The 43,752-nt window shown below is 52.9% G+C and carries 41 protein-coding genes and 1 pseudogene; 14 read left to right on the top strand and 28 right to left on the bottom strand.

All coding sequences use genetic code 11. The features are described from left to right. The 12 genes from Q1Y74_RS04390 to Q1Y74_RS04335 all read right to left on the bottom strand — a co-directional run. Nucleotides 1-212: DUF4271 domain-containing protein (locus Q1Y74_RS04390; RefSeq protein ID WP_300812525.1), on the bottom strand; the 212-nt coding region annotated here is incomplete at its 3' end. Next, nucleotides 209-796 (bottom strand): TIGR00730 family Rossman fold protein, encoded by a 588-nt coding sequence (locus Q1Y74_RS04385; protein ID WP_300812524.1) that lies wholly within the window; start codon nucleotides 794-796, stop codon nucleotides 209-211. The genes Q1Y74_RS04390 and Q1Y74_RS04385, both read right to left, overlap by 4 nt. Nucleotides 797-1,592: 796 nt before the next feature. Further along, nucleotides 1,593-2,096, bottom strand: coding sequence for an RNA polymerase sigma factor (locus tag Q1Y74_RS04380; RefSeq protein ID WP_300812523.1), 504 nt, complete (start codon nucleotides 2,094-2,096; stop codon nucleotides 1,593-1,595). A gap of 354 nt (nucleotides 2,097-2,450) precedes the next feature. Beyond that, on the bottom strand, nucleotides 2,451-3,743 hold the full coding sequence (gene metK / locus Q1Y74_RS04375; RefSeq protein WP_300812522.1) for a methionine adenosyltransferase: 1,293 nt from the start codon (nucleotides 3,741-3,743) through the stop codon (nucleotides 2,451-2,453). Nucleotides 3,744-4,010: 267 nt separating this feature from the next. Beyond that, a complete protein-coding gene (locus Q1Y74_RS04370) occupies nucleotides 4,011-5,039 on the bottom strand; it encodes an endonuclease/exonuclease/phosphatase family protein (protein WP_300812521.1) in 1,029 nt (342 codons plus the stop codon). Between the two features lies 1 nt (nucleotide 5,040). Continuing rightward, on the bottom strand, nucleotides 5,041-5,586 hold the full coding sequence (gene folK, locus Q1Y74_RS04365) for a 2-amino-4-hydroxy-6-hydroxymethyldihydropteridine diphosphokinase (RefSeq protein ID WP_300812520.1): 546 nt from the start codon (nucleotides 5,584-5,586) through the stop codon (nucleotides 5,041-5,043). A 23-nt stretch (nucleotides 5,587-5,609) separates the two neighbouring features. Further along, nucleotides 5,610-6,668, bottom strand: a complete 1,059-nt coding sequence (gene queA, locus Q1Y74_RS04360) for a tRNA preQ1(34) S-adenosylmethionine ribosyltransferase-isomerase QueA (protein ID WP_300812519.1) — start codon at nucleotides 6,666-6,668, stop codon at nucleotides 5,610-5,612. A gap of 368 nt (nucleotides 6,669-7,036) precedes the next feature. Next, nucleotides 7,037-7,744: a tRNA pseudouridine(55) synthase TruB gene (truB, locus tag Q1Y74_RS04355; RefSeq protein WP_300812518.1), complete on the bottom strand. Its 708-nt coding sequence runs from the start codon at nucleotides 7,742-7,744 to the stop codon at nucleotides 7,037-7,039. 18 nt (nucleotides 7,745-7,762) lie between these two features. Next, a complete protein-coding gene (locus tag Q1Y74_RS04350) occupies nucleotides 7,763-8,554 on the bottom strand; it encodes an undecaprenyl-diphosphate phosphatase (protein ID WP_300812517.1) in 792 nt (263 codons plus the stop codon). Nucleotides 8,555-8,563: 9 nt separating this feature from the next. Next, a complete protein-coding gene (locus Q1Y74_RS04345; RefSeq protein WP_300812516.1) occupies nucleotides 8,564-8,815 on the bottom strand; it encodes a DUF3098 domain-containing protein in 252 nt (83 codons plus the stop codon). Nucleotides 8,816-8,880: 65 nt separating this feature from the next. Continuing rightward, on the bottom strand, nucleotides 8,881-9,753 hold the full coding sequence (locus tag Q1Y74_RS04340; RefSeq protein WP_300812515.1) for a permease-like cell division protein FtsX: 873 nt from the start codon (nucleotides 9,751-9,753) through the stop codon (nucleotides 8,881-8,883). Between the two features lie 4 nt (nucleotides 9,754-9,757). Beyond that, complete coding sequence (locus Q1Y74_RS04335) at nucleotides 9,758-10,660, bottom strand: class I SAM-dependent methyltransferase (protein WP_300812514.1); 903 nt, start codon at nucleotides 10,658-10,660, stop codon at nucleotides 9,758-9,760. Between the two features lie 197 nt (nucleotides 10,661-10,857). On the opposite strand from Q1Y74_RS04335, the gene Q1Y74_RS04330 reads away from it, so the two are divergent. Further along, on the top strand, nucleotides 10,858-11,250 hold the full coding sequence (locus tag Q1Y74_RS04330; protein ID WP_300812513.1) for a hypothetical protein: 393 nt from the start codon (nucleotides 10,858-10,860) through the stop codon (nucleotides 11,248-11,250). Between the two features lie 149 nt (nucleotides 11,251-11,399). Here Q1Y74_RS04330 and Q1Y74_RS04325 read toward each other — a convergent pair whose 3' ends face one another. From Q1Y74_RS04325 to Q1Y74_RS04305, 5 genes are all read right to left on the bottom strand, one after another. Next, a complete protein-coding gene (locus Q1Y74_RS04325; protein WP_300812512.1) occupies nucleotides 11,400-12,395 on the bottom strand; it encodes a DUF3137 domain-containing protein in 996 nt (331 codons plus the stop codon). 2 nt (nucleotides 12,396-12,397) lie between these two features. Next, nucleotides 12,398-12,961: a LemA family protein gene (locus tag Q1Y74_RS04320; protein ID WP_300812511.1), complete on the bottom strand. Its 564-nt coding sequence runs from the start codon at nucleotides 12,959-12,961 to the stop codon at nucleotides 12,398-12,400. An 841-nt stretch (nucleotides 12,962-13,802) separates the two neighbouring features. Then, entirely contained in the window at nucleotides 13,803-15,452 is a 1,650-nt protein-coding gene (locus Q1Y74_RS04315) for a hypothetical protein (RefSeq protein ID WP_300812510.1), read from the bottom strand. 155 nt (nucleotides 15,453-15,607) lie between these two features. Beyond that, nucleotides 15,608-16,705 (bottom strand): toxin-antitoxin system YwqK family antitoxin, encoded by a 1,098-nt coding sequence (locus Q1Y74_RS04310; RefSeq protein WP_300812509.1) that lies wholly within the window; start codon nucleotides 16,703-16,705, stop codon nucleotides 15,608-15,610. Nucleotides 16,706-16,733: 28 nt separating this feature from the next. After that, nucleotides 16,734-17,318, bottom strand: coding sequence for a hypothetical protein (locus Q1Y74_RS04305; protein WP_300812508.1), 585 nt, complete (start codon nucleotides 17,316-17,318; stop codon nucleotides 16,734-16,736). Between the two features lie 389 nt (nucleotides 17,319-17,707). Between Q1Y74_RS04305 and Q1Y74_RS04300 the strand changes: the two genes are divergently transcribed. From Q1Y74_RS04300 to Q1Y74_RS04290, 3 genes are all read left to right on the top strand, one after another. Then, the gene (locus Q1Y74_RS04300) at nucleotides 17,708-17,989 is read left to right on the top strand and encodes a DUF3836 domain-containing protein (protein WP_300812507.1); all 282 of its coding nucleotides are present in this window, start codon (nucleotides 17,708-17,710) and stop codon (nucleotides 17,987-17,989) included. Nucleotides 17,990-18,601: 612 nt separating this feature from the next. Then, nucleotides 18,602-19,489 (top strand): TraB/GumN family protein, encoded by an 888-nt coding sequence (locus Q1Y74_RS04295; protein WP_300812506.1) that lies wholly within the window; start codon nucleotides 18,602-18,604, stop codon nucleotides 19,487-19,489. Nucleotides 19,490-19,532: 43 nt separating this feature from the next. After that, nucleotides 19,533-20,423 carry a DNA/RNA non-specific endonuclease gene (locus tag Q1Y74_RS04290; protein ID WP_300812505.1) on the top strand — a complete coding sequence of 297 codons (891 nt, stop codon included), beginning with the start codon at nucleotides 19,533-19,535 and terminating at the stop codon, nucleotides 20,421-20,423. Between the two features lie 2 nt (nucleotides 20,424-20,425). On the opposite strand, the gene Q1Y74_RS04285 is transcribed toward Q1Y74_RS04290, so the two are convergent. The 3 genes from Q1Y74_RS04285 to ftsH are packed head-to-tail and all read right to left on the bottom strand — an operon-like array spanning nucleotide 20,426 to nucleotide 23,854. Next, complete coding sequence (locus Q1Y74_RS04285) at nucleotides 20,426-21,319, bottom strand: AraC family transcriptional regulator (RefSeq protein ID WP_300812504.1); 894 nt, start codon at nucleotides 21,317-21,319, stop codon at nucleotides 20,426-20,428. Between the two features lie 23 nt (nucleotides 21,320-21,342). Further along, entirely contained in the window at nucleotides 21,343-21,981 is a 639-nt protein-coding gene (locus tag Q1Y74_RS04280; RefSeq protein WP_300812503.1) for a DUF308 domain-containing protein, read from the bottom strand. Between the two features lie 19 nt (nucleotides 21,982-22,000). After that, nucleotides 22,001-23,854, bottom strand: a complete 1,854-nt coding sequence (gene ftsH / locus Q1Y74_RS04275; RefSeq protein ID WP_366914077.1) for an ATP-dependent zinc metalloprotease FtsH — start codon at nucleotides 23,852-23,854, stop codon at nucleotides 22,001-22,003. 968 nt (nucleotides 23,855-24,822) lie between these two features. Here ftsH and Q1Y74_RS04270 point away from each other — a divergent pair. The 4 genes from Q1Y74_RS04270 (at nucleotide 24,823) to Q1Y74_RS04255 (ending at nucleotide 27,297) form a co-directional block, all read left to right on the top strand. Next, nucleotides 24,823-25,329, top strand: coding sequence for a hypothetical protein (locus Q1Y74_RS04270; protein ID WP_300812501.1), 507 nt, complete (start codon nucleotides 24,823-24,825; stop codon nucleotides 25,327-25,329). Nucleotides 25,330-25,403: 74 nt separating this feature from the next. Continuing rightward, nucleotides 25,404-26,021, top strand: coding sequence for a porin family protein (locus Q1Y74_RS04265; protein ID WP_300812500.1), 618 nt, complete (start codon nucleotides 25,404-25,406; stop codon nucleotides 26,019-26,021). A gap of 82 nt (nucleotides 26,022-26,103) precedes the next feature. Next, nucleotides 26,104-26,550, top strand: coding sequence for a lipocalin family protein (locus Q1Y74_RS04260; RefSeq protein WP_300812499.1), 447 nt, complete (start codon nucleotides 26,104-26,106; stop codon nucleotides 26,548-26,550). 15 nt (nucleotides 26,551-26,565) lie between these two features. Beyond that, a complete protein-coding gene (locus Q1Y74_RS04255) occupies nucleotides 26,566-27,297 on the top strand; it encodes a hypothetical protein (protein ID WP_300812498.1) in 732 nt (243 codons plus the stop codon). A 62-nt stretch (nucleotides 27,298-27,359) separates the two neighbouring features. Here Q1Y74_RS04255 and Q1Y74_RS04250 read toward each other — a convergent pair whose 3' ends face one another. Beyond that, nucleotides 27,360-28,133, bottom strand: a complete 774-nt coding sequence (locus Q1Y74_RS04250; protein ID WP_300812497.1) for a radical SAM protein — start codon at nucleotides 28,131-28,133, stop codon at nucleotides 27,360-27,362. 124 nt (nucleotides 28,134-28,257) lie between these two features. After that, complete coding sequence (locus tag Q1Y74_RS04245; protein WP_300812496.1) at nucleotides 28,258-30,273, bottom strand: helix-hairpin-helix domain-containing protein; 2,016 nt, start codon at nucleotides 30,271-30,273, stop codon at nucleotides 28,258-28,260. A 112-nt stretch (nucleotides 30,274-30,385) separates the two neighbouring features. Here Q1Y74_RS04245 and Q1Y74_RS04240 point away from each other — a divergent pair, with 112 nt between their 5' ends. Continuing rightward, a complete protein-coding gene (locus Q1Y74_RS04240; protein ID WP_300812495.1) occupies nucleotides 30,386-31,009 on the top strand; it encodes a DUF4294 domain-containing protein in 624 nt (207 codons plus the stop codon). 150 nt (nucleotides 31,010-31,159) lie between these two features. Here Q1Y74_RS04240 and Q1Y74_RS04235 read toward each other — a convergent pair whose 3' ends face one another. Next, complete coding sequence (locus Q1Y74_RS04235) at nucleotides 31,160-32,122, bottom strand: YitT family protein (RefSeq protein WP_300812494.1); 963 nt, start codon at nucleotides 32,120-32,122, stop codon at nucleotides 31,160-31,162. Nucleotides 32,123-32,773: 651 nt separating this feature from the next. After that, the gene (locus Q1Y74_RS04230) at nucleotides 32,774-33,310 is read right to left on the bottom strand and encodes an RNA methyltransferase (RefSeq protein ID WP_300812493.1); all 537 of its coding nucleotides are present in this window, start codon (nucleotides 33,308-33,310) and stop codon (nucleotides 32,774-32,776) included. Between the two features lie 486 nt (nucleotides 33,311-33,796). Between Q1Y74_RS04230 and nadA the strand changes: the two genes are divergently transcribed. Next, a complete protein-coding gene (gene nadA / locus Q1Y74_RS04225) occupies nucleotides 33,797-34,735 on the top strand; it encodes a quinolinate synthase NadA (RefSeq protein WP_300812492.1) in 939 nt (312 codons plus the stop codon). 161 nt (nucleotides 34,736-34,896) lie between these two features. On the opposite strand, the gene Q1Y74_RS04220 is transcribed toward nadA, so the two are convergent. The 3 genes from Q1Y74_RS04220 to leuS are packed head-to-tail and all read right to left on the bottom strand — an operon-like array spanning nucleotide 34,897 to nucleotide 39,308. Continuing rightward, nucleotides 34,897-35,472: a non-canonical purine NTP diphosphatase gene (locus Q1Y74_RS04220; RefSeq protein WP_300812491.1), complete on the bottom strand. Its 576-nt coding sequence runs from the start codon at nucleotides 35,470-35,472 to the stop codon at nucleotides 34,897-34,899. 39 nt (nucleotides 35,473-35,511) lie between these two features. Further along, entirely contained in the window at nucleotides 35,512-36,414 is a 903-nt protein-coding gene (locus Q1Y74_RS04215; protein WP_300812490.1) for a YitT family protein, read from the bottom strand. Nucleotides 36,415-36,425: 11 nt separating this feature from the next. After that, nucleotides 36,426-39,308, bottom strand: coding sequence for a leucine--tRNA ligase (gene leuS, locus Q1Y74_RS04210; protein ID WP_300812489.1), 2,883 nt, complete (start codon nucleotides 39,306-39,308; stop codon nucleotides 36,426-36,428). Between the two features lie 207 nt (nucleotides 39,309-39,515). On the opposite strand from leuS, the gene Q1Y74_RS04205 reads away from it, so the two are divergent. The 4 genes from Q1Y74_RS04205 to Q1Y74_RS04190 all read left to right on the top strand — a co-directional run bounded on the left by Q1Y74_RS04205 (nucleotide 39,516) and on the right by Q1Y74_RS04190 (nucleotide 43,023). After that, nucleotides 39,516-40,457, top strand: coding sequence for a DMT family transporter (locus tag Q1Y74_RS04205; protein ID WP_300812488.1), 942 nt, complete (start codon nucleotides 39,516-39,518; stop codon nucleotides 40,455-40,457). 35 nt (nucleotides 40,458-40,492) lie between these two features. Continuing rightward, nucleotides 40,493-41,371 (top strand): DMT family transporter, encoded by an 879-nt coding sequence (locus Q1Y74_RS04200; protein WP_300812487.1) that lies wholly within the window; start codon nucleotides 40,493-40,495, stop codon nucleotides 41,369-41,371. A 575-nt stretch (nucleotides 41,372-41,946) separates the two neighbouring features. Further along, on the top strand, nucleotides 41,947-42,429 hold the full coding sequence (locus Q1Y74_RS04195) for a sigma-70 family RNA polymerase sigma factor (RefSeq protein ID WP_300812486.1): 483 nt from the start codon (nucleotides 41,947-41,949) through the stop codon (nucleotides 42,427-42,429). A 12-nt stretch (nucleotides 42,430-42,441) separates the two neighbouring features. Next, a complete protein-coding gene (locus Q1Y74_RS04190; RefSeq protein ID WP_300812485.1) occupies nucleotides 42,442-43,023 on the top strand; it encodes a hypothetical protein in 582 nt (193 codons plus the stop codon). 19 nt (nucleotides 43,024-43,042) lie between these two features. Here the strand turns inward: Q1Y74_RS04190 and Q1Y74_RS04185 are convergent. Continuing rightward, nucleotides 43,043-43,752, bottom strand: a pseudogene (locus Q1Y74_RS04185) (PD-(D/E)XK nuclease domain-containing protein); the annotation flags it as partial.

Here is a 43,752-nt window from a genome sequence, read left to right as displayed (position 1 = left end):
GCCGTGGAGGTGGAGAAGATGCTGGCACGCTCGCGGTGCATCAGGTAGTCCTTCATCAGCTGGCTCAGGAACTTGCGGCTGCGCGAAAGCACGTAGGCCGAGAGGAAGAAACAGCCCAGCAGGACCATCGCCACACAGTCGTCCATGTAGGGAGCGTAGGGAATGGGGATGGCCTCGGTCCCGGCAGTCCAAAGTACCAGCAGCTCACTCATATCGCGGCAAACTTACGGATGGAAACGTCCCACAGGGGGGTGGTGCGGACCAGTTCGAGGGCTTCGGCCGGCGTGCGGGCCACGCGCCAGATGTCCATGTGGCGGGCACCCATGAAGTGTTCCTCGGCCGCACGGCCGAACATTTCGAGCAGGGGGTCGTAGTAGCCCTTCACGTTCAGGATGACGATGGGCTTCAGGTAGAGGCCCAGCTGCTTCCAGGTGATGACCTCCAGCAGCTCCTCCAGCGTGCCGCATCCGCCGGGCAGGGCGATGACGGCGTCGCTCAGCTCGGCCATGCGCCGCTTGCGCTCGTGCATGGTGTCCACCTCCACCAGTTCGGTAAGTCCCGTGTGGTGCCACCCCTGCTCCACCATGAAGCGCGGAATGACGCCCGTCACAGCGCCGCCGGCTGCCAGCACCGAGTCGGCCACGGCAGCCATGAGGCCCATGTTGCCCGCACCGTTCACCAGGCGGATGCCCTGCGTGCCCAACAGCGTGCCCAGCTGGTGCGCAGTCTCGAAATAGATGGAGTCAATCTTGGTGCTCGACGCACTGTAAACACATACCGAATTTATCTTATTCATCGCTCTTTGCTTTCTTTGTGATAACCGGATGCAAAGATAGTGCAAACCGTGGGAAGCGCAAAGCGAAAGTCCTGTTTTCAGATGGGGCTGGCGGAGCGCAGCCCCGGCCTGCCGCCGGCGCACCTGGGACAAGGCCGATTCCTTTCTTGACATTTTGACACTTTGACTTTTCCGATGCCCCAGAATCGGTTTTTCCGGCCTGCCGCCCGGCTTGCACGGAAAAACGGAAGCGGAAATCAGCAACCGGCTGCATGGCAGACGGATAGCGAAATCCTTACATTTGAAAGAGCGGGAAAAGCGGCTTCCGAAGGAGAGAAACGCCCTCTTTCCGGCTCCGGAAAGCCGCTTGGAAGGAGACGGCTATCCTTCCGGAAGGCCGCGACCAGGTTTTCCGGCACTCCGCACAAGCAATCTGCGGCCACCGAACAAGCAATCTGTCCGCTCCGAACAAGCATTCCGCACGGACGAAACAAGCATGGCAGACGGACGGAGCTTGCACGGTGGCCGCTCCAGACATACCGAAAGCGCCGTCACGGCCTCTGTTTCGCGTTTTTTGCAGAAAGACCGTGTCGGCAAAATCCGCTTAAAGCCGACTTTCTGCAAGCTTTTTGCCGATATTACTAACAATCGGACAGACGGTTAAGGGCAAGCGCCCAAGGGAAAAAGGGTGTGTGGAGCGTATGGAGACGGAACATTGCAACATGGAAAGTGGGCTGGTGAACCAGCCCACTTTCCATGGAGGCCGAAGCACGGACGCGGCCGGCCAGAGGCACGCCTCCCGGACAGGGAGGGGTGTTCAGCGGAAATCCTTGAGCACCTGCTGCAGTTTCTGGCGGGTGAAGAAGATGCGGCTCTTCACCGTGCCGAGGGGGAGGTCCAGCTTCTCGGCTATCTCGCGGTATTTGAAGCCCGAGATGTGCATGGAGAAGGGTATCTTGTACTCGCGCGGCAGGGCGTTGACCACCCGGTGCATCTCCTTAAGGTCGTAGGCGCGCTCGGTGCTCTCGTAGCTGGTGTCGGGCGAGAAGTTGAGGTAATAGAGGTTGTCCGTCTGGTCCACAAAGGTCTGTTCGCGCACCACCTTGCGGTAGTTGTTGATAAAGATGTTTCGCATGATGGTGTACATCCATCCCTTGAAATTGGTTTCGGGCATGTACTTGTCTTCGTTGTCCAGTGCCTTGAGCGAAGTCTCCTGGAGGAGGTCATTGGCTTCTTCGCGGTCCGAAGTCAGCTTATAGGCAAAACGCAAAAGATCATCCTGCACTTTTATAAGGTCTTGCGCAAAAGTTGTACTGTTCATAATTCATAGATTTTTTTTAGTTACATATTCGTTTTTTAGCTTTCCAGCGATGCAAGTTTACGAATGTTTTACGGGTAGGGCAGACCATATTCAGACATTACAGAGGGGAAGAACTGACAATTGTCTGATTTCGGGTGCAGATTGTCTGATTTCGGGTGCCTCCGCACCCTCGGGATAAGGAAAAAGAAGGAAAAAAAACTGAACGACTGTTGCACGGAAGGTGCAACGGAAGGGAATTTGCGGCAAACCGCGGGCAGAGTGTTTAGATTTGTAGAAACAAAAACAGATGGCCACAACTTGTCTTAAAAACAGGCGTTGCGGCCATCTGCCGGTATCAGTAGGATGGAGCTATGTTCAGAGTCCGAAGGCAGCCTTCACCTTGTCCACATAGTCCAGCTTCTCCCAGGTGAAGAGCTCTACCTCCACGTCCTTGTCGCCTTCGTAGCGGCTGCGGAAGTGCTTGGTGACCACTTGCGGCTCGCGGCCCATGTGGCCGTAGGCGGCGGTCTCCTGATAGATGGGATTGCGCAGCTTCAGGCGGTCTTCGATGGCTTTGGGACGAAGGTCGAAGAGCTCGTCAATCTTGCGGGCTATCTCGCCGTCGGTCATGTTCACATGGCTGCGTCCGTAGGTATTGACGTAGATGTTGATGGGGCGTGCCACGCCGATGGCATAGCTGACCTGTACCAGCATCTCGTCCGCCACGCCGGCAGCCACCAGGTTCTTGGCGATGTGGCGGGCGGCGTAGGCTGCCGAACGGTCCACCTTCGAGGGGTCCTTGCCCGAGAAGGCTCCGCCGCCGTGTGCGCCCTTGCCGCCGTAGGTGTCCACAATGATTTTGCGTCCCGTCAGTCCGCTGTCGCCGTGAGGTCCGCCGATGACGAACTTGCCCGTGGGGTTGACGTGGTACTTGATGTCGTCGTTGAACAGGGCCAGCACCTTGGGTGCGTGGATGGAGGCGATGACGCGGGGCATGAGCACCTCGATGACGTCGCGGCGGATAATGGCCAGCATCTCCTCGTCAGCCTTCAGCTGGGCGGCCTCGGTGTCGTCGGCGGGCTGGATGAAGTCGTCGTGCTGGGTGGAGACGACGATGGTGTCAATGCGCACGGGCGTGCCGTTGTCGTCGTATTCGATGGTCACCTGGCTCTTCGAGTCGGGGCGCAGGTAAGTCATCTGCCTGCCCTCACGGCGTATGTCGGCCAGCACCTGCAGGATGCGGTGTGCCAGGTCGAGCGAGAGGGGCATGTAGTTCTCGGTCTCGTTGGTGGCATAGCCGAACATCATGCCCTGGTCGCCGGCACCCTGTTCCATGGGGTCCTGGCGCTCCACGCCGCGGTTGATGTCGGGGCTCTGCTCGTGAATGGCGCTCAGCACGCCGCACGAGTTGCTCTCGAACATGTACTCGCCCTTGGTATAACCGATTTTCTTGATGACCTCGCGGGCAATGAGCTGGAGGTCCACATAGGCTTTGGTTTTCACTTCACCTGCCAGTACTACCTGTCCGGTAGTCACCAGCGTTTCGCAAGCTACTTTTGAACTGGGGTCGTAGGCCAGCAGTTTGTCAAGCACAGCGTCCGATATCTGGTCGGCCACTTTGTCGGGGTGTCCTTCGGACACCGATTCGGATGTGAATAAATATCCCATACTCTTTAAAAATTAAGAATGAATAGTTAATAATTAAAAGTTGAACGGATGGGAAATGTGTGAGTAGAGATACCGGCACGTTGCCGGCGTTTTCAGAAAAGTATGTGTTTTAGCATTTTTTTCTGTGGTTGCAAGCTACTCAAATCTTTCCACATTGGTTTTAGCGGGCACAAAGGTAGAGATAATTTCCTGATGTAGTGCTATCCCGACGGAAGATTAACACTGATTAGGGATTACAGGAGCTGAAAAGGCGGCGGCAGGGGGTGTTCAGCGGACTTCAAAAGTCACCAGCAGCCCCTTGTGGTCGGTGGGCCACACGCCCAAGGGAAGCAGGAAGCGGTCTTTCGACTGTTCGGGCACGCGCTTGCTGCGGACAATGGAGCCGCGGGGACCGAAGATGACGGCATCCTTCAGCCTGAGGGACGGATGGGGGTGATAGAACACATAGTCTATCCGCTCCCGCTCGTCGGCTTTGGGGGCCCAGGTCAGCCGGCTGACAGGAAGCAGCGGATTGTCGGCCGGAAAGGTGAAGCCGGGATAGTCCACCACATCGGGGTAAAGCTCGCGGTAGGTGTCCACAAAGCCGTTGTTGTCCAGCAGCAGGGGGACGGTCCAGGGCACAATCAGGCCGTTGTGGTCGAACAGGTCCTTCGTCCCGCGTGTCCAGTCGAGGTGCGATGGTTCGTTGAAGTCGCCGCCCAGGATGACAATCGTGCCCTCGGCAATGTCCTTCTTTGCCTCGGCCAGGAAGCAGCGGATGGCATCGTCGCGCAGGGAGGCGTCGTTCACCTGCAGCACCTCCAGCACCGTCTGCGGTATGGGGATTTCTTTCCACGTGGAACCGTCATATCCGCGCACATTGTAGTAGGCGTCGTTCAGGTAGTCCAGATGGGCCGTATAGACAGCCACCCGATGCCCGTGGACAGTGCTCACCATCTTGTAGATGCTGCCGTGGTCGTCGTTCAGGGGGAATACCGTCAGCGAGTCCGTAATCGGGTGCCGGCTCAGCAGGCCCGAATCGTCGCTGAAGAAGGAATAATAGGTCTCGCCCCGCTGTCCCAACGACTGCACAATGCGGTCGCAGAAGCGGGTATTCCGATAGTTCCTCACCTCGCTGAAGGTGACGAAATCGGGCTTCAGGCGGACAATCTCATTCACAATGGCGTCATATCCGCCTTCCACTTGCGTGCCCTCCTGCCAGATGTTCCATTGCAGGACGGTAAACTCATTGGACTGTTGTGCCTTGACAAACCAGGCGCAACACAAAATCCAACCAATCAAGAACAGTCGTTTCATATTATTCTGCATTGGGACGAATCAGGCCTGCTGCCCCGGGCATAATCTCCAGCAAAGGCTTCATCACGAAATCGCGCAGGTGCATCAGCGGATGGGGCAGCTTCAGCTGCGGAGTGTCCACACACACCTGACCGCCCGAAGCGTCCAGGCAAAGCAGGAGGTCGATATCGATGATGCGGTCGTGGTAGACGCCGCCCTCCGACTTGCAGGTGCGGCCCATCGTACGCTCTATCTCCTGCGTCAGCGCAAGCACTTCAAAGGGCGATAACGAAGTCTTCACCCCACAGGCCGCATTGAGGAAGCCGTTGTCGGAACTGAAGCCCCACGGCTCGGTGACATAAAAAGCGGACAGGGCTGTGACCTGCCCCACCCGCTCCTCAATCTCACGCACGGCCGTGCGGAGGTTCTGCTCCTTGTCGCCCAGATTGGTGCCCAGGCCCAGATAATAGATAAACGGAGAACGGAGAACGAAGGATGAAGAAACTTCTTCTGCGCCGGTCTGTCCTTCTTTCCCCGCAGCCGGTCCTCCAAATTCTTCCTTCTTCATTCTCCGTTCTTCACTAAAAGGTTTTACTTGTCCGTAATGAGCATGGCATCGCCATAGGTACCGAAGCGGTAACCTTCCTGCAAGGCCACGTCGTAGGCGTGCATCACCTGCTCGTAACCGCCGAAGGCTGCCACAATCATCAGCAGCGTGGAGAGCGGCATGTGGAAGTTGGACACCATGGCTGTGGCTACGGTGAAGTCATAGGGCGGGAAGATGAACTTGTTGGTCCATCCCTCGTACTCCTTCAGGTGGCCGTCGGTGCTGACGGTGCTCTCAATGGCACGCATCACGGTGGTGCCCACGGCGCACACCTGCTTGTTCAGGTCTTTGGCATGGTTCACAATGCGCACGGCCTCCTCGTTGACAATCATCTGCTCGGAGTCGGTCTTGTGCTTGGTCAGGTCTTCCACGTCAATCTCGCGGAAGTTGCCCAGGCCGGCGTGCAGGGTGATGTAGGCAAAGTCGATGCCTTTAATCTCCATGCGCTTCATCAGCTCGCGGCTGAAGTGCAGGTTGGCGGTAGGCGCGGTCACGGCTCCCTCGTTGCGGGCAAAGATAGACTGGAAGCGCTCTTCGTCTTCGGGCTCCACGGGGCGGTTGATGATGCTGTGGGGCAGCGGGGTCTCGCCCAGGGCGTAGAGGGCCTTCTTGAATTCGTCGTGCGGACCGTCGTAAAGAAAGCGCAACGTGCGGCCGCGCGAGGTGGTGTTGTCAATGACTTCGGCCACCATCGAGTCGTCGTCTCCAAAATAGAGCTTGTTTCCGATACGTATCTTGCGGGCAGGGTCTACCAGCACGTCCCACAGGCGCAGCTCTTCGTTCAGCTCGCGCAGCAGGAACACCTCGATGCGGGCACCCGTCTTCTCCTTGTTGCCGTAGAGGCGGGCGGGGAACACCTTGGTGTCGTTGAAGATAAACACGTCCTTGTCGTCGAAATAGTCCAGAATGTCCTTGAACACACGGTGCTCTATCTCTCCCGTCTTGCGGTGAAGCACCATGAGGCGCGACTCATCCCTGTACTTGGTGGGATGCAAAGCGATCCTTTCTTCAGGAAGCTTGAATTTGAATTGCGACAGTTTCATATCTCTTTCCTTTCTTTATATATAGGTTACTTAAGTTTCGCAAGTTTATTAACTGGTTGTAGTTAAGGAGTTAAGTCAATACCTTTGTGAGAACGCTTAAGCTATTGGCTTTAACTCCTAAGCCCACCCTGGTGGGCGATAACTCCTTCTAACTCCTTTAACTCCTGCAAGTTTCGCACTTGCGAAACTTGAGTAGGTTACTTAAGTTTCTCAAGTCGTTTAAAAAACCGTAGCGAAGGAGTTCAGAAGTCAAGGAGTCAGACAATGGGGGGCGGTATTAACAAAGCCGTCGGCTTTAATTCCTAAGCCTACCCCGGCAGAATCTCTCTCCCTTCGGGGAGACTTTCTTCTCACTCCTTTAACTTGGATCATTCCTCTTCGCCCGTTTCTATTTCCTGCGCATTGATCCACTCCTTGAAGTCAAGCGGATTAAGGCAGTCCTCAATGCGGACATTGCCCACGCGGGTACGTTCCAGAGCCGTCAGGTGAGCGCCGCTGTCCAGCGCCACGCCGATGTCGCGTGCCAGGGCACGGATGTAGGTGCCTTTGCTGCACACCACCCTCACCTTGATGTCGGGCAGGTTGCACTCCAGCAACTCAATCTCGTCTATCACCAGCAGTTTGGGCTTCAGCTCCACTTCCTCTCCCTTGCGGGCCAGGTCGTAGGCGCGCTTGCCGTCCACCATGCAGGCCGAGAAGGCAGGGGGCACCTGCTGAATCTCGCCCACGAATTTCTTCAGCGTCTCTTCCACCAGCTCGCGGGTGATGTGCTCCGTGGGATAGGTGGCGTCTATCTCGTGCTCCAGGTCGTAGGAAGGCGTGGTGGCACCCAGCCGGATGGAGGCTACATACTCCTTGGTGTGGTACTGAAACTCCTCTATCCGCTTCGTGGCCTTGCCCGTGCAGACAATCATCACCCCCGTGGCGAGTGGGTCGAGTGTGCCCGCATGGCCCACCTTGAGCTTCTTCACGCCCAGCCGGCGGCAGATGTGATAGCGCGCATGGCCCACTACCTTGAACGACGTCCAGCCCAGCGGCTTGTTGAAATACAAGACTTCTCCTTCTTTAAAGTTCATATCCGCTCGTCCGTTCACTTATCCGAAAATGAGGGTTGCCAGTCCCACGATGGCACAGTAGATGGCAAAGTAAATCAGCTTGCCCTTCTTCACGATGTTAATCATCCACTTGCAGGCCAGACAGCCCGAAACGAAAGCGGCCAGGAAGCCCACGAGGAGCGAAAACGCGGGAATGTCGCCCGCAATGGCCTCGCCTTTCATCAGCTTCATGCCGTCCAGCAGGGCCTCGCCCAGGATGGGAGGAATCACCATGAGGAACGAGAACTGCGCCAGCTTGGCCTTGTTGTCGCCCAACAGAAGACCTGTGGCGATGGTGCTGCCCGAACGCGACAGGCCGGGAAGCACGGCGCAGGCCTGTGCCAGGCCGATGATGAAGGCATCCTTCATGGAGATGTTCTCCTTCTGCTTCGGCTTATAATAATAGGAGAAAGTCAGCAGCAAGGCCGTCAGCAGCAGGCAGCAGCCCACCACCAGCAGTCCCGAACGGAAGACCGACTCCACTTCGTCCTTGAAAAAGACACCCACAATGCCGATAGGTATCATGGAAATCAGAATGTTGATGACGTAACGCGTCTCCGCATTCATCTGCCACTTGAACAGGCCACGGAAAATCCACTCAATCTCCTTCCACAGAATGACCAGCGTGCTGAACACAGTGGCCACATGGACAACCACCGTAAAGGCCAGGTTCTCTTCTCCCTCCACGCCGAACAAGGCCGAACCGATGGCCAGATGTCCGCTGCTGCTCACAGGCAGGTATTCCGTCAGTCCCTGGATCAAACCCAGGATAAGTGCTTCAAACCAACTCATAGTCTTCTCTTATTTTTCCGAACCCGACTCCTCAACACCGTCTTTCGGTTTGCGGAGCACCGCATAAATCATAAATACAAAACCCAGCAGGCAGACTACGGGAGCCACCTTGATACGTCTCACACTGAAGATGTCCGGTTCATAGGTCGTCGGAGTAGACGAAGGCCCGGTCATCAGAATAAAACCCAGAATCACCACTGCCATACCGATGGCCAGCAGGATGAAGTTGGTTTTGTCGAAAGCAAATTTCTGTTTTACCATTTCGTTTTAAATAATTGTTCGTTGCGTACGGGAAACGGAGAAAAGAAGATTGACCGTTCACCTTATTATATATAATAGAGCGTGCTTGCCTTCATCCGCAGGTATTTGTTGATGGAAAGCAGGGCACACAACCACGTAATCAGAATGCCGAATGCCAGCACCGCCACCGAGACCGTCACCATCACTTCGGGCGTTATCACCCGGATGAGGTCGGGCTCGTAAGACACCAGCCACCAGGCAGCTCCCCACAGGATAGCGTCGGCCATAAACGCCGACACCACTCCAATCCAGAAGTTGCGCCGCAGGAAGGGCCTGCGTATGAAGCCCCAGCTGGCTCCCACCAGCTTCATGGTGTGGATGAGGAAGCGCTTGGAGTAGATGGTCAGCCGGATGGTGTTGTTTATCAGCGCAAAGGAAATCAGCGTCAATACAACCGCCAGCCCCAGCAAGAACAGGCTGATGGTGCGTATGTTGTCGTTGACGGCGTCTATCAGGTCTTTCTGGTAGAGCACGTCCTGAATGTTCGTATTGCGCTTGATGAGTTTCTCTATCTTGGCGATGCTGTCCGAATTGGCATACTCGGAGTTCAACCTGATTTCGATGGAAGCGATGAAGGGATTATATCCCAGGAATTCCTGCGGGTCAGTGCCCATGGCTTCGGCCTGTTCCTCCAGAGCCTGCTTCTTTGAGATGTATTCCGACTCCTTCACAAAGGGCTCCTTCTCCAGCCGCTTCTGAAGCTTCAGGATGTCGCTCTCCTTCATGTCGTCGCTGATGAGGATGGAGAAGCTGATGTTCTCCTTCACATAGACGGACAGGTTGCGGGCGGCCAGCACAAAAAACACCACCAGCCCCAGCAGCAGCAGAACCATCGTGGTGCTGATGCTCGAAGTGACAAACTGCATGTCAACGTAGGATGACGAACCTTTTCTTCCCATGCCCCTACCCTTTCTTCTTTCTGAACACGTAAATCATCGAACTGCTGCGTTCCTTGCTCACCAGCGCGCTGAACCAGGCCAGCGTGCCCGTCAGCAATCCGCGGAGGAAAGTACACGAATGCCTGAGGTGCTTCTCGGTCAGCATGGAGACATAAAAGGCGTCGAACGGCATCGGGTGACGCTCGGCCAGGATGAAGCCATGCTTCGAGCCCAGCTGCTGGATGGTGGCGGGTGTGAAGTGCCACAGATGGCGCGGCACATCGTAGGCCGCCCAGTAGGCGCCGTACTTCTGCGCGTCGTACGAAGAGCAGTTGGGCACGGCCACAATCAGCACGCCCTTCTCCGTCAGCAGCCTGTTCAGCCGCTCCCACGTCTCGTTCAGGTGCTCCAGGTGCTCCATCACGTGCCACAGGGTAATGACATCGAACGAGCCTTCGGCATAATCCTTCAGAGCCGATTCAGGCTTTACATCAAGGCCGAAACGCTCCTTGGCAAATGCTCTGGCTCCCTCATTCTTTTCCACGGCCTCGACTTGCCAGCCTCTCCGCCTCATGGTGTCGGCAAAGTAACCCGTGCCCGTGCCGATGTCCAGCAGGCGGCCTTCCTTGCGGTGTGCCTCGCGTGCCACCAGCCGGGCCTTCCGTCCCAGCATGTAGCTTCTCACCCAGTGGTAGGCGGCGTTCATCGCCCCCTTGCGGATGTCGGAATGTGAAATGTAGTCGGGAGTGTCGTAATAACGTCCTATTTCCGCCTCTGCGGGAAAACCCTGTGTAAACAGGAAGCCGCAGTCACCGCAACGGCACAGATGGAAAGTCTCGCCCGTAGCGTAGTGGTCTATACAGGTCAGGGCACGCTCCAGCCGCGTCCCTCCGCATATCGGGCAAGAATGTATATTAACTTTATTCATCGAACGTTCTACCTATAAGAATGCCGCCTGCACCGCACAGGCAACACCGAGCCTAAATTTGGTGCAAAATAACAAATAAAAAGTGACTTACCCCACTTTCATTAAGGAGATTTAAGGATAAAAGGGAACGGAAAAATGCGTATTTTTGTAACCGATTCAAGCCAAGCGGCGACCAACAGAGAAAAAGCCCCGGAAACATGATCAAGCAAGACTATCTGATACGCATGATTCAGGAAATCATTTCCATGATTGTAGAGGCCCTGCTCTACAAGAAAAGAATCAGACAAAAGGACTGGGAGGAGTACGACCACCTCACCCGCCAGGTGCTGGGCGCCGACACCCGCGAACTGATGGGCATGAGCGCCGACGAACTGACAGACCGCTACGCCTCCCAACCCGACGGCATGAACAAGCTGGAGCTGGCCGCCGTCAGCATGCTCCGCCTTTCCGAAGAGGTGGAGAGTGACAACCTCCTGCTCAAGTCCAAGCTCAGGCAGGAAGGCGTCTGCCTGCTGAAGTACCTCCAGCAGCACAGCGGCAACTACTCCCTCCAGCGCGACCTCGTCATCCGCCTGGCTGAAACGCACTGACCGCCCTTCGTAGAGAGACACGGTGTCAGCCGTCGTCCCGATGCAAATACCCAAGAACCCACAACCGAGGCAGTCCACCGCCTTCAATTCCCGCCGGTTTTTCTGCCCCCAAGTTCCAAAAGCAAATTCCAGTCTGAATCGTTAAGCAGTTAACTGACTCCCAATTCGTCCGCCACCCTTCCCGAGAGGGTGATGTCGTTACAGACCGTCTCCAGCATCCGTCCTCCGCCCAGCGAAGCGGGGCGCAGGCGCAGGAAGCCTTGGGGCATGGAGGCGGCGTAGTAGAGGCAGCCGCGGCTGAAGGAGAACATCAGGTCGCGCCCGAAGGCGTCGCGCAGGGCGGTCATACGCCGCATCATGGCAGGCGTCAGCAACATGCGGGCGGACACCTCGCTGTCGGCATACACCACGAAGCGGCGCTCGAATTCGGGGTCTTCCAGACGGACAAGGCGGGCATGGAAGCGCTTTTGCAGGGCCTGCACGTGGTGGGCCAGGTAGCCCGCCTTGTCCTCCAGGTGGGTCCGGCACCAGCCGAACATGCCGCGGAAGTTGTGCGCGCTGCTCTCCATGCGCGAGGCAAAGAGCGGACGCAGCACATGGCGGTAGACCATGACAACGTACCCCATTACGGGATGATACTGCCAGCGGTTCATCCATCCGTAGGAGACGCCCACGTCGGCCACGCGCAGCGTGCCTCCGCTGCCTGCCTCCACCTCGCCGTAACAGTCCATCGCCAGCCTCGGGTCGCCGTAGGAAACGGTGAACAGACGGCTGCCTGTCAGCAGACTGTTGTCCGCCTCACACTCCGAAGGGGGCAGGAAACGCACACCGGGCAGCATGGCCTGCATCGCCCTGCGCATGGCGGCCGTCTCGCGCTCACGGAAGGCGGACAGGCTGCGCGTCAGCGCAAAGCTGAGGACTACCAACCCGATAAAGACAGGTACCACCGTCCGCGTCAGCGCGCCATAGTCCTGCCAGCCCAGCCGCGCCAGCAACGCGCCGCCGAACAGTACAAACATAAACCAGCCGAACACCAGCGAATAGACCGCCACGCCCAGCATCCTCACCACGCGGCGCCACCGCTCTACACGGACAAGCTCGTCGTGCAGCTCCGCTTCCAATGCCTTGAAATCAATTGTTTCCATCGTCATTTCTTGAATAAATCCGCCACATTCACATTGCGCTGTTCCTGCTCGGGTATCTCTATCAGTTCTTCTGCACTATGATGCCGCCTGCGTGCCACCACGCACGAGGGGAACATCTCGATGGCGTTGTTATAGTCCGTCACCGCCGCGTTGTAGGTACGGCGGATGGCCTGCAACTGCAACTCCACCTCTTCCAGATTGGCCTGCAGGCGGTGGAACTGCGCGTCGGCCTTCAGTTCGGGATAGGCCTCCACCGACACGTTCAGCCGGGACAACAGGCCAGACAGTTCGCCCCCCGCCCTGATTTGTTCGCCCTCCGAGGCCGAAGGCGACAGGCGCGAACGCAACTCGGCGATGCGTACCAGCACCTCGCTCTCGTGTCCCATATAACTCTTCACGGCAGCCACCAGATTGGGTATCAGGTCGTTTCGCTGCTTCAGCACCACGCAGATGCCGCTACGGCACTGTTTCACCCTGTTCCGTTTGGCTATCAGGTCGTTGGCCGTCCACACATACCACAGCACAAGCAGCACCGCCACTCCTGCCGTCACATAGATGATTACCATAGGCTTTTCTTTCTAAAATAAATCAGCAATTGCCTTCATTTTTCATACAAGCAAAAGTAACGGCTAATCTGAAAATACGGAAACGGAAGAGGGGGACAAATGGACAGCCTGCAAACAAGGAATAAACAGCTGACTGAAAGTGAATTGAAAGATAATTCAAGAGGAGGAAAGAGGGGTATATTTCATCTTTTTGAGGAAGGACAGACCGAAGAGACCCGCAACGAACACCGGCCTGCACCTCAGGCAACGCAGGCTTCCGACCCGACGCAGGACGGGAAAAACGCCCCTCTCCCACTCCCGGTGCACTCACATCCCGCGCCTTCACCCGTCCCGTTTCTCGCCAAAAGCCTTCACACCTTCAAAGCGCTGCAAACCATTAACTGCCAACAAGTTTCTGTGAGACATGCCGATTTCACGAAGCCTGTCACCCGCACCACATCCGCACCGTCCGCTCCCCCTGTCCTGACAACGGGGTGAAACATGCCGCAATCCTTCCGCAGGCGGCCTCACTTTTCCCTACGTTACATTTCCACTTTTCTCCACGTTACATAGCCGCCCCTTTCACCCGCATCCGGCCCTGCGCCCCCGAAGAAGAGAAACGCACTTGGTCAATCCCAAGCAGGAAAACACAGAATGCCTGTGATGCGCCCCGACCGTACAAACTCGGTCTGCGGAGCATGCTTGCACGGTCCGCGGAGCATGCAAGCACGGTCCGCGGGCCATGCAAGCACGGAGGAAGGACCATGCAAGCACCTTCCTTTCCTGCTCCCGACAGGGAAAAACCTGATGGAAGTTTCAGCGGAACTTGAGTAAACTTACGGTTAAAATGATGTTTCCGGCATCAGAACTCCCTCAGCAGTTCTTCCAGCGTCACGCCGCCGTCAGAACCCATCTTCTCCATGCGGATGCGTTTGAGGCGCTTCTTCACGGAGTCCTTCTCCAGGTGCATCACTTGCGACATCTCCAACTGGGAGAGCTGCATCTTCACCATGCAGCAATAGCGAAGGTCGTCCTGGTTCAGGGCCGGATAGCGTTGGCGGAGACGGCGGGTGAAACCGTCGAAGATGGTGTCGGCATTCTGCACAATGTCGTCCCAGTCCTCGTCGGAGAGGATGACGTTGTCTCCGTTGGCAATGCCCTGAAGCACCCGCTGGCTGAGGCGCCGGAAGAAAGTGGCCTTGAGGCGCGCCTCCTTCTGCTCCATCTCGGCCACGCGCCGCCGGTGCAGCGAAGAGGTTTCGCGTTCCTGCTCCAGCTCTTCGGCCTGCGTGTGCAGGTAGCGCTGCTGGATTTTCACCCTACGGCGGCTGCGGCGGTAGAGCAGGCAGACAATGGTGACGAACCAGGCGAGCAGCAGGAAGGCGACGGTCATCAGCAGCAGGTCGGTCTTGCGGCTGGCGGCCTGGGCACGCCAGTAGAGGTTCTCCATCGAGAGCTGCTCGTGGCGGTAGCTCTCCTGCAGGGCGATGGTCTCTTCCGTGTAGCGGGCGTCGCGCAGGCTGTCAGCCAGGGTGATGAAGTCCGAGAGCAGGGCATAGGCCTCGCGGTCGTTGCCCGTGCGGTGCTTGATTTCGGCCATGTAGCGGAAGGCATCGGCACGGACGCTGGGCGAGGAGCTTCCGGCCGAGAGGCGGTAGTAATAGGCCGCGGAGTCATAGCGCGCCATCTGCCCGAACAGGTAGCTCTTGGTCGTGTAGAGGCTTTGCAGGGCAATGGTGTCGCTGGCCGGACGAAGGGCCATGGAGCGGTCGATGTACTCCAGCGCCAGGGCGGGCTGTCCCAGCTCGGCGTAGATGGTGCCCAGGTTGTTGTAGACGTGCAGCAGCTGGCGGGGCACCGAGTCGGCCAGGGCGGCATCGTAGGCGGCCTGCGCATAGTGAAGGGCGCTGTCCTGCCGGTTCAGGAAGTAATAGCCTGTGGAGATGTCGCACAGGGCCATGTTCTTGTAAAACATGTTCCCCAGCCCGGTGGCGGCCTTCAGCGCCTCCTTGGAGTACTTCACCTTGGCGGCATAATCGCCCTGCCCCATGCACACCACGCCCAGCCAGGTATTCACCCGGTAGAGCTGCTCGTAGTCGCCGCTGCCCTGCAGGAAGGACAAGGCCTGCATGAACGCCTGTATGGAGGCCTCGGAGTGGTAGAGCCTGCGCTCCAGATGGCCCTTGCAGTAAAGTGCCCGTTCGGCATAGGACGAGTCGCCCGAACGGGTGAAATACTCGATGGCAGGTATCAGCAAGGTGTCGGTGGCGGCAGTCAGCCGGCCGTTGCGGTGGGCAGCTTCGGCCAGGAGGAGGGCACGGAGGGCATAATCGCGGCGGGAGAGGCGCGAGGGGTAGTCAATGTCGTACATCACGGCCACGGCACTGTCGGTCTGCCGCTCGGCCATCAGCCGTTCGGCCAGGGCTACCCGACGGTCAGGGCCGCAGGCAGCCAGCAGGAGACAGGCTCCCAACAACAGGGAAAGGCAAAGAAAGTTGTATTTTCCAAACATAGTTCAATCAATTATTCCAAACAAAACCTACGGAGAGACCAAAGATAGCGATATCCTGCCACGTACAGGCAAAGGGCTCCCTCTTTTTTGCCTCCAAATTGCCGGCAGGCAGCCAGCCCGTCCCGCCGGCAGAGGCTTCCGCCCGCTACAAATGCCTACATCGTCTCCTCCCACTCCTTCTCCAGCTTGCCGTCGATGTCATAGAGCTTCCAGCGGCCTATGCGGTGGCCGTTGCGGTACTCGCCCGTCTCGCGCACACGGTCGTTCTTGACGAAACGGGACTCGAAGGGCCCTGTCTTGCGGCCGTTGACGTAAGTGCTGATTTCCCAATAGTCGTAGCGGTTGTCCACCACCAGCCGGCGTTCCTTGCCGTGCAGACGGCCATACTGGTAGGTGACCTCGTAGATGAGTTCGCCGTTGTGGGGATTGTACTCGCGAAACAGCCCGTCGGGGCGGTCGCCTTTCATGTAATATTCCTTGGTGCGGGTACCTGTCTCGCGGCTGAAGCGCACTTGCAGGCCTTCTTCGCGTCCGGCGCGGTAGGTGGCGATGTAGAGCGTGTCGCCGCTTTCGGCTATCTCCGTCCACACGCCGTCCTTCTGCCCGTTCCTGTAACGGCCCGTCACACGGGGCTGGCCGAAGGTGTACACCTCGGTATATTCGCCGTCCTGAAGTCCCTGCTCGTTGTAGTAGGAGGTCTCGTAATACTCGTGCGTGCCCTGCACGAACGAATACTGCTTGCCCACCTGACGCCCGTCGCGGTAGTTGTGCTCGCGGCGCAGGGTGCCGTCGTAGTCGTAGTAGAGCTCCTTGCCGTCCTGGCGTCCGTTCTTGTAATTCACTTCACGCTCCACCTGGCCCGAGGTATAGAAGGTGCGGTGCGTGCCGTGCAGCTTGCCGTCCTTGTAGGGTTTCTCTTCCTTCACCCTTCCCTCGCTGTCGTAGAACTTGAAGGTGCCTTCCTTGTGCCCGTCACGGTAAGCGCCCTCGCACCTCAGCTTGTTGTACTCGTATTCGGCATACTTGCCGTTGTAGAAACCGTCCTTGAACTCGGCCTGGATGTAGGCCGAATGATAGCCGTCAATGATGCGGCGGTCGCCGTCGAGCGGCTTGTCGGTCTTCAGGTCGCGGTAGAGGAAACGCCCGTCGCCCACGTTGATGACCGACACCTGCTCGATGGGGTATTCTTTTTGCGCATACGCCTGCCCTGCAAAGACAATGGCAAGCAGCCAAACGAACCATTGTGTTTTCATAAGTCATTCGCAAGTTTACCAGGTAATACTAATCCTCGTCGTCGCACATGTGATAAATCAGTTCGGCATTGTCCTCGTATTCATGTCCTTTCAGAATGACGGGTTCGGCCAGTCCCACAATGTTTGAACCGGAATCGTAAGCCGTCAGGATGCAGTACATCTCCTTGCCCGCCTCGTCCTCGTAAACATGAAGCTGCACAGGCTGGTTGTTGCCGCTGGGCAGGGCGGTCAGGTATCTGAAGTCCCGACGGGTAAAAGCCTCCACAATCTTGTCCGCATCCGTCTCGTCGCGAATGAATTTCTTGATGTGTACCTGCTTCACCTTGCCGTCGCTTTCTACATTATATGTATCCGAAGAACCCATCCAGGCAGCGATTCCGAAGAAAAGGACGCCTATCACGGCAACCACCCTGATGAACCACAAAGGCAAGACGGGGACAACTTGCGGGAAAATGACAATGAACAGACAGACCACGGCCAGCAGGCCGTAAACGGCAGGTTTGACAAGATTCCTGCGTTCCTCGAACTTCTCGGGATAGGCTTGAAAAAACTCACTGATGTAACTGGGAAATTCTTTGTCCTTCATTACTCCATAATACTTTTTTGTTTCCATACAAATTGAATTATTTAAGTGAATAATAATAACCTCTCCAATTTGAACCCAAAAGTAGGAAACAACCCATAGATAGAAAAAAAACAAAGGGGGACAAATGAGGGGGACATACATAGGATTAAAACCGCTGTAAACAAACAACTTATGTAGAAACAGAAAGATTGCACAGGGGGTATATTTGTCAAAAAGGTTACCTGGACAGACCTACCTGAACCCGCCCGACCGCCCGGCTACGGCCACTCTTGTCCGGCACCACACGCACAGACGGATTACGCCTGCCGTTAACCTAAACTTAACCGTCCGTTAACCCGAATCGTGGCCAAGCCGCCCTACCTTTGCGACATCGGAAACAAGAAAACAAATGTCTAACTTATAATATTAATACGAATATGATGACCAATCTTATCATGGCCGCTCTGATTTCGGCCGCAGGCGTATCTTCAAGTTTAGTTTACAATGTGAAAATGGAAGACAACCGAATGACAAACAAGGAAGTGTTCAGCCTGGAAGACGGCAAATACCTGAAACGTCTTTTCAAGATGGACTTTACCTACGACGCACAGGGACAGGTGACGGACAAGAAGACCTACGTGTGGAACGATGCCCGCCAGGGCTATGTGCTCCGACAGGTGGAAACCTTCCATCCGAATGCCGGCACACAGGTTGAATAAGGCTCCCTGAAGTTTGACTTTACACAGGCAACCGTCTTCCGCAAAGGGCTTCTCTGATGAATGGCCCCTTCGGAAGGCGGTTGTTTTCTGCCAGAGTGGCCGCCTTAGCAATGGGATACCTGCTGCCTGTTAACCTGACATTAACTTTCCGTTAACCTAAATACCAACTGCCCTCCCCTATCTTTGCATCAACAAAGAAAACAATTTGTCAAACCTATTATATATAAGTATGCAATGAAAGCCCAATGTCCCTGTTGTTCCCAAAAAGTAGGCATCGGCCCGCGGCTGAAATACTGTTTCATCAGCACCGGCTTCAGCATCCGCTGCCCACACTGCGGGAGTAAAATCCGCCCCAAAAGAAACCCCTTATCTTTTCAACGCTGTTTCTATGCAGGAGCACTGACTGCTTTCCTCTCCTTTTGGGCATTCATCTATCTGATAGAAGACAGCTTCTGGCAGGCTGTACTGTTTGCCGTCTGCATGTCCCTACTCCTTACACTTGCCATAGCAATCATCACGATAAGGAATATAGAATTCACAAAAGACCAATAACCTGCAATAAAAACAACTCTGCAACGACTAATGAAACAAAACCATAAAAAAATGACCACAATGAAAAAGACATTCGCACTCGTGATGCTTCTCTGCATCGCTCTCGGCGCCCAGGCGCAACTGTTATGGAAAGTATCGGGCAACGGACTCGACCACCCCTCGTACGTCATGGGTACGCACCACCTGGCTCCGCTCAGCATCAAGGACAGCATCGCCTCGCTGCCCCAGGCCATCGGACAGACCGGCCAGGTGTACGGCGAAATCATCATGAACGACGCCACCACCAACCCCGAAATCATGGGAAAGATGCAGCAGGCCATGATGCTGCCCGCCGACACCACCCTGAAGAGCCTCTTCACGCAGGCGGAGTATGACACCATAGCCGCCGTGGTGAAAAACTACATAGGCGTAGACCTCGCCCTGTTCGAGAAGCTGAAACCCGCTACCGTCACCACCCAGCTGGCCGTGGCCCTGGCCATGAAAGCGGTGAAGGGATTCAATCCGCAGGAACAGCTCGACACCTGGTTTCAGACGCAGGCACAGCAGGCCGGAAAGAAGGTGGGCGGACTGGAAAGCATCGACCATCAGATAAACGTCCTCTACAACTCGCAGCCCTTGGCACGTCAGGCACAGCTGCTGCACTGCACCGCCACACACATCGGCCAAAGCATCGACCAAGGCGTTCGCATGACCGAAGCCTACATGAAACAAGACCTGGACGAACTGCTTGCCATCACCGAAGAGAAGATGAACGATGCCTGTGACAGCACCCCCGAAGAAATGGATGTCCTGATATACGACCGCAACGCCGACTGGGTCCGAAAGATGCCGGACATCATGAAGCAGACCCCCACCCTGTTTGTGGTTGGTGCCGGACACCTGCCCGGACCGCGCGGCGTGCTGAAGCTGCTCCAGAAGCAGGGATACAACGTAGAACCGATGAAATAACACAAATTATTTCTACCTTTGGAGCCTGAATAAACGAATGCTTATGGCAAGAAGAAAAAACAAGAAGAAAGGCTCCAAAGGTCTGCTCTGGCTCATCCTGCTGGTGTGTGCCGCCTTCGTCGGCTACGGCCCGCTGAACAATGCCCTGAAGTCGGGCAATATCAACCTCGACCGTCTGCCGCAAATCATCCAGAACGCCCTTCCGACAGACGAAACCGAAGCACAAACCGACCTTTCAGCCACCGAAGCCCTCGAACTGCCCGCCCCGCTGAAGAACGTGCCCGAAACCATCCTGAAGCGCAAAGGCTACACCGTGTCCTACAACAGCCGGCTGAACCTGCCCAACTGGGTGGCATGGGAACTGAACCGTGACAAGCTGGTGGAACGCGAAAGCCGCACGGACAAGTTCCTGCCCGACCCCGACCTGCCCGCCGACAAAGCCGTGACCACCGACGACTACAAGCGCTCCGGCTGGGACCGCGGCCACATGTGCCCCGCCGCCGACAACCGCTGGAACTGGCGCGCCATGCAGGAGAGCTTCTACATGACCAACATCTGTCCCCAGCACCACAACCTGAACCGCGGCGACTGGAAGGAACTGGAAGACCGCTGCCGCGTGTGGGCCGAACAGGAAGGCCGCATCTACATTGTCTGCGGCCCCATCCTCTACAACCGACAGCCGCGCACCATCGGCCACGACCACCAGGTGGCCGTCCCCGATGCCTTCTTCAAGGTCATCCTATGCGCCGACAGCCGCCCGCCCCGTGCCATCGGTTTCATCTTCAAGAACACCTCCGGCAACCATCCGCTGGACAGCTATGTCAACTCCGTAGACCAGGTGGAACGTATCACGGGCATCGACTTCTTCCCCGCCCTGCCCGACGATGTAGAAAAGAAAGTAGAAGCGGAATATGACTTGAAGCAATGGCCATAAAATCACTCTCCGGCTGCATTCTTATTGCGAAAGTCGGTAGGCGATGTTTTCAGATGTTTACGTACATACTTCGCAAAAAACGATACATTGGGAAAATCAAACTCCATGGCTATCTCCTTGATGCTTTTGTCTGAATATTTCAGTTCATAGGCAATACGGTCTACCACATATTCGTTAATAATGTTCAGAGCCCGTCTGCCGCTCACCTTCTTGACGGTGCGTGACAGATAGGAAGGCGAACAGCAAAGCAAACCGGCATAGTAAATGACCGAACGGTGACAACCATTGTCAGACGAAACTTCTTCCATGAAACGGCGGAAGATATAAACAGGAAAACTGGCCTTGTCCGCATCGGACACAACAGAAGACTCAACACAATGGCTGATGTCAGACACCATTCCCAAAATGAAGGCAGCAAACAGATGCTGCATGATTTCTTCGCGATAGCAAGTGTTGTCAGCATTCAGTTCTGCACTTATCAGATTGATAAAATGCAGCAAATGTTCAAAATCACTGCTGCCAAGATGCTTCACCGGATTGAACTTTACAAAGCGGACAAGTTGCCACAAATTTGCACTGATACGCAACACCCGTTGCAAGAAGCGGGCAGAAACACCGACCACCTTGACGTGGGAACCTTCAAGAACAGCCATCTTCGCAAGCAAAGAACCCGGCAAGACCACTGCAAAGTCTTGTTGACGCAACACGCACGACTGGTTATGCTGTTCCCACTCCACACAGCCGTCAATGCAGAACACCATCAGTGAGAAATCAAATCTGACTGGTTCCGCACTACACAAACACTGCAAACTTTCCGATACAAACAGACAATCATCGGCATAACAAAAAACATTGTCCGCGCGCTTTTTCAGTTCATCAAAACCAATATTCTTCACGTACTTTTACTTCCTATTACATATTATTCTATTATGACGGCATCTTCTATTCCGTCGTCAGTCTCCCGAGACTTCTCTTCCTCCATCATTTTACGAACCTCCTGATTGAAACGGCGCAACTTGAACGCAAGAACAAAGCGGAAAACTCCGTAAAAGACAAAAGAAAAGCCCAAATAAAAGACGACAAACAGTCCGCCAAACACCGGCGACATCAGATAAACAAAAGAGAAAATCAGGCTCAATATGTTGCAAGCCAGCAACCAGCCCCAACCCTTTATGTCATATTGCTGCAACTCGCACGACTCGCCAATGCCGATAATGGAGTGGAACAGCATCCAGAAGCCGACCAGAAATATCAGCCCCGTAGTGACCACCGGCAAGGGAAGCAGAATCAGCCAAATACCCAACAGCACTTCGATGATGCCGCGAGCCAGACTCCAGCTCCAGTATGCGATGCGTTTCCTGTTGAGCGTGGCAAACAGAATGTTTAGTATGCCTCCTGCCAGCAGAGTAGTAACAAAAAGTACCGTAAGCAATGCCAACGAACCGCCGGGAGTGACAAAACAGCCTATACCGGCCGCAATACTGAACAAACCGACGATGAGCGAAATCCACCAATATCTGATGTCTTTCCTTTCCAGACGAATAATTGAATCTAACATAACTCGATATTTTTTTTGATTACTGTTGATGCTTGCGTACAATGGCCATGAATTCATCGCCCGTAATGGTTTCCTTGTCCAGCAGGTAGGCGGCAGCTTCGTGCATGATGTCCAGGTTGTCGGAAATGAGCTTGCGGGCTTTCTGATGGGCGTCGGTAATCATCTTCAGCACCTCGCGGTCGATGTCTGCCGCCGTTTCCGACGAGCAGGTCAGCGAAGTGTCGCCGCCCAGATAGGCGTTGTTCACCGTCTCCAGCCCCATCATGTCGTATTTGTCGCTCATGCCGTAGCGGGTCACCATGGCCCGTGCCAGGCGGGTGGCCTGCTCGATGTCGTTCGAAGCGCCCGTGCTGACACTGCCCAGCACCACTTCTTCGGCAGCCCGTCCGCCGGTCAGGGTGGCAATGCGGTTGAAGAGGTCTTCGCGGCTCATCAGCACCTGCTCGCCCTTGTCCACCTGCATGGTGTAGCCCAGCGCACCCGACGTGCGCGGCACGATGGTAATCTTGTGTACAGGAGCCGAATGACTTTGCAGAGCGGCCACCAGGGCATGACCTATCTCGTGATAGGAAACGATTTTCTTCTCGCCGGCCGAAATGACTTTGCCCTTCTTCTGCGCTCCTGCAATCACCGTCTCCACGCTTTCCTCCAGGTCGGCGGTAGTCACCTTGCCGCGCCCCATGCGCACGGCACGCAAGGCAGCCTCGTTGACAATGTTGGCCAGTTCGGCGCCCGAAGACCCCGCTGTGGCCCGGGCCACCACGTCCATATCTATCTTTTCGCATTTCACCTTCTTCAGATGCACGGCCAGAATGGCTTTCCGCCCTTCCAGGTCGGGCAGTTCCATCTGGATGCGGCGGTCGAAACGGCCTGGACGAAGCAGAGCTTTGTCCAGGCTTTCGGGACGGTTTGTAGCCGCCAATATGACGACTCCCTTGCGGCCGTCGAAGCCGTCCATTTCGGTGAGCAACTGGTTAAGGGTCTGTTCGCGCTCGTCGTTGCCGCCCAAGCCTGTATCGCGCCGCTTGCCAATGGCGTCTATCTCGTCGATAAAGATGATACAGGGCGCCTTTTCGTTGGCCTGACGGAAGAGGTCGCGCACCTTGGCGGCGCCCATACCGACAAACATCTGTACGAACTCCGAACCCGAAATGGCGAAGAACGGCACCTTGGCCTCGCCTGCCACGGCACGCGCTATCAGCGTTTTGCCCGTGCCCGGAGGGCCAACCAGCAGAGCGCCTTTCGGCAGAGAAGCACCGATGCCGGTGTACTTTTTAGGATTGTGCAGAAAGTCCACAATCTCGGTCAGCGTCTCCTTCGCCTCGTCCTGTCCGGCTACGTCGGCAAAAGTGGTCTTCACGTCAGAGTCGGCATAAATCTTGGCACCGCTCTTGCCAAACGACATGAAGTTTCCTCCCCCACCCATACGCGACTGAATGGCCTTGCTGGTCTGCCGCCAGATGAGATAGAAGATAAGGCCGGGCAACACCCACAAAAGTATGAAGTTGAGCAACGGAGAATTTTCCTGCGGGACTACCTGGCTGAAAGTTATCTTACCATCCTGGTTAGGACTTTGCGCGTTGAGCAGCCTGTCCACCAGTTGCGGGTCGTTGGTGGCACCTGTCTGATAGGTAAAGGTGGCGCCATCCTCTTGAGCGGTAAAATAAATCTGCCCGCTCTTGATGACCACCTCCTTCACCAACCCGCTGTCCACTTTGGCTATAAAGGTACCGTAATCTGCCTGTCTGATTTGTCTGCCCGTAAACGTAGGCACTATCAGTCCGTTAAGAAAGAGTATAATCAATATACCTGTCAAAAGCCCCACGTAGGGATTCATGCGTTTTGGCTGTCGGTTCTGGCTTTCCTGCTTCATCATACTTTTTCTGACTTTTGTTTTTGATTGCAAATATCGCAAAAGCCCCGGCAGAAAAGGTTACCTAAAAAAGGCCAAGATTGTTCCAAAAGTCATATAATGACAATAAAGAAACACAGTCGGCATCCTTCCTATGGGTTGCCGACTGCATTTACGAATAAAAACATATCCTGACAGCTTCACACCAAAGCAAATTCCCTCGGCCTCAAAACCAACAAAACTTGCAGATGCTTAAGGAATTGGAAAAATCTATTGCTTGCCTTTACCAGATAAAAAGTTAAACCAATGCTATCCAATATAGGAAATTTACATAAAGAGTGATTCCTGTTTCATCAATTCGCTTATGTCCGATATATCATATAAAATGAAACTTAAGATTTAAACGGCAATGTCATAGGAAAGCAAAGCAAATGAGATGAAGGAAAAGGAAAAATATTCCTGCAATGAGAATGATATTACAAAATTTCTTGGAAACAAATTTTCCATTTAGTTCAATATATATCCGAATAGTATATCATTTTGAATATATAGTTCAAAATACAGATTTTTCATACAATATGGACAATCCTCAGAAATGAAAAAAAAGAGTTTTGAATTGCAAATTTTTGGGAAATTGCTCTATCTTTGCAAGGTCTTTATTCCTTTGCTTATTGCCTTATTAGCAAGGAGAAATAGGCTTTTGGTATATGAAGAGCGTTTTTTAATTGTAGTATTTTTACATGGAAAATTACGGATTTTTCATCCTTTTTAAGTGAGTACAAAGTATGATAGACAACCTTTTTTTATAAATAGAATTGTCTGCTATGCAATGATAAAATAATCTTTGAATAGAACACTATTTGTCCGCTATTATTACCACAAGGATATGCGACATATTTCTTGTAAAAGTATGAGATTAAAACAGTTCCCACGTCTCTTCCTATGTTAAAATCCGTTTGGGGGACTACGGACAATTTTCTTATAATCCTATGAAGAATTATTTCTGTTTTGCAGCGTTGTTTGGCCTGATTCTGTTGGCCATGCCGCAAGGAGCTAAAGCTCAAAAGGTAGAATATCGCCAGTCGCAAAGCCGCTTGATTGAACCGCAACAGCAAGTATTTGTCCGTCCGTTGGTTGTTGACCTTCAAGTAACTACTAACGAGAGACAGAAAGCAGTATGGCCCTTCCCTGATGTAGACATTACGAAAATGACAGTTCAAGACATAGATAATCTGAAAATTAATGCCCTCTATCTTACCGCACAAAAATGTGACGCAGACGTAATAGTAGCTCCTACTTTCGATATCCGCACCGTTAAGAAAGGAATTGAAATTACGGTAATTGGTTTTCCGGCCAAGTATCAGAATTGGAAAGTTGCAACGAAAGAAGAAGACTACAAGTGGATTCAAGATGTTTACGGCACCAAGATTCGTTTCGTAAATCCTTTCCAATCTTTGGGTGATAACAAAGCTAAAAATTCAGATACCGAGAAATAATCGGATACGTATTTTTATCAGTCAATTTATAAACAATCAGAGTATTGAATATTAACCATTTAATTTTATTAGCGATGAAAAAGTTTTTATTATTTGTGGCAGTAGCAATGGTTTGTTCCACAATGAGCGCACAGTTGGTAACCAGCTCAACTTACAAAAAAGAAAAAGCTAAAACTTTATGGTATGTAAAAGCCGGTTTGGATATTGCCGGAGTAAGCGGTGACGGTTGGGATGAAATAGGTAACAAAACCGGTTATGTAGTAGGTCTTGCTTTTGACCGTCCCATCGGTGGTAGCGGTGTATTCTGGGGTATGGGACTTCAATTAGCTACAAAGGGCTACAAATATAGCGAAGAAGGTTATGAAATGTCATTGAATGCTAACAAACTGGAAATACCCTTGAATTTTGGCTATAAGTATAATATCACTGATGACATTGCTGTAGATGGCCGTATTGGTGGCTTTATCAACTATGATGTTTTTGGTAACTACAAGGAAAGTTATGAAGGTGAAGAAGAAAGTATAAGTCTCGGTGACCTTGATTATGACCGTTTGGGTGCTGGTATACAGTTTGGCGTAGGCGTATGGTATCAAAGCCTGAACTTTAATATTACTTATCAGAAAGGCCTTATTGATCAATTTGATGGCGGCAAGGAAAATAACTGGATGATCTCTTTGGGTTACGCATTCTAATTTTTTCTATAATATAAATACCGTAAGTAGTGATTTTTATTCTACTTACGGTATTTTTAATGCTTTATTTAAACAAAAATATATGAAAAGAAATAATTGGTTGTGGACATGCGGATGTCTGATTATAGCTATATTCTGCTTTTGTGGTTGTTCTGATGATGACGAGGTAGGAAGTTCTGCCGATTTAATAGGTACTTGGGAAGTTTATGCTTATCAGGATTGGGTAAAGTTAAATGGAGAAATCATAGAAGAACATGAAGATGATGATGACGATTATCGCCTGACATTTAATGCAGACGGTTCTTTCTCTACTTATTATAATTCTGGAAGTTCTTGGCAGATGGATGATGAGGGAACATGGCAGTATTCGGGCAACAAGTTACGGCTGTATTTCGGTGATGAAGAATATGCAGTAACTATTGTGGAATTGACAGATTCCCACTTCGCTTATGAAGAATATGAAAAATATACTGAAGACGGAGACGTATACGAATATTATACCAAAGAATCTTATCGTAAAATCAATTGATAAAATGATTGACAGATGAATTGGAAGCAAATAAAATTATTGCTGTTTTTTAGTATTTTATTGGGACATGGTCCGTTTGCAAGTTCACAGAACGTACCTTCTCCTTATACGGTAGTAAAAGATAAAGTTGTGATATCCAAGTTCTATACACTGGAGCAACCGTCAACTTCCGAAGGAATTTTCCTGAACGCTTTGCTATGGGTTATTGAGAACCGTGAATTTGAGGGCTTGGAGGAAGAAGAAAAGGAAAAAATGGCTTTCGAAGTGGATTATGATAAACAGCAGTTCACTATAGAATTGATGCAAAAAGGCGAATCTTCCGGTTCTTGTTACAACAGTTTGTTCTCTGTTAAAGTGGCAGATAATATCATTACCATTCTGGCTTCCGATATAAGCTGTGAAACACAGGTTGCACCAATTAAACTGGTTCGTCGGTTACCGTTCGAGAAGCTTCAACCGGAAAAGAAAGAGAAGCATAAGGAAAACTTGAATGAATTTGCCGCATTGTACGAAACATATTCAAAACAAATGCTGGAATATATAGCTTCCACTAATCCTCCTGTTGTTACCCATTGGACGGAAATCAAGAATAAGGAAGTAGTTAAAGGAATGACTGCAGCCGAATGTCTGCTTTCTATGGGCAAACCTGCATCAGTACAGAAGTCCGACGGAAAAGAGGAATGGATGTACGACGCCTATACTTACTTATTCTTTGAAAACGGCCTGCTTACTTCATTTATCAAGTAATTTGTATTCCTCTTTATACCTAAAATCCACAAATTATATAGTTTGTGGATTTTAGGATTCATTCAATACGACACACTCACCTCAATCCCCGCATCTTTCACCAATGCAGCTATGCGGTCCAGTTCCTCGTGCGTGGCTTTGGTCAGGTCGTGGTCGGGGGGTTCGCGGTCGATGGTGTAAATCATCACTTGGCGGGGAGCTATTTCTTTCACTTTCTCCAGCCAGGGAAGGACGTACTTGTCCGAAGTGTTGTCCATGTCTTTGCCCTTGTAGCCGCCTTTGAGGAACATGGTCTGGATGATGCAACGGCCTTTGAAGGCTTTCATGCCCTCGATGATGGCGGCAACGGAATACTTGCCTGTGGGTCGGTCAAGTTCACGGATATAGTCCTCGTCCACCGTGTCCAGCTTCAGGATGTTGTTGTCTATGCGGTTCAACGCATCGAAGACGGCCGGCTTGTGGATGAAGGTGGAGTTGCTCAGCACGCTGACTTTGGCCGTGGGAAAATAGCGGTCGCGCAGAGCCAGCGTATCGTCTATGATTTCGGGAAAGTGCGGATGGGCCGTCGGTTCGCCGTTGCCGGCAAAGGTGAGCACATCGGGGGCAGGACCGTTGGCCTGCATGTCCTGCAAGCGGGCTTCGAGTGCCTGGCGCACTTCCTCGCGAGTGGGACGGGGAAGTTTGGGACGAAAGTCCGCATTAAATCCGCATTCGCAATAGATGCAGTCGAACGTACACAACTTGCCGTCGGCCGGCATGAGATTGATTCCCAAAGATACTCCCAAACGGCGGGAATGTACAGGACCGAAAATGGGAGAAGGATAAATGACTGTCATCGCTATCTTTATTTTAATGATATTTGAGCCTATTGGCATAAAGGCATACAAATATAACCTTTTTATCACAGTTGAGCAAGTTTCGTCGCTTATGTGACCGATTTCCGCTGAAAAGGAAACCGCATCAGAATTTCAGGCGGAGCTGCAACTGCAGGTCGGCTTTCCTGTTTCCGCTTATCAGGTCGTTGCCCGAACCTATCTCGTCCCTGTCCTGGTAGACAGTCTGCCCGAACTTGGCTATCAGCATCAGCCAGTTGCGGAAGTCATAGCGCACGTGGGCCGAGAAACGGAAGCCGCGGCCATAGAATGAAGGCGTGTAAAAGGTATAGAGCAAGCCTTTCTCGTAGGCATAGACGCGCGAGTCGTAGTCGTCGGTATGGAAATAGCTGCCCTGCAACGAAACCGAAAGCGGAAAGGCAGCAGAGGCGTAGGAGCACATCTGCGTAAAGAGCCAGCCTTGCCGCCGCTCAAACCGATAGCCTCCCCCATCCTGCTGGCGGAAATGATTGTAGTCTACCGTAGTGCGGAGCGTGAAAGGAGCGGGAGCATAAGAAAAACGGTAGCGCAACTTGTGGTGGTAGACAGGAAGGGTCACTTCGCCGCCCGTGCCGGTCACGTCGCGCTCTTTCCGCTTGTAGCGGTAGTTCAGATACATGGAGCAGCGACGGGATGGCGTGTAAGTACTCTGAAACATGACGTCCACTCCCTGAGAGGGCTTGCTGATGCGGTACTTCCACCAGGGAAAGGAGAACAAATCTGCCGACGCGAAGAAACGCCAGCGGGCTATCGGAGCCGCTTCGGCCGCCAGGTACCAGCCGTTTTCGTTTTGCGGAGTGCTGCTCTCGCCGAAGGAATGGGCAAAGAAAGCCCAGTAATCGTGCGAATAGTAACGGTGCAGCAACATCAGCCTGTAGTCACTGCCGAACTGATACTTCCACTGGTTGAGGAAAGCATATCCCCGCTTGCCCTTGGCCGCCTCGCCCGTCCACGAGAACCGTCCCCGACGGTATTTGTAGTCGATGCCGACGTTGTAGAAACGGTTGCCGCGCAGGTTGTAGCGGGCATATTCACGCAAAGCGGGTTCGTACGGGCGGTCAAAGAAATAATAGACTCCCGTTGCGCCCACCTTCCAATGACTGCCTTCGTAAGCGACATTCCCACCGGCCACCTGCATCGCAAAGGCGCCTATCTTGGCCGCCTCGTTCTCCGTGCGGTGCAGGCCTGCCTTGTCGATGGAAGTGATTTCGCCCTCCTTCACCACGCCGTCCAGGCGGCGATGCGAATAGAAGGCCGAAGCCAGCCAGCGGGCGGACAGACGGACGGTAGCCCCCACTCCGCTGAAATAGTTGTACTCATCGGACGAACTGTGCTTGCGGAACCCTTCCGCACGATACTCCGAAGTGGACAAGGAGAAAGTCTTTCCCAGACCGAAACCGTTGCCCAGCACCAGCCCCTGCCCGAAACTGGCCTTGTAGTTGCCCACGGCCAAAGTCTGCAACCGCCCCCAGTTCTTCATCAGCAGATAGATGGAGTAATGGTCGTATCCCCAGCGGTCGTGCAGGGCAAAGAAGGGTTCGCCCGCATCCTTCTCGCCCGTAATGCCTGCCTGAAGGTAGTCGCCGTAGCGGAAGCCGTAGCGCAGCGAATGGTAGAACGGCGGCCCGAGATAGTTCTTCTCATAGCCCTTGCGGGTATAGAAAGGCACGTCCAGGCGGGTTGTCACCTCGTGCTTGCCGCGCTTCAGCAGGGTCTTCAGGGAAGGATACCCCCTACTCTCCTCCACCGCCTGCACACAGACAAAAGGCAACAGCAACTCCTGCGTGCGCCTGTCCATCTCTTCCACCAGCTGCAACTCGTAGACGCTCTGCATCTGCCCGTGGATGTAGACATAGGCCAGGATATTCTCCACCTGAATGTCAGTGAGGAACGGAAACTGCTCCAGCTGTTCTCTGGTGGCCGTATTCAGGTTCAGCTTCTCGGTCAGCCTGTGCGAAAGTTCCTCCAGCTCGTCTTCCCAGTCGGTACTCCCTGCCTCAACGGCCAGTTGCTCCAGGTTTTCCTCCCAAAGCATCAGGTCGGGCGTCTGAGCCTGTACGACGGCAGCAAACAGACAGACAAACAGACAACTTACTATCCTCATGTGTCTTGGAAATGCAGCCATCTATTTATTTTTGTTTACAATCCGCCGAAGTTACCTTAAATAAGTTAACAATGCAAGGAAAAAGAAAAGTATTAAAATAAGATTTCCAAGAATGATGTACTTTTGCAATGTGAACAGAAAACTCGTCATATTAACCCTCTTCCTGTTGATAACCGGCATCTCCGCCAGCTATGCCCAACAGCGAACCAGTCAGCCAGGAAAGGTGTATCTGACTCCTATGACCGTTTACGAGGGAGACACCATCCCCTACGTGAAACTGCCCACCGTCTACATCTTCAAGCCGCTGAAGTTCAAGAACAAGCGCGAGATGACCAAATACTACAAACTGATACGCGACGTGAAGAAGGTGCTGCCCATAGCCAACGAGGTGAACCGTGCCATCATCGAGACCTACGAGTACATGATGACCCTGCCCACCGAAAAGGAGAGGCAGAAACACATGAAAGCCGTGGAGAAAAGCCTGAAAGAGCAGTACACGCCGCGCATGAAGAAACTAACCTTTGCACAAGGAAAACTATTGATAAAACTGGTAGACCGACAGACACACTCCACGGGCTACGAACTCGTAAAAGCCTTTCTCGGCTCCTTCCGTGCGGGCTTCTACCAGGCTTTCGCCTCGCTGTTCGGCGCCAGTTTGAAAAAGGAATACGACCCTACGGGCGACGACGCACTGACAGAAAGGGTGATACTGATGGTAGAAAGCGGACAATTGTGAGAGAGTTACAAGCTATGAGCTACAAGCTACAAGTTACGAGCTACGAGTTAGTATAAAAGTTACGAGCTACAAGTTACGAGGATGGCAGCCTGTCAGTAAGGCGCCTGTCACTCGTAGCTTGTAGCTTGTAGCTCGTCACTCGTAGCTCTCTCACTCCGGATGCAGCTCACCTGCCGACGGCAATTGTTTCCACCCTTCGCCAAACGTGTCGTAAGCATCGGTCACAACCACAAAGGCACGCGGATCCACTTCCTTTATCTTGTGCTTGATGCCCGCCACTTCCTTGTAGCTGACCACCAGGAAAAGCATTTCCTTGTCGGTACCCGTGTACAGACCGCTGCTCTTGATGCGGGTGGCCGTACGGTCCAAATCTTTGAGAATGTAATTGTGCAAGTCGGTCATGTTGTTGTCACTGATAACGAACAGAAGCTTGTCGTTCTTTTCGCCGTTGATGACGTAGGCCACCACCCGCGACGAGACGAAGATGGCAATGAGCGAATAGAGGGACAGATGCCACGAAGGCTGGGTGCCGTCGTCAGGGTTGCCGATGCCGAAACCAATCACCAGCAATCCGAACAGCACTACAATGCCGTCCACCAGCAGAATGGCCCTGGAGAAACGCAGGTTGCAATACTTCTGCAAAATCATGCCCACAATGTCCGTGCCGCCCGTAGTGGCCTGGTTGCGCACCACAATGCCGCACCCGATGCCGATAATGGCCGCACCGATGACCGAAGTCAGCATCAGATGGTCCGTCATGTTCATGCAACCGCCCAAGAGCTGTGCGGGGTCGAGCGCATGGAGCGCCTCCTTCGAGGGATAGGAAATGAGGGAAAGGCCGTTCATGGCCAGCGGAGTGAACAGAGCCGCCACAATGGTGCGGGCACCCAGCTTGGCGCCCAGCAGGAAGACGGAAAGAATGAGCAGGGGGATGTCAAACATATAACCGAATGTACCTACCTGGATAAAAGGAAACAGGTTGTGAAGCACGATGCTTGCCCCATATACCCCGCCGGGAACCAGGTTATAGGGATTGATGAAATACACAAAACCCGCTGCCATAATGGTGCAGCCCAAAAAGATATTGAACCAACCACAGATTGTCTTTCTCATATTTGCCGTTCTATTTTAAATTCTATAACTCATTTTATGACGGAGTGCACACCTCCCGGTTATTTACTTCAGCCTCTGCCAGTTGCGAAGGCAACAAAACTCAAGCACTATATATATGCAACAAATATACGAAAAAGATAAATACACACAGACAGTATAACAAAGAATATTATCCATCTGTTCTCAAAAAGGCATCCTGAGTCTGCAAAAGACATTGAAAAACCGTTGATAACACGTTGAAAGCTGTGTGAACAGCGATGAAAAGAAACGAATAGGACATTGTGTTCCAGCGGAATGGCATTGTTCATAACGATATGAACAGACTGTTTATTCAAACAGACGCCCGCCTGCATACATCTGCCGGAATGCCTCTTCACAAAGTTTCCGGACCATGCTGCCCGTCCGTCGTTGACCCTTGAAAATCAGTGCGCAGACCATGCAAGCATCGTGCGCGGACCGTGCAAGCATCGTGCGCGGACCATGCAAGCATCGTGCGCGGACCATGCAGGCATTGTCCAAACAGGATATGAACATCCTCTTTGAACAAGGCATCCGGAACAATTAACCATGCCCTGTTCATTACTGTCCGGAAATCCATGTTTCCGACGTTTCAAAACATGGCTCCGCGCTTGTTAAAACAATGGTTTATAATCAGAAACGAAGTTTCTTGAACAGGTCCCAAATGACGATGCCCGCCGTCACCGACACGTTGAGCGAGTGTTTGGTGCCGTATTGGGGAATTTCGATGCAGCCGTCCGAGTGGTCTATCACCTCCTGCTGCACGCCCTTCACCTCGTTGCCCAGCACCACGGCATATTTCTTTCCCTGCTCCAGCACCAGCTCCTCCAGCATGGTGCTCCCTTCGGCCTGCTCCACGGAGTAGACCGTATATCCCTCGCGCCTGAGGTTATCAACCGCTTCAACAGCGTTATCAACATACTTCCAGTCTACGGTGAATTCGGCTCCCAAAGCCGTCTTGTGCATTTCGGGGTGGGGCGGGGTAGCGGTAATGCCGCACAGGTAGATGCACTCCACACGGAAGGCGTCCGACGTACGGAACACGGAACCAATGTTGTGCAGGCTGCGCACATTGTCCAAAACCACCGCCAGAGGCAGCTTTTCGGCTTCCTTAAACTCCTCCGCACTGATGCGGTTCAACTCGGTTATCTTCAGCTTGCGATGTTCCATATTCCTTCTTTTCTAATTTATCCGTCATTGGTCCGGCAAAGATACTTCTTTCCGTTCACAACACGGTTAATAAGCGTGGAAAACCTGTCAATACCCCCCTGAAAGATTTTCAAGAAACAGACTTGCAGGATTCAATGCAATGATTAGGGAAAAGGAACACGAACATTGCAAAAAAGTTAAGAGATATTTTCAAAGCGTGTTTAAACACATTTTTCAGCACCGATACGCCTGTTTATCGTTCTAAAGTTATTAACTTTGCAGATTATCAACAGAATGTTGAAGAAAGCTGGCAGCTGGCGGACACAATGCTTATTTTCAAAGATTAGCCTCCATAGGCGGAAGTTGATAACCGGTAGCATAAAGACAGCCTTTGCACTCATAACTTCTTGTGCAAGAAAAAGGCCGTTTATTTGTCCACACTATTAACAGCCAATCATCAGCATCAAGGGATTTTTTAAGAAAGAAGAGAAATTAAAAATTATAGTTATGAATCATCTGATAACAGCCATCGAGCAACTCAAGAAAGAAAAGAACGCCGTCATCCTGGCCCACTACTACCAGGAGGGGGAGATACAGGACATTGCCGACTACGTGGGCGACAGCCTGGCGCTGGCACAATGGGCGGCCAAGACGCAGGCGGACATCATCGTGATGTGCGGTGTACACTTCATGGGCGAAACGGCCAAAGTGCTCTGCCCCGACAAGAAGGTGCTGGTGCCCGACATGGCCGCCGGCTGCTCGCTGGCAGACAGCTGTCCGGCCGATGCGTTCAGCAGGTTCGTGGCCGAACATCCCGGCCATACGGTGATTTCTTACGTGAACACCACGGCTGCCGTGAAGGCGGTGACCGACGTGGTGGTGACCTCGACCAACGCGCGGCAGATTGTGGAGAGCTTTCCCAAGGAAGAGAAAATTATCTTCGGCCCCGACCGCAACCTGGGCAACTACATCAACTCCGTCACAGGCCGCAACATGTTGTTGTGGGACGGTGCCTGCCACGTACACGAGCAGTTCTCGGTGGAAAAGATTGTGGAACTGAAGAAGGCCCATCCCGGAGCGGTGGTGCTGGCCCATCCCGAGTGCAAGAATACGGTGCTGAAGCTGGCCGACGTGGTAGGCTCCACGGCCGCGCTGCTGAAGTATGCCGTGGCCCATCCCGAAAAGGAGTATATCGTGGCCACCGAGTCGGGCATCCTGCACGAAATGCGCAAGAAGTGTCCGCAGACCACCTTCATTCCCGCTCCGCCGGCCGACAGCACCTGTGCCTGCAACGAGTGCAACTTCATGCGCCTCAATACGCTGGAGAAGCTCTATGAGTGTCTGAAGAACGAATCGCCCGAGATTGTGGTGGATGCGGAGATTGCCAAGAAGGCCGTTAAACCCATCCAGCGCATGCTGGAGATTTCGGCCAGGCTGGGACTGTAATTAGCTACGAGTGACGAGCTACGAGCTACGAGAGAGCTACGGGTTTGTGTATAAGTTAACGAGCTACAAGTTACGAGGATGGCAGCCTGTCAGTAAGGCTCCTGTCACTCGTAGCTTGTAGCTCGTAGCTTTTCTTGTAGCTCGTAGCTTGTAGCTCGTAACTATTTTAAGAATTTGCAGAGTTTTTGGGTAGCCACTGCACGGTGGCTGATTTTGTTTTTCAGTTCGTTTCCCATTTCGGCAAACGTCTGTGTATAGCCTTCGGGCACAAAGATGGGGTCGTAGCCGAAGCCTGAAGTTCCTTTTCTGACTTTTACGATTTCCCCTTTCACGATGCCTTCAAACAAGTGTTCCTTGCCGTCTGCGATGAGGGCGAACACGGTGCGGAAACGGGCTTTGCGGTTTTCCACGCCTTCCAGTTCCTGAAGCAGCTTTCGCATGTTGGCTTCGGAGTTGTGGGCGTCGCCTGCGTAGCGGGCCGAATAGACGCCCGGCGCTCCGTTCAGAGCTTCCACTTCCAGGCCGGTATCGTCGGCAAAGCAGTCGGTGTGGTAATGTTCATAGATATATCGTGCCTTCAGCAGGGCGTTTCCTTCCAGTGTGTCGGCCGTTTCGGGAATGTCTGCCTGGCATCCAATGTCCTTCATGCTGAGAAGCTCTATCTTATCTCCCAGAATGGCGGAGACCTCTTCCAGCTTGTGGGCATTGTTGGTAGCAAAAACAAACTTCTTTCTCATAACTTAATCATTCAATAATGTCAACTTTTCTATTCGGAATTACTTTCCTTTCAACTTGTCAAATCCTTCGCCATAGACGCCGATGACCGAACTTTGGGAGATGAAGGCGTTGGGGTCGGTATCTTTCACCAGACGGAAGATTTCGACAGACTGCCGCTTGTAGGCCAGCACGACCAGCACTTTCACTTCTCCTTTGCTGTACCAGCCTGTGCCGTCCAGCACGGTCACGCCGCGGTGGGTCTCTTTGGTGATGCGGTCGGCAATCTTCTCATACTCCTTGGAAAAGATAAGGAACTGGACCGACTGTCGGGCACTGTTGACGATGTAGTCCAGCACAAGCCCGATGATGAACAGGGTCACAAAGCCGAATATCACGCGGCGCCAGTCGTGGAAGATAAAGTAGCAGGAACTGATGATGACCACGTCGCAAGCCATAATCATGCGGCCCAGCGTGATGTCGTGATACTTGTTGATGATGGCGGCAATGATGTCCGTACCTCCCGTGCTTCCGTTGCAGTTGAACACCACTCCCAAACCGATGCCGCACATGGAGGCGCCGATGAGGCAAGCCATGAAATCCTGTCCCGGTCCAAGTATCTGCGGGAAAGTGCCGTCAGGGTTCTTGACCAGCCATTGGAAGAATTCCAGGAGTATAGTCAGCATAACGATGGCGTATGTGGTCTTGATGCTGAACTTGGGGCCTAATATTTTGATGGCAAAGGTCATCAGTACGGCATTGATGAGGAAGTAGGAGTATTGGATGGGAAACCCCGTTGCATAATAAATGATGGCTCCGATACCTGTTGTTCCTCCGGTTGTAATCTGGTAGGGCAGCAGGAAGGCCGCCCATGCCAGAGAATAACTGATGAGTCCGAGAGTAATCATGACATAGTCTTTCAGTTCCCTCATCAATGTAGGTTTGTCTGGTTTACTGATATGCATAGCTGACAGAATTATTTCACTACAACGTTCACAATCTTCTTCGGCACCACAATGACTTTCACTACGGACTTGCCTTCCATCCACTTGGCCGAACGTTCATCGGCCAGTACTTCGGCCTGGATGGCTTCCGAAGTGGCATCGGCGGGGAACTCCATGTTGAAGCGGGCTTTGCCGTTGAAGGAGATGGTATAGTTCACGGTGTTTTCCACCAGATACTCTTCGTTGTAGGCAGGCCAGTGGGCGTCGCAAACCGAACCTTCGTTGCCCAGTGTTTCCCACAGTTCTGCGCACACGTGGGGAGCGAAAGGTGCAAGTACGATAATCAGCTGGTTCAGGATTTCCTTCTTGTTGCATTTCAGCGAAGCCAGTTCGTTGACACAAATCATGAAGGCGCTGATGCTGGTGTTGTAAGAGAAAGTCTCGATGTCGCCCGTCACTTTCTTGATGAGCTTGTGCAGGGACTTCAGTTCGTCTTTGGTGGCCGGTTCGTCCGTTACCTGATAGTTGCCTGCACGGTCGTAGAACAGTGCCCAGAACTTCTTGAGGAAGCGGTGAACGCCGTCTATACCGTTTGTATCCCACGGTTTGGACTGCTCTACCGGGCCGAGGAACATTTCGTACATGCGCAGGGTGTCGGCTCCGTATTTCTCGACAATCATGTCGGGATTTACGACGTTGAACATCGACTTCGACATCTTTTCCACCGCCCAGCCGCAGATGTATTTGCCGTCTTCCAGAATGAATTCGGCAGTGTTGTATTCCGGACGCCATGCCTTGAAGGCTTCTACATCGAGCACGTCGTTCGACACGATGTTTACGTCCACGTGGAGTGGGGTAGTGTCGTACTGGTCTTTCAGGCCCAGCGATACAAAGGTATTGGTATCCTTGATGCGATATACGAAGTTGCTCCGTCCTTGAATCATACCCTGGTTCACCAGTTTCTGGAAGGGTTCTTCGACAACAGAGATGCCCAGGTCGTGCAGGAACTTGTTCCAGAAGCGTGAGTAGATAAGGTGGCCGGTGGCGTGTTCCGTACCGCCTACGTAAAGGTCTACATTGCGCCAGTATTCATCAACTTTCTTGTCTACCAGTGCCGTGTGGTTGCGCGGATCCATGTAGCGCAGGTAGTAGGCGCTGGAGCCTGCAAAGCCCGGCATGGTGTTCAGTTCGAGGGGGAAGACGGTCTGGTTGTCAATCTTGCTGTTTTCAACTACGCAGTTGTTCACCGTGTCCCAAGCCCACTTTGTAGCGTGGCCCAACGGCGGCTCGCCCGTCTCGGTGGGCAGGAACTTGGCCACTTCGGGCAATTCCAGCGGCAGGCAGCTTTCGGGAATCATGTAGGGCATGTTGTCCTTGTAGTAAACGGGGAACGGCTCGCCCCAGTAGCGCTGGCGGCTGAAGATGGCGTCGCGCAGGCGGTAGTTCACCTTGACGCGGCCCAGGTGGTGTTCCTTGACGTATTTCTTGGTGGCGGCGATGGCTTCCTTGATGGTGAGTCCGTTCAGGTTCAGTTGACAAGTTGACGAGTTGACAGGTTGACCAGCCTCGTTGCCTTGTTCACTTGTTGCCTTGTCAACTATTCTCGGAGAGTTGCAGACAATGCCTTCTTTGGCATCGAAGCTCTCTTCGCTTACGTCGCAACCTTCAACCAGCGGACGGATTTCCAGACCGAAGTGCTTGGCAAAGGCGTAGTCGCGCGAGTCGTGTGCAGGTACGGCCATGATGGCGCCCGTACCGTATCCGGCCAGCACGTAGTCGCTGATCCAGATGGGCACTGCCTCGCCCGTGAAGGGGTTGATGGCATACGAACCCGAGAAGACACCGCTCACGCTGCGGTCGCTGATGCGTTCGCGTTCGGTACGCTTCTTGGTGCGGTCCAGATAGGCTTCCACTTCGGCCTTCTGGGCTTCGGTGGTCAGTTGGGGAACCAGTTCGCTTTCGGGAGCCAGCACCATGAAGGTGACGCCGAACATTGTGTCGGCACGGGTGGTGAAGATGGTGAACTCCATGTCGCTGTCCTTCACCTTGAACTGCACTTCGGCGCCTTCTGAGCGTCCTATCCAGTTGCGTTGGGTCTCTTTCAATGAGTCGGTCCAGTCGATGGTTTCCAGTCCGTCGAGCAGACGCTGTGCGTAGGCCGACACGCGCAGGCACCACTGGCGCATCTTCTTCTGCACCACGGGATAGCCGCCGCGCTCCGATACGCCGTCCACCACTTCGTCATTGGCCAGCACGGTGCCCAGTTGCGGACACCAGTTCACCATCGTTTCGCCCAGGTAGGCGATGCGGTAGTTCATCAGCGTTTCCTGCTGTTGCTTTTCGCTCATGGCCTTCCATTCGTCGGCGGTGAAGTTCAGTTCTTCGCTGCAGGCCACGTCCAGTCCTTCGGTGCCTTTTGTCTCGAAAGACTTTATCAAAGCACTGATGGGTTGCGCTTTTTGCAGTGCATTGTCGTAGTAGCTCTGGAACATCTGTTGGAAGGCCCATTGTGTCCAGTGGTAGTATTCGGGGGCACAGGTGCGTATCTCGCGGCTCCAGTCGAACGAGAAGCCTATCTTGTCCAGCTGTTCGCGATAGCGGTTGATGTTGGCTTCGGTAGTGATGGCCGGGTGTTGTCCGGTCTGTATGGCATACTGTTCGGCAGGGAGTCCGTAGGCATCATATCCCATGGGATTCAGTACGTTGAAACCTTGCAGGCGTTTGTAGCGGGCGTAGATGTCCGAAGCGATGTAGCCCAATGGATGACCCACGTGCAGACCGGCACCGCTGGGGTAGGGGAACATGTTCAGTACATAGAATTTCTGTTTCGTATCGTCTTCCGTTACTTGATAGGTTTTGTTGTCCACCCATCGTTTCTGCCATTTCTTTTCAATCTCCCTGAAATTGTATTCCATACTGATAGTTATTAATAATTTGTTGAAAACGTTGTTTATATCTGTTTCTTAACTGCTTGTTTCGGTTTATATGTATGTTAATAAACCGTTGCAAATTTACAGGTTTATTTTCAGATTCGGTTATCAAAAGACATAAAAACATTGGATTCGGAGAATACCTTACTTACTTTTTCTTGTAATTTTGCGGCCGATAAAGGAAGAATTTTTATGGATGCAGCTAAAGTGAAAGGTCACGTGGCGATGCTGGCCGCCAACAGCATGTGGGGACTGATGGCTCCGCTGGCCAAGTTTGTGATGATAGGAGGGGCGGTAAGCTCCCTGGTGATGACAGATTTGCGCGTATTCGGCGCAATGATTCTGTTTTGGATTTTTTCGTTTTTCCAGAAACCCGAACACGTAGGTCACAAGGACCTGATGAAGCTTTTCGCGGCTTCGCTGCTGGCCATTGTGTTCAATCAGGGAAGCTACATTTTCGGCGTGGGGCTGACTTCACCCGTAGACGCGTCCATCATTACGACCAGCATGCCGCTGATAGCCATGATTCTGGCCGCCATTTTCCTGAAAGAGCCCATTACGGGCAAGAAGATACTGGGTATCGCCGTGGGGGCTTCGGGTGCGTTGCTGCTCATTTTGGGCAGTTCGCAGACTTCGGGTACGGCGGTAAAGGGCGATAATCCCATTTTGGGCGATGTGTTTGTGCTTTTGGCTCAGTGCAGCTATGCTTTCTACTTTGTATTGTTCAAGAATTTCGTAGCCAAATACTCGGCCGTCACGGTGATGAAGTGGATGTTTACCTACGCTTTCATCTGCCTGTTGCCTTTCTCGTACAGCAGTCTGCTGGCCACCGACTGGCTGGCGTTGGACGGAGCCCGTATTGCTTCCATCCTTTTTGTAGTGGTAGGAGCCACGTTCCTCAGTTACATCCTGATTATTGTCGGCCAGAAGAACCTGCGTCCCACCGTGGCCGGCATGTATAACTACATTCAGCCGCTGGTGGCTACCATTGTGGCCATCTGCTGGGGTATGGACAGTTTCAACCTGACCAAAGTGCTTTCGGTGCTGATGATATTCGGCGGTGTCTGGCTGGTGACATCGAGCCGTAGCCGTGCCGAAATGGAGGCCTACGAGGCCGAAAAGCAACGCAAATGAAAGTCGGGGCTGTGTAGGGGAGAAACCGGTGGATTATGGAAACTAAGAATAACTATATCTGGCATCTGACAGCCGTTGTGGTGGTGGGCATCTGGGGGCTGACGTTCATCTCCACCCGTGTGCTGATAGAGAGCGGACTGACTCCGCAGGAGATTTTTCTGCTCCGTTTCCTCATTGCCTACATTGGCATTTGGTTCATATCGCCCCGCAAACTGCTCTGCAATACGTGGCGCGACGAAGGTTGGATGCTGCTGGCGGGTGTGACGGGCGGCTCGCTCTATTTCCTCACCGAAAATACGGCGCTCGAGGTGACGCTCACCACCAACGTGGCCTTCATCGTGTGCAGCACGCCGTTGCTCACGCTGCTGCTCTACAGGCTGTTCTTCCGCAGCGAAAAGGCCACTTGGAAGCTGACAGCCGGCTCGTTGCTGGCTCTGCTGGGGGTAGGACTGGTCATCTTCAACGGCAATTTTGTGCTGAAGCTCTCTCCATTGGGCGACCTGCTTTCGCTTTCGGCCGCGTTGTGTTGGGCATTTTATAGCTTGATTATGAAACAGGTTGCCGACCGCTATTCTTCGGTCTTCATTACCCGCAAGGTTTTCTTCTACGGCCTGCTCACCATACTTCCTGCGTTTCTTCTGCGGCCTTGGCAGTTTCCGCTGTCCTCGTTTGCCCAGCCTGCTGTCTGGATGAATCTGCTGTTTCTCAGTGTGCTGGCTTCCCTGGTCTGCTTTGTGGTGTGGAATATTATCCTGAAACGTTTGGGCACGGTACTTGCCTCCAACTACATTTACCTCAATCCCATCTTCACCTCTATGGGCGCTCTGTTCTTTTTGGACGAACCTCTCACTCCTTTTGCCCTGATGGGTGCCACGTGTGTCTTGCTGGGGGTCTATCTGGCGGGCAAGAAGTAATGCCGGTGGTGGTGGTTCCTGTTTTTCAATCTTCATTTTGCCAAAGACGGGCGGTGCCTTCTTCTGACTATATTATGACACCAGCAAGTTTCGTATATGCCGATATTGCCTTTCAGCCATGCTTGCACGGCTCGCGAGCCGTGCAAGCACCGTCCGACAGCAATGCTTGTGAGAAGCAGAGTGATTGCTTGCAATAACCCGTGGGGTTGTTCATTGTCTTCACGTAGGCTAAAGTAAATGTTGGCGTGCGTAAAGTGCTACTTGGCGGACGTAAAGTGGTACTTTACAGACGGTGAAACCACGGTGGGCGGCGTGATAGTCTGCTGTTTGAAATCATTCTTCCCGCTTTTGGTTTCACGCTTTCAATTGTGATATTTCTGCCTGGTATACAGTGAGATACGGTGAAACGTGAAGTTTCACTCCCCATTCACTGAGGGTGGAAATACACAGGTTGTGTTTTCCTGACCGAAGACGGGGGCGTGGTGAACAGCAGGAAGAAAGTCGGAAAAAAAGTTGTTGCCGGCCTATAGTTTTTGGAGTTGTCAGTGGTCTAACAGGTAAAAGCAGAAAGTGAAATGAATACGAAAGAACAACAATTCACAAATATCATTAAGGAACATGAGCGGACCATCTATACCGTCTGCTATATGTTTTCGGACAATGCGGACGAGGTGAACGACCTGTATCAGGACATCCTCGTCCGGTTGTGGCAAGGCTTTGACAGTTTCGAGGGGAAAAGCGACATCAGGACATGGATTTATCGCGTCAGCCTGAACTATTGCATCAACTTCAGCAACCGGCAGAAAAGGCAGCGCGAACGGCTGAACCTCGGCAAAAGTTTCCATATGGATGGAAACAGCCTTGAAAAGAATTTGCAGATAAAGCAGCTTTATAAGCGGATCAACGCGTTGGGACTGGTGGACAGAAGCGTCGTTCTGTTGTGGCTCGAAGGCCTGAGCTACGATGAAATCGGCGCTATCCTGGGTATTTCTGTCAAGAATGTCTCGTTCAAGCTGGTCCGCATCAAGGAACAACTCAAAAAAATGTCTCACATTTAACAAACGAATCGTATGGAAATCAATATCGAAAAAGAACTTCAGACACTGAAATCGCAGTATAACATGTTTAAGGAAGGGCTGGAAAAGCAGGAGACGCTGAACGAAAAGTTCTTCAAATCCCTGAGGAAACGGCCCGCGATGGCCGTCAGCAGGGAAATCAGAGACCGGATGCTGGGTGATGTCGTGACGGTGCCTATGATTATCGTATGTTGCATCAGCATTGACTGGCCCATTCTGTTTGGCATATTGGTGTCGTTGTGGGCGTTGGCCGACTTGGGTGTCAGCCTGTGGGTCAGCCGCAAGCTGGGCATGAACCATCTGCTGGACGACGATGTGCGGACGGTTACAGAAAAGATTACCGGTTATCGCAAATTCTATACGGGGTCGCTCGTGGCCAGCATAGTTCCCCTGACCGCCATGCTCACCTATATATTCATGCGGCTGTATGACCGGGCGGACAACGCTGCCGCTGTGCAGCTTATCACCGTGTCGGGCATTGTTTCCATCCTTGTTGCCATTGTGATTACTTTGTTGCAATATAGAAAGCACGTGAAAAGGTGCAAGGAACTGTTGGATCAGTTCGATGAACAGTAGTCGGTTTCTATATTCTCTCTTAATCTTCTACAATCCAACCCTCTATGCCCCGTTTCTCTTTGCTGAAGTTCACGCCTATCTTAAACAGTTTCCGTGAGTCGGAGGCAAAGGGCAGGGCATACTGCTTGTCGTTAATCTGCTGTAGCGCTTCTTCGGCGGTGCCGTCCAGCTTGAACTCCATGATATAAATGTACTTATACCACCATGTCGATGCGTCCGCTGGCAGTGTGATATTCGGCTTGCGTATAGAAGCCCAGCAGCTTGAAGACGATGAAAAGCACATTCTGGTAGTGCAGCTCCAGGTCGCGTGCCAGTTCGTAAGGGCTGTCGGCAAAGAAACTCTGAAGCCGTCGGAGGAAAGCATCTGCATCGCCCTGACGCACGTCCTTGACGAAACTCATAATTTCGAACGACGGGTTGCCCGTCTCCAAGTAGGCGTAACGAGGGAGCAGGAATTTGGTAAAGCCTTCTTCTACCTCTTTATTGGGGAATCCTAAATAGTAAACTTGGAACTCACGGTCGTAACCCTTAATAGTCAGGTAACCGCTTTGATACAGAATGGGCACCGGATTGGTGTGCATTGTATCAATGCCTCCCAACGAGTCGGCAGAAGCCATTTCTTCGGTCAGACGGTGCAGGTCGTAACGACTGTGCTTCAGCAGTTCGACCAAGAAAGTGGGTGTACCGGTTTCGAACCAATAGCTTCCGAACCGCATTTTGGCAAACGTA

Source organism: uncultured Bacteroides sp., assembly GCF_949298305.1.
Lineage (GTDB): Bacteria > Bacteroidota > Bacteroidia > Bacteroidales > Bacteroidaceae > Bacteroides.
This window is presented reverse-complemented; position numbering and strand designations above follow the sequence as displayed.

What these genes read in the sequence shown, in the direction of transcription:
- Q1Y74_RS04235 (WP_300812494.1), bottom strand. Translation starts at nt 32,122, where the DNA reads ATGAGAAAGACAATCTGTGGTTGGTTCAATATCTTTTTGGGCTGCACC.
- Q1Y74_RS04385 (WP_300812524.1), bottom strand. Translation starts at nt 796, where the DNA reads ATGAATAAGATAAATTCGGTATGTGTTTACAGTGCGTCGAGCACCAAG.
- Q1Y74_RS04380 (WP_300812523.1), bottom strand. Translation starts at nt 2,096, where the DNA reads ATGAACAGTACAACTTTTGCGCAAGACCTTATAAAAGTGCAGGATGAT.
- Q1Y74_RS04200 (WP_300812487.1), top strand. Translation starts at nt 40,493, where the DNA reads ATGGAAACTAAGAATAACTATATCTGGCATCTGACAGCCGTTGTGGTG.
- Q1Y74_RS04205 (WP_300812488.1), top strand. Translation starts at nt 39,516, where the DNA reads ATGGATGCAGCTAAAGTGAAAGGTCACGTGGCGATGCTGGCCGCCAAC.
- ftsH (WP_366914077.1), bottom strand. Translation starts at nt 23,854, where the DNA reads ATGAAGCAGGAAAGCCAGAACCGACAGCCAAAACGCATGAATCCCTAC.
- Q1Y74_RS04340 (WP_300812515.1), bottom strand. Translation starts at nt 9,753, where the DNA reads ATGGGAAGAAAAGGTTCGTCATCCTACGTTGACATGCAGTTTGTCACT.
- Q1Y74_RS04320 (WP_300812511.1), bottom strand. Translation starts at nt 12,961, where the DNA reads ATGGTAATCATCTATGTGACGGCAGGAGTGGCGGTGCTGCTTGTGCTG.
- Q1Y74_RS04245 (WP_300812496.1), bottom strand. Translation starts at nt 30,273, where the DNA reads ATGAGGATAGTAAGTTGTCTGTTTGTCTGTCTGTTTGCTGCCGTCGTA.
- metK (WP_300812522.1), bottom strand. Translation starts at nt 3,743, where the DNA reads ATGGGATATTTATTCACATCCGAATCGGTGTCCGAAGGACACCCCGAC.
- Q1Y74_RS04230 (WP_300812493.1), bottom strand. Translation starts at nt 33,310, where the DNA reads ATGGAACATCGCAAGCTGAAGATAACCGAGTTGAACCGCATCAGTGCG.
- Q1Y74_RS04370 (WP_300812521.1), bottom strand. Translation starts at nt 5,039, where the DNA reads ATGAAACGACTGTTCTTGATTGGTTGGATTTTGTGTTGCGCCTGGTTT.
- Q1Y74_RS04310 (WP_300812509.1), bottom strand. Translation starts at nt 16,705, where the DNA reads ATGAAAACACAATGGTTCGTTTGGCTGCTTGCCATTGTCTTTGCAGGG.
- Q1Y74_RS04265 (WP_300812500.1), top strand. Translation starts at nt 25,404, where the DNA reads ATGAAAAAGTTTTTATTATTTGTGGCAGTAGCAATGGTTTGTTCCACA.
- Q1Y74_RS04255 (WP_300812498.1), top strand. Translation starts at nt 26,566, where the DNA reads ATGAATTGGAAGCAAATAAAATTATTGCTGTTTTTTAGTATTTTATTG.
- Q1Y74_RS04280 (WP_300812503.1), bottom strand. Translation starts at nt 21,981, where the DNA reads ATGTTAGATTCAATTATTCGTCTGGAAAGGAAAGACATCAGATATTGG.
- nadA (WP_300812492.1), top strand. Translation starts at nt 33,797, where the DNA reads ATGAATCATCTGATAACAGCCATCGAGCAACTCAAGAAAGAAAAGAAC.
- Q1Y74_RS04270 (WP_300812501.1), top strand. Translation starts at nt 24,823, where the DNA reads ATGAAGAATTATTTCTGTTTTGCAGCGTTGTTTGGCCTGATTCTGTTG.
- Q1Y74_RS04190 (WP_300812485.1), top strand. Translation starts at nt 42,442, where the DNA reads ATGGAAATCAATATCGAAAAAGAACTTCAGACACTGAAATCGCAGTAT.
- Q1Y74_RS04215 (WP_300812490.1), bottom strand. Translation starts at nt 36,414, where the DNA reads ATGCATATCAGTAAACCAGACAAACCTACATTGATGAGGGAACTGAAA.
- Q1Y74_RS04335 (WP_300812514.1), bottom strand. Translation starts at nt 10,660, where the DNA reads ATGAATAAAGTTAATATACATTCTTGCCCGATATGCGGAGGGACGCGG.
- Q1Y74_RS04250 (WP_300812497.1), bottom strand. Translation starts at nt 28,133, where the DNA reads ATGACAGTCATTTATCCTTCTCCCATTTTCGGTCCTGTACATTCCCGC.
- Q1Y74_RS04345 (WP_300812516.1), bottom strand. Translation starts at nt 8,815, where the DNA reads ATGGTAAAACAGAAATTTGCTTTCGACAAAACCAACTTCATCCTGCTG.
- Q1Y74_RS04350 (WP_300812517.1), bottom strand. Translation starts at nt 8,554, where the DNA reads ATGAGTTGGTTTGAAGCACTTATCCTGGGTTTGATCCAGGGACTGACG.
- Q1Y74_RS04220 (WP_300812491.1), bottom strand. Translation starts at nt 35,472, where the DNA reads ATGAGAAAGAAGTTTGTTTTTGCTACCAACAATGCCCACAAGCTGGAA.
- Q1Y74_RS04295 (WP_300812506.1), top strand. Translation starts at nt 18,602, where the DNA reads ATGAAAAAGACATTCGCACTCGTGATGCTTCTCTGCATCGCTCTCGGC.
- Q1Y74_RS04325 (WP_300812512.1), bottom strand. Translation starts at nt 12,395, where the DNA reads ATGGAAACAATTGATTTCAAGGCATTGGAAGCGGAGCTGCACGACGAG.
- leuS (WP_300812489.1), bottom strand. Translation starts at nt 39,308, where the DNA reads ATGGAATACAATTTCAGGGAGATTGAAAAGAAATGGCAGAAACGATGG.
- truB (WP_300812518.1), bottom strand. Translation starts at nt 7,744, where the DNA reads ATGAACTTTAAAGAAGGAGAAGTCTTGTATTTCAACAAGCCGCTGGGC.
- Q1Y74_RS04290 (WP_300812505.1), top strand. Translation starts at nt 19,533, where the DNA reads ATGGCAAGAAGAAAAAACAAGAAGAAAGGCTCCAAAGGTCTGCTCTGG.
- Q1Y74_RS04300 (WP_300812507.1), top strand. Translation starts at nt 17,708, where the DNA reads ATGATGACCAATCTTATCATGGCCGCTCTGATTTCGGCCGCAGGCGTA.
- queA (WP_300812519.1), bottom strand. Translation starts at nt 6,668, where the DNA reads ATGAAACTGTCGCAATTCAAATTCAAGCTTCCTGAAGAAAGGATCGCT.
- Q1Y74_RS04305 (WP_300812508.1), bottom strand. Translation starts at nt 17,318, where the DNA reads ATGGAAACAAAAAAGTATTATGGAGTAATGAAGGACAAAGAATTTCCC.
- Q1Y74_RS04260 (WP_300812499.1), top strand. Translation starts at nt 26,104, where the DNA reads ATGAAAAGAAATAATTGGTTGTGGACATGCGGATGTCTGATTATAGCT.
- Q1Y74_RS04195 (WP_300812486.1), top strand. Translation starts at nt 41,947, where the DNA reads ATGAATACGAAAGAACAACAATTCACAAATATCATTAAGGAACATGAG.
- Q1Y74_RS04240 (WP_300812495.1), top strand. Translation starts at nt 30,386, where the DNA reads ATGATGTACTTTTGCAATGTGAACAGAAAACTCGTCATATTAACCCTC.
- folK (WP_300812520.1), bottom strand. Translation starts at nt 5,586, where the DNA reads ATGAAGAAGGAAGAATTTGGAGGACCGGCTGCGGGGAAAGAAGGACAG.
- Q1Y74_RS04315 (WP_300812510.1), bottom strand. Translation starts at nt 15,452, where the DNA reads ATGTTTGGAAAATACAACTTTCTTTGCCTTTCCCTGTTGTTGGGAGCC.
- Q1Y74_RS04330 (WP_300812513.1), top strand. Translation starts at nt 10,858, where the DNA reads ATGATCAAGCAAGACTATCTGATACGCATGATTCAGGAAATCATTTCC.